The sequence below is a fragment of the Streptomyces abyssomicinicus genome, assembly GCF_008974245.1.
GTDB lineage: Bacteria > Actinomycetota > Actinomycetes > Streptomycetales > Streptomycetaceae > Streptomyces > Streptomyces abyssomicinicus.
The window spans coordinates 206,993-254,881 of sequence record NZ_BBZI01000007.1 but is presented as its reverse complement, the minus strand read 5'-3'; the positions used below and the strand labels follow the sequence as shown (position 1 = coordinate 254,881).

At 74.7% G+C, this 47,889-nt stretch carries 45 protein-coding genes; 27 read left to right on the top strand and 18 right to left on the bottom strand.

Annotated features, from left to right (window positions below):
* On the top strand, nucleotides 1-515 hold a 515-nt coding region (locus GBN72_RS14640; RefSeq protein ID WP_151772644.1), incomplete at its 5' end, for a TetR/AcrR family transcriptional regulator.
* A 205-nt stretch (nucleotides 516-720) separates the two neighbouring features.
* On the opposite strand, the gene def is transcribed toward GBN72_RS14640, so the two are convergent.
* A complete protein-coding gene (gene def / locus GBN72_RS14635; protein ID WP_174887138.1) occupies nucleotides 721-1,266 on the bottom strand; it encodes a peptide deformylase in 546 nt (181 codons plus the stop codon).
* 181 nt (nucleotides 1,267-1,447) lie between these two features.
* On the opposite strand from def, the gene GBN72_RS14630 reads away from it, so the two are divergent.
* The 4 genes from GBN72_RS14630 (at nucleotide 1,448) to GBN72_RS14615 (ending at nucleotide 5,827) form a co-directional block, all read left to right on the top strand.
* A complete protein-coding gene (locus GBN72_RS14630) occupies nucleotides 1,448-2,689 on the top strand; it encodes a MurT ligase domain-containing protein (RefSeq protein WP_151772238.1) in 1,242 nt (413 codons plus the stop codon).
* Between the two features lie 46 nt (nucleotides 2,690-2,735).
* A complete protein-coding gene (locus tag GBN72_RS14625; RefSeq protein WP_151772237.1) occupies nucleotides 2,736-3,464 on the top strand; it encodes a type 1 glutamine amidotransferase in 729 nt (242 codons plus the stop codon).
* Nucleotides 3,465-3,690: 226 nt separating this feature from the next.
* On the top strand, nucleotides 3,691-4,716 hold the full coding sequence (locus GBN72_RS14620; protein WP_151772236.1) for a 6-phosphofructokinase: 1,026 nt from the start codon (nucleotides 3,691-3,693) through the stop codon (nucleotides 4,714-4,716).
* Between the two features lie 154 nt (nucleotides 4,717-4,870).
* On the top strand, nucleotides 4,871-5,827 hold the full coding sequence (locus tag GBN72_RS14615; RefSeq protein ID WP_151772235.1) for a cytochrome c oxidase assembly protein: 957 nt from the start codon (nucleotides 4,871-4,873) through the stop codon (nucleotides 5,825-5,827).
* A 99-nt stretch (nucleotides 5,828-5,926) separates the two neighbouring features.
* Here the strand turns inward: GBN72_RS14615 and GBN72_RS14610 are convergent, their stop codons facing one another.
* The 5 genes from GBN72_RS14610 to GBN72_RS14590 are packed head-to-tail and all read right to left on the bottom strand — an operon-like array spanning nucleotide 5,927 to nucleotide 10,350.
* On the bottom strand, nucleotides 5,927-6,118 hold the full coding sequence (locus GBN72_RS14610; RefSeq protein WP_151772234.1) for a hypothetical protein: 192 nt from the start codon (nucleotides 6,116-6,118) through the stop codon (nucleotides 5,927-5,929).
* A gap of 51 nt (nucleotides 6,119-6,169) precedes the next feature.
* Nucleotides 6,170-7,399 (bottom strand): sensor histidine kinase, encoded by a 1,230-nt coding sequence (locus GBN72_RS14605; protein WP_164540685.1) that lies wholly within the window; start codon nucleotides 7,397-7,399, stop codon nucleotides 6,170-6,172.
* 5 nt (nucleotides 7,400-7,404) lie between these two features.
* Nucleotides 7,405-9,165, bottom strand: a complete 1,761-nt coding sequence (locus tag GBN72_RS14600) for a sodium/solute symporter (RefSeq protein WP_151772232.1) — start codon at nucleotides 9,163-9,165, stop codon at nucleotides 7,405-7,407.
* A gap of 31 nt (nucleotides 9,166-9,196) precedes the next feature.
* Complete coding sequence (locus GBN72_RS14595) at nucleotides 9,197-9,589, bottom strand: hypothetical protein (RefSeq protein WP_151772231.1); 393 nt, start codon at nucleotides 9,587-9,589, stop codon at nucleotides 9,197-9,199.
* An 11-nt stretch (nucleotides 9,590-9,600) separates the two neighbouring features.
* Nucleotides 9,601-10,350 carry a LytR/AlgR family response regulator transcription factor gene (locus tag GBN72_RS14590; RefSeq protein ID WP_151772230.1) on the bottom strand — a complete coding sequence of 250 codons (750 nt, stop codon included), beginning with the start codon at nucleotides 10,348-10,350 and terminating at the stop codon, nucleotides 9,601-9,603.
* 159 nt (nucleotides 10,351-10,509) lie between these two features.
* Here GBN72_RS14590 and ddaH point away from each other — a divergent pair, with 159 nt between their 5' ends.
* Together ddaH and rocD are read left to right on the top strand one after the other, a co-directional pair.
* A complete protein-coding gene (ddaH, locus tag GBN72_RS14585) occupies nucleotides 10,510-11,322 on the top strand; it encodes a dimethylargininase (protein WP_151772229.1) in 813 nt (270 codons plus the stop codon).
* Nucleotides 11,319-12,641, top strand: coding sequence for an ornithine--oxo-acid transaminase (rocD, locus tag GBN72_RS14580; RefSeq protein ID WP_151772228.1), 1,323 nt, complete (start codon nucleotides 11,319-11,321; stop codon nucleotides 12,639-12,641). The genes ddaH and rocD overlap by 4 nt, the downstream gene beginning before the upstream one ends.
* A gap of 64 nt (nucleotides 12,642-12,705) precedes the next feature.
* Here rocD and GBN72_RS14575 read toward each other — a convergent pair whose 3' ends face one another.
* The 6 genes from GBN72_RS14575 to GBN72_RS14550 form a co-directional block, all read right to left on the bottom strand.
* Nucleotides 12,706-13,512 carry an urease accessory protein UreD gene (locus GBN72_RS14575; RefSeq protein WP_246212492.1) on the bottom strand — a complete coding sequence of 269 codons (807 nt, stop codon included), beginning with the start codon at nucleotides 13,510-13,512 and terminating at the stop codon, nucleotides 12,706-12,708.
* Nucleotides 13,500-14,192, bottom strand: coding sequence for an urease accessory protein UreG (gene ureG / locus GBN72_RS14570; RefSeq protein ID WP_151772227.1), 693 nt, complete (start codon nucleotides 14,190-14,192; stop codon nucleotides 13,500-13,502). The genes GBN72_RS14575 and ureG overlap by 13 nt, the downstream gene beginning before the upstream one ends.
* A gap of 103 nt (nucleotides 14,193-14,295) precedes the next feature.
* The gene (locus tag GBN72_RS14565; RefSeq protein WP_151772226.1) at nucleotides 14,296-14,970 is read right to left on the bottom strand and encodes an urease accessory protein UreF; all 675 of its coding nucleotides are present in this window, start codon (nucleotides 14,968-14,970) and stop codon (nucleotides 14,296-14,298) included.
* A gap of 14 nt (nucleotides 14,971-14,984) precedes the next feature.
* Complete coding sequence (locus GBN72_RS14560; protein WP_151772642.1) at nucleotides 14,985-16,697, bottom strand: urease subunit alpha; 1,713 nt, start codon at nucleotides 16,695-16,697, stop codon at nucleotides 14,985-14,987.
* A 19-nt stretch (nucleotides 16,698-16,716) separates the two neighbouring features.
* Nucleotides 16,717-17,028, bottom strand: a complete 312-nt coding sequence (locus GBN72_RS14555; protein ID WP_151772225.1) for an urease subunit beta — start codon at nucleotides 17,026-17,028, stop codon at nucleotides 16,717-16,719.
* 14 nt (nucleotides 17,029-17,042) lie between these two features.
* Nucleotides 17,043-17,345, bottom strand: a complete 303-nt coding sequence (locus tag GBN72_RS14550; RefSeq protein ID WP_151772224.1) for an urease subunit gamma — start codon at nucleotides 17,343-17,345, stop codon at nucleotides 17,043-17,045.
* A 652-nt stretch (nucleotides 17,346-17,997) separates the two neighbouring features.
* Between GBN72_RS14550 and GBN72_RS14545 the strand changes: the two genes are divergently transcribed.
* From GBN72_RS14545 to GBN72_RS14510, 8 genes are all read left to right on the top strand, one after another.
* Nucleotides 17,998-18,471, top strand: coding sequence for a C40 family peptidase (locus tag GBN72_RS14545; protein WP_151772223.1), 474 nt, complete (start codon nucleotides 17,998-18,000; stop codon nucleotides 18,469-18,471).
* 295 nt (nucleotides 18,472-18,766) lie between these two features.
* On the top strand, nucleotides 18,767-20,116 hold the full coding sequence (locus GBN72_RS14540) for a hemolysin family protein (protein WP_151772222.1): 1,350 nt from the start codon (nucleotides 18,767-18,769) through the stop codon (nucleotides 20,114-20,116).
* Nucleotides 20,113-21,129 (top strand): hemolysin family protein, encoded by a 1,017-nt coding sequence (locus GBN72_RS14535; protein WP_151772221.1) that lies wholly within the window; start codon nucleotides 20,113-20,115, stop codon nucleotides 21,127-21,129. The genes GBN72_RS14540 and GBN72_RS14535 overlap by 4 nt, the downstream gene beginning before the upstream one ends.
* A 67-nt stretch (nucleotides 21,130-21,196) precedes the next feature.
* On the top strand, nucleotides 21,197-21,979 hold the full coding sequence (locus GBN72_RS14530) for an SGNH/GDSL hydrolase family protein (RefSeq protein WP_151772220.1): 783 nt from the start codon (nucleotides 21,197-21,199) through the stop codon (nucleotides 21,977-21,979).
* Between the two features lie 145 nt (nucleotides 21,980-22,124).
* Nucleotides 22,125-23,102: an aldo/keto reductase gene (locus tag GBN72_RS14525; RefSeq protein WP_151772219.1), complete on the top strand. Its 978-nt coding sequence runs from the start codon at nucleotides 22,125-22,127 to the stop codon at nucleotides 23,100-23,102.
* An 88-nt stretch (nucleotides 23,103-23,190) separates the two neighbouring features.
* Nucleotides 23,191-24,630, top strand: a complete 1,440-nt coding sequence (gene purB / locus GBN72_RS14520) for an adenylosuccinate lyase (protein ID WP_151772218.1) — start codon at nucleotides 23,191-23,193, stop codon at nucleotides 24,628-24,630.
* 19 nt (nucleotides 24,631-24,649) lie between these two features.
* Nucleotides 24,650-25,300 carry a G/U mismatch-specific DNA glycosylase gene (gene mug / locus GBN72_RS14515; protein ID WP_151772217.1) on the top strand — a complete coding sequence of 217 codons (651 nt, stop codon included), beginning with the start codon at nucleotides 24,650-24,652 and terminating at the stop codon, nucleotides 25,298-25,300.
* Between the two features lie 43 nt (nucleotides 25,301-25,343).
* Entirely contained in the window at nucleotides 25,344-25,844 is a 501-nt protein-coding gene (locus GBN72_RS14510) for a carboxymuconolactone decarboxylase family protein (RefSeq protein WP_151772216.1), read from the top strand.
* 63 nt (nucleotides 25,845-25,907) lie between these two features.
* Here GBN72_RS14510 and GBN72_RS14505 read toward each other — a convergent pair whose 3' ends face one another.
* Nucleotides 25,908-26,456 carry a GlcG/HbpS family heme-binding protein gene (locus tag GBN72_RS14505; protein WP_151772215.1) on the bottom strand — a complete coding sequence of 183 codons (549 nt, stop codon included), beginning with the start codon at nucleotides 26,454-26,456 and terminating at the stop codon, nucleotides 25,908-25,910.
* 356 nt (nucleotides 26,457-26,812) lie between these two features.
* Here GBN72_RS14505 and GBN72_RS14500 point away from each other — a divergent pair, with 356 nt between their 5' ends.
* On the top strand, nucleotides 26,813-28,111 hold the full coding sequence (locus GBN72_RS14500) for a sensor histidine kinase (RefSeq protein WP_151772214.1): 1,299 nt from the start codon (nucleotides 26,813-26,815) through the stop codon (nucleotides 28,109-28,111).
* Nucleotides 28,108-28,773, top strand: coding sequence for a response regulator (locus GBN72_RS14495; protein WP_151772213.1), 666 nt, complete (start codon nucleotides 28,108-28,110; stop codon nucleotides 28,771-28,773). The genes GBN72_RS14500 and GBN72_RS14495 overlap by 4 nt, the downstream gene beginning before the upstream one ends.
* Nucleotides 28,774-28,873: 100 nt before the next feature.
* On the opposite strand, the gene GBN72_RS14490 is transcribed toward GBN72_RS14495, so the two are convergent.
* Nucleotides 28,874-29,320: an anthrone oxygenase family protein gene (locus GBN72_RS14490; protein WP_151772212.1), complete on the bottom strand. Its 447-nt coding sequence runs from the start codon at nucleotides 29,318-29,320 to the stop codon at nucleotides 28,874-28,876.
* Between the two features lie 91 nt (nucleotides 29,321-29,411).
* Between GBN72_RS14490 and GBN72_RS14485 the strand changes: the two genes are divergently transcribed.
* Nucleotides 29,412-29,990, top strand: coding sequence for a TetR/AcrR family transcriptional regulator (locus GBN72_RS14485; protein ID WP_151772211.1), 579 nt, complete (start codon nucleotides 29,412-29,414; stop codon nucleotides 29,988-29,990).
* Nucleotides 29,991-30,072: 82 nt separating this feature from the next.
* Here the strand turns inward: GBN72_RS14485 and GBN72_RS14480 are convergent, their stop codons facing one another.
* The gene (locus tag GBN72_RS14480; RefSeq protein ID WP_151772210.1) at nucleotides 30,073-30,522 is read right to left on the bottom strand and encodes a hypothetical protein; all 450 of its coding nucleotides are present in this window, start codon (nucleotides 30,520-30,522) and stop codon (nucleotides 30,073-30,075) included.
* 136 nt (nucleotides 30,523-30,658) lie between these two features.
* Between GBN72_RS14480 and GBN72_RS14475 the strand changes: the two genes are divergently transcribed.
* Nucleotides 30,659-31,813: an ROK family protein gene (locus GBN72_RS14475; protein WP_151772209.1), complete on the top strand. Its 1,155-nt coding sequence runs from the start codon at nucleotides 30,659-30,661 to the stop codon at nucleotides 31,811-31,813.
* Between the two features lie 90 nt (nucleotides 31,814-31,903).
* On the opposite strand, the gene GBN72_RS14470 is transcribed toward GBN72_RS14475, so the two are convergent.
* Together GBN72_RS14470 and sigJ are read right to left on the bottom strand one after the other, a co-directional pair.
* Complete coding sequence (locus tag GBN72_RS14470) at nucleotides 31,904-32,665, bottom strand: GntR family transcriptional regulator (RefSeq protein WP_151772208.1); 762 nt, start codon at nucleotides 32,663-32,665, stop codon at nucleotides 31,904-31,906.
* 197 nt (nucleotides 32,666-32,862) lie between these two features.
* Nucleotides 32,863-33,774: an RNA polymerase sigma factor SigJ gene (sigJ, locus tag GBN72_RS14465; RefSeq protein ID WP_151772207.1), complete on the bottom strand. Its 912-nt coding sequence runs from the start codon at nucleotides 33,772-33,774 to the stop codon at nucleotides 32,863-32,865.
* Between the two features lie 181 nt (nucleotides 33,775-33,955).
* Here sigJ and GBN72_RS14460 point away from each other — a divergent pair, with 181 nt between their 5' ends.
* From GBN72_RS14460 to GBN72_RS14430, 7 genes are all read left to right on the top strand, one after another.
* The gene (locus GBN72_RS14460; RefSeq protein ID WP_151772206.1) at nucleotides 33,956-34,801 is read left to right on the top strand and encodes an alpha/beta fold hydrolase; all 846 of its coding nucleotides are present in this window, start codon (nucleotides 33,956-33,958) and stop codon (nucleotides 34,799-34,801) included.
* 251 nt (nucleotides 34,802-35,052) lie between these two features.
* On the top strand, nucleotides 35,053-36,645 hold the full coding sequence (locus tag GBN72_RS14455) for an alkaline phosphatase D family protein (protein ID WP_151772205.1): 1,593 nt from the start codon (nucleotides 35,053-35,055) through the stop codon (nucleotides 36,643-36,645).
* Nucleotides 36,646-36,771: 126 nt separating this feature from the next.
* Entirely contained in the window at nucleotides 36,772-38,130 is a 1,359-nt protein-coding gene (locus GBN72_RS14450) for an SWIM zinc finger family protein (RefSeq protein WP_151772204.1), read from the top strand.
* Entirely contained in the window at nucleotides 38,127-40,835 is a 2,709-nt protein-coding gene (locus GBN72_RS14445; RefSeq protein ID WP_151772203.1) for a DUF7824 domain-containing protein, read from the top strand. The genes GBN72_RS14450 and GBN72_RS14445 overlap by 4 nt, the downstream gene beginning before the upstream one ends.
* Nucleotides 40,832-43,528 carry a DUF6493 family protein gene (locus tag GBN72_RS14440; protein WP_151772202.1) on the top strand — a complete coding sequence of 899 codons (2,697 nt, stop codon included), beginning with the start codon at nucleotides 40,832-40,834 and terminating at the stop codon, nucleotides 43,526-43,528. The genes GBN72_RS14445 and GBN72_RS14440 overlap by 4 nt, the downstream gene beginning before the upstream one ends.
* A 108-nt stretch (nucleotides 43,529-43,636) precedes the next feature.
* Nucleotides 43,637-44,959 (top strand): GNAT family N-acetyltransferase, encoded by a 1,323-nt coding sequence (locus tag GBN72_RS14435; RefSeq protein ID WP_151772201.1) that lies wholly within the window; start codon nucleotides 43,637-43,639, stop codon nucleotides 44,957-44,959.
* A 102-nt stretch (nucleotides 44,960-45,061) separates the two neighbouring features.
* Nucleotides 45,062-46,753 carry a DUF885 domain-containing protein gene (locus GBN72_RS14430; RefSeq protein WP_151772200.1) on the top strand — a complete coding sequence of 564 codons (1,692 nt, stop codon included), beginning with the start codon at nucleotides 45,062-45,064 and terminating at the stop codon, nucleotides 46,751-46,753.
* Between the two features lie 73 nt (nucleotides 46,754-46,826).
* Here GBN72_RS14430 and GBN72_RS14425 read toward each other — a convergent pair whose 3' ends face one another.
* Nucleotides 46,827-47,324, bottom strand: a complete 498-nt coding sequence (locus GBN72_RS14425; protein WP_151772199.1) for a rhodanese-like domain-containing protein — start codon at nucleotides 47,322-47,324, stop codon at nucleotides 46,827-46,829.
* Between the two features lie 123 nt (nucleotides 47,325-47,447).
* Between GBN72_RS14425 and GBN72_RS14420 the strand changes: the two genes are divergently transcribed.
* On the top strand, nucleotides 47,448-47,889 hold a 442-nt coding region (locus GBN72_RS14420; RefSeq protein ID WP_151772641.1), incomplete at its 3' end, for an Lrp/AsnC family transcriptional regulator.

Below are 47,889 nucleotides of genomic sequence, written 5' to 3'. Positions count from 1 at the left end.
GGATCACCAAGCCCATCCTCTACCGCCACTTCGGCGACAAGGGCGGGCTGTACGCGGCGCTCGCCCAGCGGCACACCGACGCCCTGCTGGCCTCGCTGCGGGCGGCGCTGGACGCGCCGGCCGACCGGCGCCGGCAGCGGGTGGAGGCGACGCTCGACACCTACCTGGCGGCGATCGAGGCCCGTCCGCAGGTGTACCGGTTCCTGATGCACCCGGCCGACGGCGGCTCCTCGGGCGAGCCGGGATTCGACGTGGGGCGCCACTCGGCGCCGCTGCTGCGCAGGATGGGCGAGGAGCTGGCGCAGGTCATCGAGGAGCGGGTCGACCTCGGCCCGAACGGGCGGCACGTCTCGCGGGTCTGGGGCCACGGGATCGTGGGCATGATGCACGCGGCCGGCGACTGGTGGCTGGGAGAGCGCCCGTGCCCGCGCGAGGAACTGGTCAGCAGCCTGGCCGACCTCCTGTGGGGCCGCCTCGCCGACGCGGGCGACCGCGAGGACGGCCCGGCCTTCTGAGCCGCACGACGTCCCCGCCCGAGCCGCCCGCCGTCCTCCCCCCCTTCCGGGGGCCGCCCCCGCGGCGGCCCCGAGGGGCGCACGGGGCGGCGCCGGACGCACGGTGACCTCACCGCGGCCCGCGGAGCCCGGGTCCCACCCTCGCGGCCCGCGGAGCCCCGGCCTCACCACCGCGGCCCGCGGAGCCCGGCGGTCAGCCCGGCCATCACCCCCCGGCGGCCCACGCCGCCCGCGCGGCCTTCCGCAGCAGCCGCCGCTGCCGCAGCCCCGTGAGGCGGTCGGCGTAGACCAGGCCGTCCAGGTGGTCGCACTCGTGCTGCAGGCACCGCGCGAAGAACCCGGTGCCGCACACCTCCACCGGTTCGCCCGCGACGGAGAACCCGCGCACCACCGCCCGGTCGAACCGCGGCGTCCCCGCCTCCAGGCCGGGCAGGGACAGACACCCTTCCGGCCCACGCACCGTCACCCCGTCGGCCTCCACCAGCCGGGGATTCACCAGATGACCGAGATGGCGGACGTCCTCGTCGTCCGGACAGTCGTACACGAAGACCCGCACCCCCTCCCCCACCTGGTTGGCCGCGAGCCCCACGCCGCCCGCCGCGTACATGGTGGCGAACAGGTCCTCGACCAGCCGTTCGAGCTCCGGCCCGAATTCCGTCACCTCGGCGCAAGGGCTGTGGAGCAGGGGGTCGCCGTGCAGGGTGAGAGGTCTCACGCGCCCGTCGGCGCCGGGGATCGAACCGTGTCGCATGCCGGTCAGGGTACGGTCCTTCCAGGCCATGACGGTTCCGCCCACCCTCCGCTGCCCGCCGTCGCAGCCGGTCACGGTGCGGTTCCGGTATTCGGCCGGGTGAGCGGATCTCGATAGGCTGAGGCCACCACACGCTGCCGGGACTCACGCGCGGCGCGTACGCAAGGAGGATCGAGAACTGATGGCAGGCACCTCGGACCCGCTCTCGCCGCGGGCCAAGCTGGCCGTGACGGCGGGCAAGACCGCCGCGGCCGTCTCCCGGGCAGCCGGACGCGGCAGCGGATCGGTGATCGGCGGCCGGGTCGCGCTGAAGCTGGACCCCGAGCTCCTGGCCCGGCTCGCGCAGGGCCTGGACATCACGCTGGTCTCGGCGACCAACGGCAAGACCACCACGACACGCCTGATCGCCGAGGCGTTGCGCGCGGCCGGTCCGGTGGTCTCCAACGCGCTGGGCGCCAACATGCCCGCGGGCATCACCTCGGCCCTGGCCGAGCGCAACGACGAGGCCCGGTTCGGCGTGATAGAGGTCGACGAGAAGTACCTGATCGCCGTCGCCCGCGAGACCGACCCCAAGTGCGTCGCGCTGCTCAACCTCTCCCGCGACCAGCTCGACCGCGCCGCCGAGACCCGCATGCTCGCGGAGAACTGGCGCGAGGGCCTGACCGGCACCAAGGCCGTGGTGGTGGCCAACGCCGACGACCCGCTGATCGTGTGGGCGGCCTCGTCCTCCCCCAACGTGATCTGGGTCGCGGCCGGCCAGATGTGGAAGGACGACGCCTGGTCCTGCCCGTCCTGCGGCGGTGTGCTCCAGCGTCCGGGCGACGACTGGTTCTGCGGCGAGTGCGGCTTCCGCCGCCCGACGCCGAGCTGGGCGCTCTCGGGCGACCACGTCCTGGACCCGCACGGCTCCGCCTGGCCGATCCACCTCCAGCTGCCGGGCCGCGCCAACCGTGCCAACGCCACCTCCTCCGCGGCCGTCGCCGCCGTGTTCGGCGTGCCGCCGCAGGTGGCGCTGGAGCGCATGTACCACGTGCAGGCGGTGGCCGGCCGGTACGACACCGTGCAGTTCCAGGGGCGCGACCTGCGCCTGCTGCTCGCCAAGAACCCGGCGGGCTGGCTGGAGACGTTCTCGCTGATCGACCCGCCGCCGACGCCGGTGATCCTCTCGGTGAACGCCCGCGGCGCCGACGGCACCGACACCTCCTGGCTGTGGGACGTCGACTACACCCGCCTGAACGGGCACCCGATCTTCGTGCTCGGCGACCGCAAGCTGGACCTGGCGGTGCGCCTGGAGGTCGCCGACCAGAACTTCCAGGTGTGCGAGAACCTCGACGAGGCGGTCCGCCTCGCCCCGCCGGGGCGCATCGAGGTCATCGCCAACTACACCGCCTTCCAGGACCTGCGCCGCCGCGTCGGCAACTGACCCCGACCAGCGACCGCCCAGCGACTCACAGTTCGAGGACCGACTCATGAGTGACAGCCAACTCCGGCTGGTGTGGATCTACCCGGATCTGCTCAGCACCTACGGCGACCAGGGCAACGCCCTCGTCGTCGAGCGCCGGGCCCGCCAGCGCGGCCTGGACGTGGCCCGGATCGACGTGCGCAGCGACCAGCCGATCCCGACCTCCGGCGACATCTACCTGATCGGCGGTGGCGAGGACCGCCCGCAGCGCCTCGCCGCGGAGCGGCTGCGCCGCGACGGCGGCCTGCACCGCGCGGTCGGCAACGGCGCGATCGTCTTCTCGGTCTGCGCCGGCTACCAGATCCTCGGCCACGAGTTCATCAACGACCTCGGCCAGCGCGAGGCGGGCCTCGGCCTGCTCGACGTGGTCTCGGTGCGCGGCGAGGGCGCGCGCTGCGTCGGCGACGTCCTCGGCGACATCGACCCGCGGCTCGGTCTGCCCCCGCTGACCGGCTTCGAGAACCACCAGGGCGTGACCCACGTCGGCCCGAACGCCAAGCCGCTCGCCCGGGTGCGCTTCGGCAACGGCAACGGCACCGGCGACGGCACCGAGGGCGCGTACAACGACACCGTCTTCGGCACCTACATGCACGGCCCCGTGCTGGCCCGCAACCCGCACATCGCGGACCACCTGCTGAAGCTCGCGCTCGACGTCAACGCCCTGCCGCCGGTCGACGACCGGTGGTACGAGGCGCTGCGCCAGGAGCGCATCGCGGCGGCCACCCAGCCGGCCTGACGGCCGCCGGGAACGCCCCCGCGACCGGCGTCGGCGGCACCCTTCGCGACACCCCCGATCTCGCCTTCCGGAAGCCCGTTTGACGGGGCATCCGCACAGGTGAGCGGGGGTGTCCGGCTGTCGGACGCCGGGTTCGGCAGGGGGCCCTGACGCCGGTAGGGTGACGGTCGTCAAGCCCGGACGAAGCGGTCCGGTGCCGTCCCCCATCGAGAAGGTTATCCGCGCCATGCGCATTGGTGTGCTCACCTCCGGCGGCGACTGCCCCGGCCTGAACGCCGTCATCCGCTCCGTCGTCCACCGCGCCGTCGACGCCCACGGCGACGAGGTGATCGGTTTCCGTGACGGCTGGAGGGGTCTCCTCGAGGGCGACCACCTCAAGCTGGACCTGGACGCCGTCGGCGGCATCCTCGCCCGCGGCGGCACCATCCTCGGCTCCTCCCGTGTCCGCCCCGAGCATCTGCGGGACGGCGTGGAGCGGGCCAAGGGACACATGAAGGAGCTCGGGCTCGACGCCGTCATCCCGATCGGCGGCGAGGGCACCCTGAAGGCCGCCCGCCTCCTCTCCGACGGCGGGCTGCCCATCGTGGGCGTGCCCAAGACCATCGACAACGACATCGCGGTCACCGACGTCACCTTCGGTTTCGACACCGCGGTGGGCGTGGCCACCGACGCCTTGGACCGGCTGAAGACGACCGCCGAGTCCCACCAGCGGGTCCTGATCGTCGAGGTCATGGGCCGCCACACCGGCTGGATCGCCCTGCACTCCGGCATGGCGGCCGGCGCCCACGCGATCGTGGTGCCCGAGCGGCCCTTCGACATCAAGGAGCTGACCGAGCGGGTCGGCGCGCGGTTCGAGGCCGGCAAGCGGTTCGCCATCGTCGTGGTGGCCGAGGGCGCCAAGCCGCTCGCGGGCACCATGGACTTCGACGAGGGCGGCAAGGACGTCTACGGCCACGAGCGGTTCGCCGGCATCGCCAACCTGCTGGCGGTCGAGCTGGAGCACCGCCTCGGCAAGGAGGCCCGCCCGGTGATCCTCGGCCACGTCCAGCGCGGCGGCACTCCCACCGCCTACGACCGGGTGCTGGCGACCCGCTTCGGCTGGCACGCGGTGGAGGCCGTCCACCGCGGCGAGTTCGGGAGGATGACCGCGCTGCGCGGCACCGACATCGTCACCGTGCCGCTGTCCGAGGCCGTGGCCTCGCTGAAGACGGTGCCCGAGGAGCGCTACGCCGAGGCCCCCGCGGTGGTGTGAACGGCTCCGAACGGGGTGTGACCCGCGCCTCCCCGACGCCTGCGAGCCTTCCGTGAATCGCAGGTGAACCGCCCCCGGCCGCCGGCACGGCCGGGGGCGGTTCTAGTCTGGTGCGGACAGATTTGCACAACCCCCACGAAACAGGAGCCGGCGGATGGACCACAGCGGTCACGGCGCCATGGATCTGCCCCCGTTCACCCTCGGACGGGGGCTCGCCTGGTCCCCGGACGCCTTCTTCCTCGTCGCCTGCCTGCTGGGGCTGCTGCTCTACGGGTGGGGCGTCGTCCGGATGACCCGGCGCGGCGACCGCTGGCCGGTCGGCCGGACGGTCTCCTTCGTCGCCGGCGTGCTGAGTGTGGTGCTGGTGATGTGCACCGGGCTGAACGACTACGGCATGGTCATGTTCAGCGTGCACATGGTGCAGCACATGGTGCTCAGCATGCTCTCGCCGATCATGATCCTGCTGGGCGCCCCGGTCACCCTGGCGCTGCGCGCCCTGCCGGTGGCCGCCCGGGGCACGCTCGGCCCGCGCGAGCTGCTGCTGAAGCTGCTGCACAGCCGGTACATGCGGGTGATCACCCACCCGCTGTTCACCATCCCGATGTTCATCGCCAGCCTCTACGCGCTGTACTTCACGCCGCTGGTGGATGTCCTGATGGGCTCCTACCTGGGGCACATCGCGATGATGGTGCACTTCTTCGCGGTGGGCGTGGTCTTCTTCTGGCCCATCATGGGCGTGGACCCGGGTCCGCACCGCCCGAGTCACCTGATGCGGATGCTGGAGCTCTTCGCCGGCATGCCGTTCCACGCCTTCTTCGGCATCGCGCTGATGATGGCGTCCACGCCGATGATCGGCGCGTTCGCCCACCCGCCGGCCTCGCTGGGCATCGACCCCATGGAGGACCTGAACGCGGCGGGCGGCATCGCCTGGGCGTTCAGCGAGATCCCGTCCGTGCTGGTGCTGATCGCCCTGCTGTTCCAGTGGTACAGCTCGGAGCAGCGCCAGGCCAAGCGCAAGGACCGCGCGGCCGACCGGGACGGCGACGCGGAGCTGGAGGCGTACAACGCCTACCTCGCCTCCCTGCGGGCGGGGTCGGCCCGGCAGGGCTGAACGGGGCGGGCCGCGCGGGCTCCGCCCGGAAGGCCCCGCGGCACTCCGCCGGGGCCCGCCAGGTTCCGCCGGGGCCCGCCGCCGCGGGTCAGCCGCGGGTCAGGTGTCGCGCAGCGCCACCAGGGCGAGGAACAGGGCCCCGAGCACCACCCAGCCGAACCACAGCCAGCCGTTGCTGCCGAGCGCCACGGAGTAGGCCGTCACGACGACGAGGCCGCCCACCGTGAACGCTCCCATGGTCTTGGTCGAGCCGGGCGTCTTCGTTCCGTGGATCCCAGACGTGTCAGGCATCGCGCCCTCCTCAGGTCCGCTACCCCCTTGGTGCCCCGCCCGCCCCGCTTCTCACCCTCTGCGGAGGCCTCCCGTCGCGGGGCCCGCGGGGTGGACGCCCGGCCGGTACTTCGGCAGCCGCACGGTGACCTTCATCCCGGCGCCCGGGGCCGTCTCGATGACCAGGCCGTAGTCGTCGCCGTAGACCTGCCGGAGCCGGTCGTCGACGTTGGACAGGCCGATGCCCCCGGTGGGCCCGGCCTCGCCGGCCAGGATCCGCCGCAGCAGCTCCGGGTCCATGCCGACGCCGTCGTCCTCGATGACGACGACCGCCTCCGCGCCCTCGTCGCGGGCGGTGATGCCGATGCCGCACTTCTCGCCGCGCCCCTCCAGCCCGTGCTTGACCGCGTTCTCCACCAGCGGCTGGAGGCACAGGAACGGCAGGGTGACCGGCAGCACCTCGGGTGCGATCTGCAGCGTCACGGCCAGCCGGTCGCCGAAGCGGGCGCGGACCAGCGCCAGGTAGTGGTCGATGGCGTGCAGCTCGTCGGCGAGGGTGGTGAAGTCGCCGTGCCGCCGGAACGAGTAGCGCGTGAAGTCGGCGAACTCCAGCAGCAGCTCCCTGGCCCGTTCCGGGTCGGTGCGGACGAAGGAGGCGATCACGGCGAGCGAGTTGAAGATGAAGTGCGGCGAGATCTGCGCCCGCAGCGCCCTGATCTCCGCCTCGATGAGGCGGGTGCGGGAGCGGTCGAGGTCGGCGAGTTCGAGCTGGACGGAGACCCAGCGGGCGACCTCTCCCGCGGCCCGCACCAGGACGGCGGACTCCCCCGGCGCGCAGGCGACGAGCGCGCCGAGCACCCGGTCGTCCACGGTGAGCGGGGCGACCACGGCCCAGCGCAGGGAGCAGTCGGGGGTCTCGCAGCGCAGCCGGAAGGCCTCGCCGCGGCCGGTCTCCAGCGGGCCGGCGAGGCGTTCCGTGATCTCGGCCCGGTGGTGGGAGCCGGCGCCGTCCCAGGCCAGGACCTGGTCGAGGTCGGTGAGGCAGAGCGCCTCGGTGCCGAGCAGGGAGCGCAGCCTGCGGGAGGCGCGGCGGGCCGTCTCCTCGGTCAGCCCGGCGCGCAGCGGCGGCGCCGCCAGTGAGGCGGTGTGCAGGGTCTGGAAGGTGGCGTGCTCGACGGGCGTGCCGAGTCCGGCCCGGTGGAACGGCCGGGGGGACGGGCGGGCGGTCCGGCGGCCGAGCCAGAACCCCGCGGCCAGCAGCGGCGGCACGGCGACGCAGAATCCCGCCAGGAGGGCGCCCAGGGTGCTCATGCCGTGTTCTCCTTGCGGACCGGCCCGCCGCCGATCTCCTCGGGCAGGTGGAAGCGGGCGAGGACGGCGTCGGTGCCCGGGGGGATCCGGCCGGGGGTGGCCAGCGAGACCAGGATCATGGTGAGGAAGGCCAGCGGCACCGACCACAGGGCGGGCCAGGCGAGCAGGGCGTGAGGGACGCCGGTCGCCGGACGGGGGCCGACGAGGGTGACGGACACGGCGGCGAGCGCGGAGCCGCCGCCGACCAGCATTCCGGCCGCGGCGCCAGGCGGGGTGAGCCGCCGCCACCAGATGCCGAGCACCAGCAGGGGGCAGAAGGAGGACGCGGAGACCGCGAAGGCGAGTCCGACGGCGTCGGCGATCGGCAGCCGCCCGGCCAGCACGCTCGCGGCCAGCGGCACCGCCATGGCGGTCACGGCGCCCACCCGGAAGTGGCGGATGCCCCGGGAGGGCAGCGCGTCCTGGGCGATCACCCCGGCCAGCGCGACGGTGAGGCCGGAGGCGGTGGACAGGAACGCGGCGAAGGCGCCGCCGGCCACCAGGGCGCCCAGCAGGTCGCCGCCGACGCCGCCGATCATGCGGTCCGGGAGCAGCAGCACCGCGGCGTCGGTGTTGCCGGTGAGCACCAGTTCGGGGGCGTACATCCGGGCGAGCGCCCCGTACACCGGGGGCAGCAGGTAGAAGGCGCCGATCAGGCCGAGGACGACGACGGTGGTGCGGCGGGCGGCGACGCCGTTGGGGCTGGTGTAGAAGCGGACGACCACGTGGGGCAGGCCCATGGTGCCGAGGAAGGTGGCGAGGATCAGCCCGTAGGTGGCGTACAGCGGGCGTTCCCCCTGGGCGGTGGCCGCGCCGTCGGAGAGAGCGCCGTCGGACAGGACCGTGTCGGGGAGGACGGTGTCGCCGGAGCCCTGGGCCACCGGGACGGGCGCTCCGGCCGGCAGGCCGAGCCGGGCGCCCCCCTGCACCGTGTGGACGCCCTCGGGCAGGGTGACCCGGTCGCCGTCGTAGGGATGTCCGTCGACGCGGCCGTGGACGGTGACCGTGAGGGGTTCGGTCAGGCGGATCTCGACGGTGTCCTGGACCCGCACGGTGCGGTGCTCGCGCAGGGCGGCGGGTTCGTCGAACACCCGGGTGGGCGCGCCGTCGCCCTGCCAGGCGAGGACCAGGAAGAGGGCGGGGACCAGCAGGGCGGTCAGTTTGAGCCAGTACTGGAACGCCTGGACGAAGGTGATCGAGCGCATCCCGCCGGCGGCGACGTTGGCGACCACCACCACCGCGACGATCACCGAGCCGAGCATGCCGGGCGCCCCGGTGAGGACCTTGAGGGTGAGCCCGGCGCCCTGGAGCTGGGGTATCAGGTAGAGCCAGCCGATGCCGACCACGAAGCCGCTCGCCAGCTTCCGCACCCGGGGCGAGGCGAGCCGGGCCTCGGCGAAGTCGGGCAGCGTGTAGGCGCCGGAGCGGCGCAGCGGGGCGGCGACGAAGAGCAGCAGGACGAGGTATCCGGCGGTGTAGCCGACCGGGTACCAGAGCATGTCGGGGCCCTGGACGAGGACGAGTCCGGCGATGCCCAGGAAGGAGGCGGCGGAGAGGTACTCGCCGCTGATGGCGGCCGCGTTGAGGCGGGGGCCGACGGTGCGGGAGGCGACGTAGAAGTCGGAGGTGGTGCGGGAGACGCGCAGGCCGAAGGCGCCGACCAGTGCGGTGGCGACCACCACCAGGGCGACCGCGGCCACGGCGTGGCTCTCGTTCATACCGTGCGGCTCTCGTTCCTCGTGTGTCCGGTCAGCGGTCCTGGTCCTCGACGAGCCGCACGAAGTCCCTCTCGTGGCGTTCGGCGCGGCGCACGTGCCACCGGGCGAGGAGCACGAGCGGCGGGTAGAGGCAGAAGCCGAGCACCGCCCACTCCAGGAGGCGGCCGTGCGGGGCGGCGGCGAAGAGCAGCGGCAGCGGGGCGACCAGTGCGGCGAGGACGGCGAAGACGGTCAGCGCGGTGCGGAGCTGGGTGCGCATCAGGGAGCGGACGTAGGTGTGGCCGAGGGTGGTCTGCTCGTGGATCTCGGTGCGGGGCCGGTAGTGGGTCCCGCCGCCGCGGCCGGGGCCGTGGTGGCGGCGGGGCGGTCCGGTGACCACCACGCGGGCGGGCCGCTCGGCGGCCTGGCGGGGCTCGTGGGACATCGCGGGGCCTCCTACGCGGCGCCGCGGCGCATGAGCAGGTCGCGCAGTTCGCGGGCGTGGCGGCGGCTGACCTGGAGTTCCTCGTCGCCGACCAGGACGCTCACGGTTCCGGCGGCGAGCCGCAGTTCGCCGATGTGGCGCAGGGCGACCAGGTGGCGCCGGTGGATGCGGACGAAGCCGTGCGGCCGCCAGCGCTCCTCCAGGGTGGAGAGCGGGACGCGGACCAAGTGGCTGCCGGCCGCGGTGTGCAGCCGGGCGTAGTCGCCCTGGGCCTCCACGTGGGTGATGTCCTCGACCTGGACCAGCCGGCGGACGCCGCCGAGGTCCACGGTGATCGCGTCCGGCTCGGGTTCGTGCACGGGTATGCGGGCGGCGCGCAGTTCGTCGGCGCGGCGGACGGCCTCGGCGAGGCGTTCGCGGCGGACCGGCTTGAGGACGTAGTCGACCGCCTTGAGGTCGAAGGCGCGCACGGCGAAGTCCTCGTGGGCGGTGACGAAGACGACCAGGGGCGGGCTGGCGAACCCGGTGAGCAGCCGGGCCAGGTCCAGGCCGTCGAGGCCCGGCATCTGGATGTCGAGGAAGACCACGTCGATGGCCTCGGGGCCGTCGGGTCCGGACTCCAGGGCGCGGTTGATGCGGCGCAGCGCCTCGGTGGCGTCGGACGCGCCCTCGGCCCTGCCGACCCGGGGGTCGGCGTCCAGCAGGTAGAGGAGTTCGCCCAGGGAGGGGCGTTCGTCATCGACGGCGAGGGCGCGCAGCATGAGGGTGGAGTGTAGGAGGTATTCGCACGTATGGACATGCACGTACGGACATGTGTGCCCGTCACGCCAAGCGCGCCGGCGGCGACATCGGAGCGATCCGCCACGGAACACCCCGGTTGGTCCCTTGTCGGCGCTATGCCCGCTTCCTAACGTGGTGGCATGTCCGAGAGACGCTTGCCGCGGCGACGGCGCTTCCTGCTGTGCGAGCCCCGCCATTTCGACGTGTCCTACGCGATCAATCCCTGGATGCACCCCGACGAGGAGGTCGACGTCCGGCGCGCGCACCGGCAGTGGGAGGCGCTGGCCGCCGCCTACCGGGCGCACGGCCATGTGGTCGAGACACTGGCCCCGGTGCCGGGGCTGCCCGACATGGTCTTCGCGGCCAACGCCGCGCTGGTGCTGGACGGCCGCGCACTGGGGTCGCTGTTCCACGCGCCGGAGCGGCAGGACGAGTCCGGCCACTACGAGCTGTGGCTCAAGGAGGCCGGCGTCCCGGTGCGCCGGGCCCGGACGGTCTGCGAGGGCGAGGGCGACCTGGTGCCGGTGGGCGGCCGGGTGCTGGCCGGGACGGGGTTCCGCACCACGCCCGAGGCGCACCGGGAGGCCGAGGAGCACTTCGGGGTGCCGGTCGTGGGGCTCCGGCTGGTGAATCCGTTTTTCTACCATCTGGACACCGCGCTGTTCGCCCTCGACGACGAGAACGTCGCCTACTACCCGGACGCCTTCGCGCCCGAGAGCCGCGCGGTCCTGGAGCGGCTGTTCCCGCACGCGGTGATCGCCACGCTGGGTGACGCGCTGGCCTTCGGCCTGAACTCGGTCTCGGACGGACGCCACGTGTTCATCGCCCCCGGAGCGGTGGCGCTGACCGAGGAGCTGGCGCGCCGCGGCTATGTCCCGGTCCCCGTCGACCTGTCGGAGTTCCGCAAGGCAGGCGGGGGCATCAAGTGCTGCACCCTGGAGGTCCGCGCATGACCGCACCGACCGTTCCCTCCGGCCGTCCCGGCGGCCCCGAAGACCCCGACGGCGTTCACGGCACCGACGGCGCCGACGGCCCCGGCCGTGCCCTTCCCGGCGGCCCGGGCCCGGGCCGGGACTCCGCCGGCCTGATCCGCGCCGAGGAGGCCGTCCTCGCGCCCAACTACCATCCGCTGCCGGTGGTGGTGGCCCGGGCGGAGGGTGCCTGGGTGGAGGACGTGGAGGGCCGCCGCTACCTCGACCTGCTGGCCGGCTACTCCGCCCTCAACTTCGGCCACCGCCACCCCGTGCTGGTGGAGGCCGCCCATCGCCAGCTCGACCGCCTCACCCTGACCTCGCGCGCCTTCCACAACGACCGGCTGGCGGGCTTCGCCGAGCGGCTCGCCGCGCTGACCGGGCAGGAGGCGGTACTGCCCATGAACACCGGCGCCGAGGCGGTGGAGAGCGCGGTGAAGGTCGCCCGCAAATGGGCCTACGACGTCAAGGGCGTGCCCGACGGGCAGGCGACGATCGTGGTGGCCGCCGACAACTTCCACGGCCGGACGACGACGGTCGTGGGCTTCTCCACGGACGAGACGGCGCGGGCCGGCTTCGGGCCGTTCGCTCCGGGGTTCCGGATCGTGCCGTACAACGACCTGCCCGCCCTGGAGGCGGCCGTGGACGCGACCACGGCGGCGGTGCTGCTGGAGCCGGTGCAGGGCGAGGCGGGGGTGATCGTCCCGGACGACGGCTACCTGTCGGGTGTCCGGGAGATCACCCGCCGGGCCGGGTGCCTGTTCGTGGCGGACGAGATCCAGTCCGGTCTGGGCCGCACGGGGTCCACGCTGGCCGTGGACCTTGAGGAGGTGACGCCCGACCTGGTGCTGCTGGGCAAGGCGCTGGGCGGCGGCATCGTCCCGGTGTCCGCGGTCGTGGGGCGGCGGGACGTGCTGGGCGTACTGGGGCCGGGGACGCACGGCTCGACGTTCGGCGGCAATCCGCTGGCGGCGGCGGTCGGCACGGCGGTGGTGGGGCTGCTGGAGACCGGGGAGTACCAGCGGCGGGCGGCCGAGCTGGGCATCGTGCTGCGGGACGGGCTCGCGCCGCTGGTGGGGCGCGGCGTGCTGGGCTTCCGCACGCGGGGGCTGTGGGCGGGGGTCGACGTCGACCCCGCGCTGGGCACGGGCCGCGAGGTGGGTGAGCGGCTCCTCGCCGAGGGCGTCCTGGTCAAGGACACCCACGGGTCCACCATCCGCGTCGCTCCGCCCCTGACCATCACCGAGGACCAGTTGCGCGGAGCCCTCGCGGCGCTGGAGCGGGTGCTGTCCGCCGGGTGACCTGACGTCACCCGCCCCGGCCGCGGCCCTCCGCACCGGCCGCGGTCGCCCGCCTCCGCCCCGGTCACCCGCCCTCGGCGTCCCCGGCCGGACCCGCCGTCGCGCGCAGCGCCTCCTCCAGGAGGCGGCGCAGGCGCAGCGCGTCCGGTGCGAGGGCGGTGATCAGGGCGGCGGGGCCGGGCAACGCGACCAGGGACGCCGCCTGGCCGAGGAGCCGGGACGGCGGCGGCCGGACGGCGAAGGCGGGGTCGACCAGCAGGATCTGGCCGACGGCGCGGTGGCCCGCCAGCACCGCGGGCCCGTCCCAGCCGCCGGGCGCCCCCGGGCCGCACGCCAGCTCCTGGTCGAGCACGAGCCGTCCGCCCACGCGCAGGGTCAGCCGTGAGGTGAGCGTGCCGGGCGGCTCGGCGTGGCGGCCGAGCACCAGTTCCTCCCGGAGCAGCAGCCGCCCGCCCTCCGCGACCTCGGCCCGGGTGAGGAGTTCGAGGTCGCTGCCGCGGACCGAGATCAGCGGCTCGGGCTCCCACCGCAGCGCGGCGCCCGCGGCGACCCGCAGCCGGGTCTCCTGCCGTGCCGGGTCCTTGCCCTGACCGGGCAGGGCGAGGGTGGCGGCGGCCGAGCCGACGCCCAGCCGGGCGTCCGCGGCGACGTCCGCCTCCAGCAGGAACCGGTCGCCGCCCAGGGGGCCGCTCATGGCGCCGACGACCGTCACCCGCGCCTCGCCCGCCGTGCCGCGGGTCCGGCGCAGGGCGAGCGGCCCCTCGCCGGCCAGCACCGGCAGGACGGTGGAGCCCCGGCCGTCGGGCCGCGCCTCGATCCGGGCGTGCGCGCGGACCCCCGCGGTGCCGCCGCCCGCGGTCACGCCCGCCACGCGGCCAGCCGCTCCCGGACCCAGGCGGCGACCCGGTCGACTCCGGCCTCCTCCCGCAGGGACTGGAACACCACCGGCAGGTGCCCCCGCTGCGCCTTCGCGTCGGCGGCCATCCGGTCCAGGTCGGAGCCCACGTAGGGGGCCAGGTCGGTCTTGTTGACGACCAGCAGGTCCGCGGTGGTGACGCCGGGGCCGCCCTTGCGCGGGATGTCGTCGCCGCCCGCCACGTCGATCACGAAGATCTGGGCGTCCACCAGTCCCCGGGAGAAGGTGGCGGTCAGGTTGTCGCCTCCGGACTCGAGCAGGACGAGGTCCAGCGGCCCGACGGCGTCCTCCAGGTCCTCGACCGCCTCGAGGTTGGCGGAGATGTCGTCGCGGATCGCGGTGTGCGGGCAGGCGCCCGTCTCCACGGCGGTGATCCTCTCGGGCGGCAGGACCGCCTCCCGCAGCAGGAACTCGGCGTCCTCGCGGGTGTAGATGTCGTTGGTGACGACGGCCAGCGACAGCTCGGACCTCAGCTCGCGGCAGAGGGCGGCCACCGTGGCGGTCTTGCCCGAACCGACGGGCCCGCCGAGCCCGAGGCGCAGTGCGCGCCGCGTTCCGTCGGGGCGCCGGGCGGCCGCGCCGGACGGGGCGGGAGCGCCGTGGCCGTGGCCGTCGTGCGGGTGGTGCAGGTGCATGGGCGGGCTCCTGGGGACGGGGCGGAAGCGGCGGACGGAAGCAGGGGGGACACACGGCGGGAGGGCGGCGGACGCCGCGGCGGGAGGCGGCGGGAGCGGGACTTCAGGTGGCGAACAGGCGGCCGGTGCGGGCCGCGTGGACCTCCGCCGAGATCTCCAGGAGGGGCGCCGAGGCGGCGGGGAGGGCGTCCACGCCCGTATCCAGCGCCTCGCGGGCGGCCCGCACGGCCCGGTCGGCGACCCGGTCGGTGGCTGGGGCCAGCCGGGCGAGCACCCCCGTGGCGTCGAACGGGTCGAGGCCGAGCAGCCGGACGGTGGCGGTGGCGGGGCCGCCCACGCTCTCGTAGGCGGCGCAGTACGCGGCGTCCAGCGGCTCCAGCCCGGCCGCCTGGGCGACGGCGCCGAGCACCACCGGCTGGTGGGCGCCCTTGGGGAACCGCCGTGCCAGCAGGTCGAGTCCGGCGCACGGCCAGGTCGCCCGGGCGGCCCGCAGGAGCTGTCGCCCGAGCCGGCGGGCCGCGGCGCGCAGCGCCGGGGACGGGGTGCGGGCGTCGGCGGCGGCGTCCAGGTCCCCCGGGTCCACGCCGAGCGCCGCGGCCGCGGCGAGCGAGGCGGCGACCAGGCCCGAGGTGTGCAGGCGGCCCCGGCAGAACTCCTCCAGCGAGGCGGCGTCGGTGATCAGGCCGGCCCGGACCGCGGCCTCGGCGCCGCCGGAGTGGGCGTGCCCTCCGGCGGGGAAGCGTCCGTCGGCCAGCAGCAGCAGCGCGGCACGGGTCATCGGTGAGACCGCCCTCAGAAGAGGAAGTACCGCTGGGCCATGGGCAGTTCCGCGGCGGGCGTGGCCTCGACCAGTTCGCCGTCGATGCGGACGGCGAAGCTGTCGGGGTCGATTCGCACGTCCGGCCGGGCGTCGTTGCGCCGCATGTCGGCCTTGGTGACGCCGCGCGTCGACTCGATGACGGCCCACCGCTTGCCGAGCCCCAGCCGCTCGGGCAGACCGTCCTCGAGGGCCGCCGGGGCCACGAAGTTGACCGAGTTGGCGGCCGGCGCGCGCCCCAGGGACCCGAACATCGGGCGGGGCAGCACCGGCTGGGGCGTGGGGATGGACGCGTTCGCGTCGCCCATCTGCGCGTAGGCGATCTGCCCGCCCTTGACGACGAGGTGGGGTTTGACGCCGAAGAACGCCGGCTCCCAGAGCACCAGGTCGGCGAGCTTGCCGCTCTCCACCGAGCCGACCTCGCGGGAAAGTCCCTGTGCCACGGCCGGGTTGATCGTGTATTTGGCGACGTAGCGGCGGGCCCGCAGGTTGTCGGCGCGCCCGTCACCGGGCAGCGGGCCGCGCCGCCTCTTCATGACGTGGGCGGTCTGCCAGGTCCGCAGGATCACCTCCCCGACCCGGCCCATCGCCTGGGAGTCGGAGGAGATGATCGAGATGGCGCCCAGGTCGTGCAGGATGTCCTCGGCGCCGATGGTGGAGGGCCGGATCCGCGACTCGGCGAAGGCGAGGTCCTCGGGGACGGCCGGGTTCAGGTGGTGGCAGACCATCAGCATGTCGAGGTGTTCCTCGACGGTGTTGACGGTGAACGGCCGGGTCGGGTTGGTGGAGCTGGGCAGCACGTTGGGCTGCGAGACCACGGTCATGATGTCCGGGGCGTGTCCGCCGCCCGCGCCCTCGGTGTGGTAGGCGTGGATGCCCCGTCCGCCGATCGCGGCGAGGGTGTCGCCGACGAATCCGGCCTCGTTGAGGGTGTCGGTGTGGATGGCGACCTGGATGCCGGTCCGGTCGGCGACGGTGAGCGCGGCGTCGACGGCGGCCGGGGTGGAGCCCCAGTCCTCGTGGAGCTTGAGGCCGACGGCGCCGCCGCGGATCTGGGAGAGCATCGCCTCGTGCGAGACGGTGTTGCCCTTGCCCAGCAGGCCGATGTTGAGCGGGTGGCCCTCCATCGCCTCCAGCATCCGGGCCAGGTGCCACGGTCCGGGGGTGACGGTGGTGGCCTTGGACCCCTCGGCGGGTCCGGTGCCGCCGCCGACCAGGGTGGTGACGCCGGAGGCCAGCGCCTCGTCGGCGATCTGCGGGCAGATGAAGTGGACGTGCGCGTCGACCGCCCCGGCGGTGAGGATCCTGCCGTTGCCGGCGATGATCTCGGTCTCCGGTCCGATCACCAGCTCGGGGTGGACGCCGTCCATGGTGTCCGGGTTGCCGGCCTTGCCGATCCCGGTGATCCTGCCGTCCCTGATGCCGACGTCCGCCTTGACGATCCCCCAGTGGTCGAGGATCACCGCGCCGGTCACGACGGTGTCGGGGGCGCCCTCGGCCCGGGTGGTCCGGGACTGGCCCATCGACTCGCGGATCACCTTGCCGCCGCCGAAGACCGCCTCGTCCCCGGCCCGGCCCGGCCCGCCGCAGCGGTCCTCCTCGATCTCCACCAGCAGGTCGGTGTCGGCGAGCCGGATCCGGTCGCCGGTGGTGGGGCCGAAGAGGTCGGCGTACTCGGCGCGCGGCATCGCCGACGGGTGGGACGTCTCAGGCATCGAGCGGACCTCCGGTCTCCCCGCGCAGGCCCGGCACCACGCGGCGCCCGGCCAGCGGCACGAGTTCCACCTCCACCGGGATGCCGGGCTCGAACCGCACGGCGGTGCCGGCGGCGACGTGGAGCCGCCGCCCGTGTGCGGCGGCCCGGTCGAACTCCAGGCCGGGGTTGGCCTCGGCGAAGTGGTAGTGGGAGCCGACCTGCACGGGGCGGTCGGCGGCGTTCAGCACGGTGATCCGGGTGACCTCGCGGCCCTCGTTCAGGATCACGGGCGCGTCGTCCAGGACGAGCTCTCCGGGGATCATGGCGGCCCTCTTCGTCAGACGATCGGGTCGTGGACGGTGACCAGCTTGGTCCCGTCCGGGAAGGTGGCCTCGACCTGCACGTCGTGGATCATCTCGGGGACGCCTTCCATGACGTCGTCCCGGGTGAGGACGGTGCGGCCGGAGCGCATCAGCTCGGCGACGGTGCGGCCGTCGCGGGCGCCCTCGAGGATGTGGGAGGAGATCAGGGCGACGGCCTCCGGGTGGTTGAGCCTCAGCCCGCGGTCCCGGCGCCTCGCGGCGACGTCCGCCGCCACGTGGATCAGCAGTTTCTCCTGCTCGTGCGGAGTCAGTTGCACGGCGCCCCCTCGTCTCGTCGCCCCCGACGCGTCCCAGGAGGCTAGTGGCGCCTCGTTTCGGGGGCGTTAACGACGCCGTGGCGGGCGGGCACGGGCGCGCCCGTGCCGTGCGGCGGCGCGCGCACCGCGTGCCCCCGGTCGTGGCACCGCCGCCACCCCGGTGCGCTCCACCCGGACGGGCCGTACGGCGTACCGTCGTTCGGCGTAGACGCTCCTCCGTCCGACGGACCCCCCGATTTGCCCGCGCCGCGTGGACGGCGGGCGGAGCCGGCCGCTCCTGGCCTGGTGAGCGCCTCGCCGGGTGTGGTTACCGAGGGACACATCCCGTGTTGTCCACCCGAACGGCGCAGGGGTGACGAAGCGCACAACACGCCGTCAGCGGATGATCCCGGGCACCGAGTACGTGAAGATCCTCCCGACGACAAGCCCTCGCCGCAGCGGCGGGGCGGCCCGGGCGGACGCCGAATCCTGCCGCCGGCCGGGCGACGGGTCGACAGGAGTGGATCGGCAGGAGTGGAGGACCCGAGCACGACGGGCCGCCGGACTTCGTTCCGGGCGGTCCTTGGGGTGAAGCCGCCGCACGGCGGCCGGGCTACTTCGCGGCCCGAATCCGACAGGTCATCCTTCACAGGCGGCTGTCGAAGGGTTGCGCATGACCGTGCTCAATCGCGTCCCGTCCCTGCTGACCCGGGCCGGAACGGCCTCGGTCCTGACCTTCGCCGCTTTCGGAGGCGGCATCGCGGTTCCCGGCCTCAGCGCCGAGGCCCAGGCGGCCACCGTGGGCTCCAAGGCCCTCAAGGTGGCGGCCTCCAAGAAGGGGGCCCCCTACCGGTACGGCGCCACCGGTCCCTCCGCGTTCGACTGCTCGGGACTGATCCTCTACTCGTTCAAGAAGGCCGGGAAGACCCTGCCCCGCACGGCGGCGCAGCAGTACAACCGGACCAGCCGCGTCGCGGCGGGCAAGCGCAAGCCCGGCGACCTGGTCTTCTTCCATTCGGGGTACGGGGTGTACCACGTGGGCATCTACGCCGGTTCGGGCAAGCTCTGGCACGCGCCCAAGAGCGGTGACGTGGTGCGGCTGCAGAAGATCTGGACCCGGAGCGTCTGGTACGGGCGGGTGCGCTGACCCGCGGGCCGTCCCGCCCGTGAACCGCCCCGGCACCGTCGGCCCGTCCGCCGGCGCCGGGGCCGGTTCGCGTCGTCACGCACCCCATGCCGCGCCGCCGAGCGGGTACTCGTGTCCGGGTCATGGCCCTCACCCAAGGGCCACTTTGCCCGTCCTTTACTCTGGGGGTGTCACCGACCACGGTGGTATCGGCAATCTCTCGAAAGGTGTGTGAGCGTCCGCCCATGGGCGAGCCTCCCAGTAGCAGCCTCACCTGCGTGTTCTCCTCCCGCCACGGCCACGGGGAGGCGACCCGGTGACCGAGGTCCTCCTCCTGCTGCTCGCCGTCCTGCTGTCCGTGTGCTGCGGCGCGTTCGTGGCCGCGGAGTTCTCCTTGACGACGGTCGAACGCGCCGAGCTGGAGCGCGCGGCCGGGAAGGGCGACCGGGGCGCGGACAGCGCCCTCAAGGCCGTCCGCGGTCTGACCTTCCAGCTCTCCGGCGCCCAGCTGGGCATCACCGTTACCAACCTGGTGGTGGGCATGCTCGCCGAGCCGTCGATCGCCGCCCTGATCTCCGGACCGCTGGGCGCGGTCGGTCTCTCCGAGGGCACCGCGAGTTCGGTGGCCCTGGTGCTCGGCACCGCCCTGTCGACGGTCTTCCTGATGGTCGTCGGCGAGCTGGTCCCGAAGAACTGGGCGATCAGCGCGCCGCTGGCGGTGGCCCGGAAGGTGGCCACGCCGCAGCGCGTCTTCAGCGCCGTCTTCGGCCCGTTCATCACCCATCTCAACAACACCGCCAACCGGGTGGTGCGCCGGATGGGCCTGGAGCCCGCCGAGGAGCTGGCCTCCGCGCGCGGCCCGCAGGAGCTGGCGGCGCTGGCCCGCCACTCCGCCAAGCAGGGCGCGCTGGAGGCGGACACCGCCGAGCTGTTCGTCCGCACGCTCAACCTGGCGGAGCTGACGGCGGAGAACGTGATGACCCCGCGGGTCCAGGTGGTCGCCCTGGACGCCCAGGCGACCTGCGAGGACGTGGCCAACGCGACGCGTGCCACCGGTCTGTCCCGTTTCCCGGTGTACCGGGGGAACCTGGACCGGGTGGTCGGCACGGTGCACATCAAGGACGTGCTGGCGCTGCCCGTCGAGCGGCGGGCCCGGGTGCACGTGGCGGAGCTGCTGCGCGAGCCGCTGCTGGTGCCCGAGTCGCTGACCGTCGAGCGGCTGCTGGACCGGCTGTCCGGCGGCCGCACCATGGCCGTGGTGATCGACGAGTACGGCGGCACCGCGGGTGTGGTGACGCTGGAGGACATCGTCGAGGAGGTCGTGGGCGAGGTCCACGACGAGCACGACCCGTTCGAGACGCCCGATCTCGCGCCGGCCGGCACCGACGCCGACGGCCGCGCGGTCTACGACGCCGACGGCGCGGCGCGCACCGACCGGCTCGCCCGGATCGGCCTGCGCGCTCCGGACGGCCCCTACGAGACGCTGGCCGGCCTGGTCGCCACCGCCCTGGGCCGGATACCGGCCGTCGGGGACGTCGTGGAGGCCGCCGGATGGCGCCTCGAAGTGCTGGACGCCTCCGGCCACCGGGCCGCCCGCGTCCTGCTGACCGCCCCGCCGGCCGACGTCGCCGCGGACGCCGAGAAGGGACAGGGAGCGACCCGATGACCGCCGTACAACTGCTGATCGGTCTGCTGACCCTGGTCCTCAACGCGTTCTTCGTCGGGGCCGAGTTCGCCATGATCTCGGTCCGGCGCAGCCAGATCGAGCCGCACGCCGAGGAGGGCGACCGCCGCGCCGGGCGGGTGCTGTGGGGCCTGGAGCACGTCTCCGCCCTGATGGCCGCCGCGCAGCTCGGCATCACCCTGTCCACGCTGGTGCTCGGCGTGGTCGCCGAGCCGGCCATCGCGCACCTGCTGGAGCCGCTGTTCCACGCCGTGGGCGTGCCGTCCGGCGCGGGCCACGCGATCTCCTTCGTGATCGCCCTGAGCCTGGCGACCTACCTGCACATGCTGCTGGGCGAGATGGTGCCGAAGAACGTGGCGCTGGCGGAACCGGTGCGGACCGCGCTGCTGCTCGGGCCCCCGCTGGTGGCCTTCGCCAAGGCCTTCCGGCCGGTGATCTTCACCGTCAACGCCTTCGCCAACGCCCTGCTGAAGCTGATCAAGGTGGAGCCGAAGGACGAGGTCACGGCCTCCTTCTCGGACGCCGAACTGGCGCAGATGGTGAAGGACTCCCGGGAGGCCGGCCTCATCGACGACCGGGCCCGGGAGCGGCTCAACGACGCGCTGAAGCTGGGCCGCCGACCGGTGGGCGAGGTCCTGCTGCCGCTGGAGAGGGTGCGGTACGTGTCCCTGGGCGTCACGCCGGCCCAGCTGGAGGCGCTCTCCGCGGAGACCGGGTTCTCCCGGTTCCCGGTGGTCGACGACGAGCGGCGCATCATCGGCTACCTGCACGTCAAGGACGCGCTGGACGCCATGCCGCGCGACCTGCCGTTCCGGGTGCAGAACATGCGGCCCATCGCCCGGGTCAGGGAGAACACCCCGCTGGACGACGTGCTGACCGCGCTGCGCGGCAGCCGCACCCACCTCGCGGCGGTGCTGGGCTCCGACGGACGGCTGACGGGTCTGGTCACCATGGAGGACGTCCTGCGGGAGCTGTTCGGCCAGCCGGCCGCCTGAGCGGCCACCGCTCCACCCGAGGGCGACCGACTGAGCGGTATGTGACGGCGATACGATTCTCCCTGCCATGCAGACGCAGAATGATCCCGCTCCCACGTACTCCAGCCTGGTCGCCCTCGGCGACTCCTTCACCGAGGGCATGTCGGACCTCCTCCCCGACGGCACCTACCGCGGCTGGGCCGACCTCCTCGCGGTCAGGATGGCCGCCCGCAGCCCCGGCTTCCGGTACGCCAACCTGGCGATCCGCGGCAAGCTGATCGGCCAGATCGTCGACGAACAGGTGGGCCTCGCCGCGGAGATGGGCGCCGACGTGATCACCCTGGTCGGCGGGCTCAACGACGCGATGCGGCCCAACTGCGACATGGGACGGGTGTCGGGACTGCTGGAGGAGGCCGTCGAGCGGCTGGCTCCGGCCTGCAAGCAGCTGGTGCTGATGCGCAGCCCCGGGCGGCGGGGGCCGGTGATGGAGCGCTTCCGGCCGCGGATGGAGGCCCTCTTCGAGACCCTCGACTCGCTGGCGGCCCGCCACGGGGCGGTGCTGATCGACCTGTACGGGGCGCCGTCGCTGGCCGACCCCCGGGTGTGGGACGTGGACCGGATCCACCTGACGCACGAAGGGCACCGGCGGGTCGCCGAGGCGGTGTGGCAGGGGCTCGGGTACGCCCCGGAGGACCACCACTGGCACGTGCCGATGACGGCGACCCCGCCGGACCCGTGGCTGCGGCGCCGGGTCGCGGACGCCCGCTTCGCCCGCGTCCACCTCCTGCCCTGGATCGCCCGCCGCCTCACCGGCCGCTCCTCGGGCGACGGCCTGCTCCCCAAGCGGGCGGACCTGCTGCCCTACGAGTGAGCCGGGCCGCCCGCGGGCACCGGACCGTCCCGGGGCCGTGCGGGCGGCGGGGCGGCGGCGTCCGGGCAGGTGTGACGCGGCATCCCGCCGGGTACGTTCGTCCCCGGCGCGGGGCCACGCCGTGCCGGGGCGGGAGGGGAGCGGTATGAGGACCCGTCGGCTCGGGCGCACCGAGGTCGAGGTGACCGAACTCGGTTTCGGGAGCGGGCCGCTCGGCGGGCTCTACGAGCCGCTGGACGACGAGACCGCCGCCGGCGCCCTGGCCGCCGCGTGGGAATGCGGGATCCGCTTCTTCGACACCGCCCCGCACTACGGCGTCGGCCACGCCGAGCGCCGCCTGGGCGGCTTCCTGCGCGACCTCCCCCGCGAGGACTTCACCCTCTCCACCAAGGTCGGACGGCTCCTGGTGCCCCAGGACCCCGCCGGACGCGTGGACGAGAGTTTCGCCGTGCCGGCCACGCACCGCAGGGAGTGGGACTTCTCCCGGGACGGCGTGCTGCGCTGCGTCGAGGAGTCGCTGGCCCGGATGGACACCGACCGCGTGGACGTGCTGCTCCTGCACGACGCGGAGCGGCACTTCGAGGCCGCCCTGCGCACCGGTCTGCCCGCCCTGGCCGAGCTGCGCGCGCAGGGGGTGGTGGGCGCGGTCGGGGCGGGGATGCACGACACCGGGATGCTGACCCGGCTGGTCCGCGAGCACGACGTCGACGTGGTGATGCTCTCCGGCCGCTACACCCTCCTCGACCAGCGGGCGGCGCACGGCCTGCTGCCCGCCTGCGCCGAGCGCGGCGTCTCGCTGCTGGCCGCCTCGGTCTTCAATTCCGGCCTGCTGGCGACGCCGCGCCCCTCCCCCGGCGCCTACTTCGACTACGCCGCCGCCCCGCCGGACGTCCTGCGCCGCGCCCGCCGGATCGCCGACGTCTGCGCGTCGCACGGCGTGTCCCTCCCCGAGGCGGCGATGGCCTTTCCGCTGCGGCACCCCGCGGTGGCCGGCATCGTCGTCGGCATGCGTTCCGCGCGGGAGGTGCGCGCCGATCTGGCCGCGTTCCGCAAGGACGTGCCGGAGCGGCTCTGGTCCGACCTGCTGGCCGAAGGACTGCTCGATCCGCGCGCCGCGCCGTGAGTGCCTCGACGGCGGGCGGCGTCCTGGAGGTTCCGACAAACGGGGCCGCGGCGTCGACCTGCACGAACGAACAGTAGAATCCGGTTACGTGACTTCTCCCGCCAAGCCCCGCATTCCGAACGTCCTCGCCGGACGCTACGCCTCCACCGAGCTGGCCACGCTCTGGTCCCCCGAGGAAAAGGTCAAGCTGGAGCGCCGGCTCTGGCTCGCCGTGCTCCGGGCCCAGAAGGACCTCGGGATCGAGGTGCCGGACGCGGCCCTCACCGACTACGAGCGCGTGCTCGACCAGGTCGACCTCGGCTCCATCGCCGAGCGCGAGAAGGTCACCCGCCACGACGTGAAGGCCCGTATCGAGGAGTTCAACGACCTCGCCGGCCACGAGCAGGTCCACAAGGGCATGACCTCCCGGGACCTCACCGAGAACGTCGAGCAGCTGCAGATCCGCCTCTCCCTGGAGCTGGTCCGCGACCGCGTCGTCGCCGTGCTGGCCCGCCTCGGCCGGCTCTCCGCCGAGTACGGCGAGCTGGTGATGGCCGGCCGTTCGCACAACGTGGCCGCCCAGGCCACCACCCTCGGCAAGCGCTTCGCCACCGCCACGGACGAGCTGCTGGTGGCGTACGCCCGCCTGGAGGAGCTGCTCGGCCGCTACCCGCTGCGCGGCATCAAGGGCCCGGTCGGCACCGCCCAGGACATGCTGGACCTCCTCGGCGGCGACGCCGGCAAGCTGGCCGGCCTCGAGGACCGCATCGCCGCCCACCTCGGCTTCGGCCAGGCCTTCACCTCGGTCGGCCAGGTCTACCCGCGCTCCCTGGACTACGAGGTCGTCACCGCCCTCGTGCAGCTGGCGGCCGCCCCGTCCTCGCTGGCGAAGACCATCCGCCTGATGGCCGGCCACGAGCTGGTGACCGAGGGCTTCAAGCCGGGCCAGGTCGGTTCCTCGGCGATGCCGCACAAGATGAACACCCGCTCCTGCGAGCGTGTGAACGGCCTGATGGTGATCCTGCGCGGCTACGCCTCGATGACCGGCGAGCTGGCGGGCGACCAGTGGAACGAGGGCGACGTCTCCTGCTCCGTGGTCCGCCGGGTGGCGCTGCCGGACGCCTTCTTCGCGCTGGACGGCCTGCTGGAGACGTTCCTGACCGTGCTCGACGAGTTCGGCGCCTTCCCCGCCGTGATCGCCCGCGAGCTGGACCGCTACCTGCCGTTCCTGGCCACCACCAAGGTGCTGATGGCCTCGGTGCGCGCCGGGGTGGGCCGCGAGGAGGCGCACGAGGCCATCAAGGAGAACGCGGTGGCCTGCGCCCTCGCCATGCGCGAGCAGGGCGCCGAGCGCAACGAGCTGCTGGACAGGCTGGCCGCCGACGGGCGCGTCCCGCTGGACCGCGCGGGGCTGGACGCCCTGATGGCGGACAAGCTGTCCTTCACGGGCGCGGCCGCCGACCAGGTCGGTGTGGTGGTCGCCCGGGTGGAGGAGATCGTGAAGCGGCACCCGCAGGCCGCGGCGTACACCCCCGGGGCGATCCTCTGACCCGGCGTCCGGTCCGGCGATGACACCGCGCTTCACCCGCGAGGAGCTGGAGGCCGCTCGCGACCGCATCGTCCCCGATGTGGTCGCGAGCGGCCTGCGCGTGCTGTTCTGCGGGATCAACCCGGGCCTGATGACGGCCGCGACCGGGCACCACTTCGCCCGTCCGGGCAACCGCTTCTGGCCGGTGCTGCACCGGTCCGGCTTCACGCCCCGGCGGCTGGACCCCGCGGAGCAGCGGGAACTGCTGTCCTTCGGGCTCGGCATCACCAACGTGGTCGAGCGGGCGACCGCGCGGGCCGACGAGCTGACCGCCGAGGAGTACCTGGAGGGCGGCCGGATCCTGGAGGCCAAGACGGAGCTGCTGCGGCCCCGCTGGCTGGCCGTCCTGGGCGTCACGGCGTACCGGGCGGCGTTCGGCGACCGGAAGGCGGCGGTGGGTCCGCAGGAGCGGGTCATGGGCGGGGGCACCGGGGTGTGGGTGCTGCCCAACCCGAGCGGGCTGAACGCCCACTGGACCCTGGCGACCATGGCCGAGGAGTACGCCCGGCTGCGCGCGGCCGCGGAGGACCGACCTGCGCGGACGGCCACCCCGCGCCGGGGACCGGGCTGCGCCGGGGCCGGTGTGCGCGGGCGGACCCCCTCCTCCCCCGGTCCGGGGAGATCGGCATGATGGCGTGGTCCTCGATGGACAGCCGGACGACGAAGGGGCGCACGTGACAACGACGACGGAGACGGAAGCCGGTCGGCGGGTCTTCCTCGACAAGCAGCACCCGGTGGCCTACCGCGCGCTGGTGGCGACCTCCGAGGCGGTGAAGGCCGCGGCGGCGGAGGCGGGGCTGACGAGAAGGCTCGTCGAACTGGTCAACGTCCGGGTCTCCCAGCTCAACGCGTGCGCGTACTGCCTCGGCCTGCACACCGCCGTGGCCCTGCGCGCGGGCGAGACGACGCAGCGTCTGGGCGTCCTGCCGGCCTGGCGCGACACCGAACTGTTCGATCCCCGGGAGCGGGCCGCTCTCGCCCTGGCCGAGGCGGCCACCCGTCCGCAGGACGCCGGGGCCCAGGACTCCGCCTACCGCGCGGCACGGGCGGTGTTGTCGGAGGACGAGATCTCCGCCGTCGTGTGGGTGGCGATCACCATCAACGCCTTCAACCGCGTGTCGGTGATGAGCAAGCACCCCGTGCGCCCCGCGGCGGGGGGTCCCGGCGCGGGGTGAGGTGAGGGTGGAGTGACCGCGGACGGCGGCGCACCGGCGTGGGCCGGGCGCCGCCGCGCCGGTTCACCTGCCGAGTGCGGCCACGCCCGCCCGGGCGAACTTCTCGTCCAGGTCGCCGGACGGCGCCCCGGCGACGCCGATGCCCGCGATCGGCGCGCCCTTGACGGTGACCGGTGAGCCGCCCGCCAGGAAGAGGGTGTTCGGGATGTCCTTCAGGTTCGGGGCCTGGGCCAGTCGCCCGGCGAGCTCCGAGGTGGGGGCGTTCCAGGAGACGGCCGTGTACGCCTTGCGCACCGCCGACTCGTAGGACTGGGGGCCCGCGCCGTCCCCGCGCAGGGTCACGACGGTGTTGCCGTCGCGGTCCACCACGGCGACCGTCACCTTGTGGTCGGCGTCCCGTGCCGCATCCAGCGCGGCCTGCGCGGCCCGGACGGCGGCGTCGGCCGTGAGCCGGGTGGACTGGACGGTGTTCCGGGTCTTCGTCGCCTCGGCCGCGGCGGCGGGCGCCGGTCCCGCGGCGTTCGCGGTCACGGCGCCGAAGGTTCCGGCGCCCAGCGCCGCGGCGGCGACCGTGCCGAGCAGGACACGGGTGCGCAGGGTCGTCTTCGTCATGTGGAGCTCCTCGACGGTCCTTCCGGGGGCCTTCGCTCCCCGGTCTCTCGTCGTCCATCCTGGGCGCGCCCATGGCCCCGGGGCGTCGGCGTCCTGGCTGGTCACGCAGGGCCCGACGGCGGACGGGGGAGTCATCCGAACGGCTGATGCGCGGTCCGCGCGGACGGGTTTACCTGGAAGGGGCGGCGTCCCGCCGCGCCGGCGCACGGAGCGGGGCGGGCCGTGACGGCCGAAGGCCGCGAGGCCGCGCGAGGCCTCGAGGCCGCGAGCGGGCGCGTGGCCCGCGGCGAACAGGCGGCCGGGGACGGGCGCGCGACCGGAAGCGACACGAGGAAGCGGCACGAGGAAGCGGCACCATGCGGCACACACGGCACCGGCCTCCGGGCCCTGCGGAACCGGCCGGGGCGACGGCCACGGCTGCGTCAGCGGCTGCGACGACGGCCACGGCTGCGGCTGAGGCTGCGGCTGCGGCGGATCCCGACGCGCGCTGGCTGGGACCGGTGGTGCACCTGGCCTTCTACGCGCTCCTGGGCGGTTCGCTCGCCCGGGACCTGATGCGCCACCCCCTGGACTCCGGTGAGACCGGGGTGATCGTGTCGGCGGCGCTGCTGGCCGTGCTGTACGCCCTCGGCCCGGTGGCCGGCCCCGCCCGGGGGCGGGACCGGCCCGCCTCCCGCCCGCTCGCCTGGCTGGTGGCCGTGGTGGCGGCCTGGTCGGTCCTGACCCTGCTGGCGCCCAGCTTCGCCTGGTGCGCGGCCCCGCTGCTCATCCTGGCGCTGCGCTCCCTCCCGGCCGTGGCGGCCCTTCCGCTGGCGTGCCTGCTCACGGTGCTGGTCGTGGTGTCGCTGCAGCGGCTGAGCGACGGTGTCGACCCCGCGGTCCTGGTCACCCCGCCGGCCGTCGCCGCCCTGATGACCGGCGTCTTCCTGCACATGGAACGGCAGGCCGACCGGCGGCGCGCCCTCATCGAGGACCTGATGCGCACCCGGCGCGACCTCGCGGCCACCGAACGCCGCGAGGGCGCGCTGGCCGAACGCCAGCGGCTGTCGATGGAGATCCACGACACCCTCGCGCAGGGGCTGTCCAGCCAGCGGATGCTGCTCCAAGCCGCCGAACGGGTCTGGGCGAGCGATCCGTCGGCGGCCCGTGAGCACGTCCGGGAGGCCGCGCGGGTCGCCGGCCGTGACCTGGCCGAGGCCCGCCGTTTCGTGCACGACCTGGCTCCGGCCGATCTGGCGGACGGCGGCTCGCTGTCCGCCGCCCTGCGCAGCCTCGCCGAGCGTGAGACGAAGGACGGTCTCACCGTGCGCCACCATGTGGAGGGCGTGCCCCTCCCCCTGCCGGACCGCGGCGCGGCGACCCTGCTGCGGGTCGCGCAGGGTGCGCTGGCCAACGTGCGGCAGCACGCCGGGGCGACGACGGCGGCCCTCACCCTCAGCCACCTCGACGACCAGGTCGTCCTGGACGTCGCGGACGACGGCCGTGGTTTCGACCCGGGCGCCCTCCCGCCCCCCGGCCGGGAGGGCGGACACGGTCTGCCCGCCATGCGCGCCCGTGTCGCGCAGCTGGGCGGCACGCTCACCGTCGAGTCGGCGCCCGGCGAGGGCGCCGTGCTGACCGCCACGATCCCCCTCACCGCCCCGGAGCCCCGATGACCGCCCCCGCCGCGCCCTCCGACTCCTCCTCACCCGGACCGCCCGTGCGCGTGCTGGTCTGCGACGACCACGCCGTCGTGCGGGCCGGTCTGCGGGCGCTGCTCTCCAGCGCGGCCGGCATCGAGGTGGCCGGCGAGGCCGCGGGCGGCGACGAGGCCGTCGCCCTGGCCGGGCGGCTGGCGCCGCACGTCGTGCTGATGGACCTGCAGCTCGGGCCCGGCACCGACGGCGTCGAGGCCACCCGCCGCATCACCGCCCGGCCGGACGCCCCACGCGTCCTGGTGCTCACCACCTACGACACGGACGCCGACGTCGCCCGCGCGCTGGAGGCCGGGGCCACCGGCTATCTCCTGAAGGCCGAGCGGCCGGAGGAGCTGTTCGCCGCCATCCACGCCGCGGCGCAGGGCCGCACCACCCTGTCCGCGCCGGTCGCCGGCCGTGTGGTGGCGGCGATGCGCGCCCCCCGTCCGGCTCTCACCGCGCGGGAGCTCGACATCCTGGCCCAGCTCGCCCAGGGTCTGGCCAACCGCGAGATCGCCCGCGCCCTGTTCATCAGTGAGGCGACCGTGAAGACCCATCTGAGCCGCATCTACGACAAGCTCGGCGTCGACAACCGGGCCGGCGCCGTCGCCGCGGCGAAGGAGCGGCGACTGCTGCCCTGAGCACGGGGGCCACGGCCGTGAGCGTGGGCCATGACCTTGGGCCATGAGCTGGAACCGAGGGCGTGGGCCGACGCCGCCGGCGCGGCGCCGGCCCGCGGGCTCAGGCGAGGGCGGCGACCAGCAGGGTGAAGGCGCCGATGATGACGGCGACCCGGGCGTGGTGCCGACGGTCCCAGCGGTTCTGCTGCTCCCTCCAGTCCTCGGGCCGGTTCTCGGGCGTCCAGGTCTTGCCCCGGTTGTTGATCGGGACGAGCAGCAGGACCGACATGATCACGCTGAGGATCAGCAGCGCGGCGGCGACGACGACGAGGCCGGCGCCGGGGCGGTGCCGTCCGGCGACGGCCCAGACCGCGGTGAGGACGAGCGAGGTGAAGTACCAGACCGGCATCAGGGCGCCGAGCATCCGGCCCCCGTGGGCGCGGCCGAGCAGGCCGGCGTCCTCGGGAAGCGCGCCGAGGATCCGGTTGACGACGAAGGCGACGGAGAACTCCACCCCCACCATCAGGCCGACGGTCACGGTGGTGAACACCTCGAGTGCGTTGAGCATGACGACCCCTCCATGAATCTAGCGGTGCTAGATGATGGGGCAACGCTAGACCTACTGCCGCTCGATTGTCTAGCGCTGCTAGGATCGGGTCATGTCGGTACAGGAACGCAAGGAACGCGAACGGGCCGGCCGCGAGCGCCTCATCGTGGCCACGGCCCGCGAACTCGCCGAGCGGCAGGGCTGGGACGCGGTCACCACGCGCCGGCTCGCCGAGCGCATCGAATACAGCCAGCCCGTCCTCTACAGCCACTTCCGCGGCAAGCGGGAGATCATCGGCGCCGTCGCCCTCGAGGGGGCCGCCGAGATGGCGGTGGCGCTGCGGGCCGCGACCTCGGCCGCGGACGGCCCCCGCGACCGGGTCACCGCCCTCGCCCGCGCCTACCTCGGCTTCGCCGAACACAACCCGGCGGTCTACGACGCCATGTTCCGGCTCGACGGCGGCCTGGCGTTCGCGCACGAGGACACCCCCGAGCCGCTGAAGGACGCCTTCGCGGCCCTGCTGGAGTGCCTCGGCGAGGTCGCCGGGGACGGTGTCCACCCGGCGCTGTTCACCGAGACGTTCTGGGCCGCGCTGCACGGACTGGCCACCCTGACCCGGGCGCGCAGACTCCCGCCGGAGGACACCGCGCGCAGGGTGGAGCTGCTGGTGGACCGGCTCGCCGTGGTCTGACGCACCGCCCGACGGTCAGGCGGCCGGGACCACCCGGCCCGGAGGCGGGGCGGCACCTCCCGGTCACCACCGGGCGTCCGCCCTAGGGCGGGTCCTCGGAGGTGACCACCGCGAGGAGCGCGAACGGCAGTTCGCGGCCCTGGTGGGAGACCCCGAGGGCGAGCCAGCGGTCGTCCGCCCGCCAGAGGTGGACGTCCGGCAGGTCCTGGCAGAGCCACCCCCAGGGGTCGGGTATCTCCTCCCCCTCCACGGAACGGACGAACGCGCCGAGCAGACCCACCCGCTGCGGCTCGCCCCACCGCTCCGTCAGCCGCTCGGCCAGCGCCTCCCGGTCGCACTCGAACTGCTCGGCCGCCTCACCCTCCAGCGACCGGTCCTCCCAGAGGCCCTCGCTCCGCCGGAGCTCGGCCCCCTGCCATCCGGGCCCGCACCAGCCCGTGCCGGCGCGCCGGTCCCGGCCCTCCGGCTCCTCCGCCGACAGGTCCAGACCGCACATCCGTTCGATCACGGCGAGATGACGTGCGATGCTCATGCGCTCCAGTAAACCCGCCGCCACCGACAACTGGCGCTCCGTCAGAACAGGGGGTAACCGGATCCCCACTCTCGCCGGGATCCGGAACGCCGAGTAACATCCGCCCAACACCCCCGCGAGCTGGGAGGACGGACCCGTGGGACGCCTGACCGGCGGTGACCCTTCGTTGCTGCGACGGATCAACTCCGCCGTGGTACTGCAAGCGCTGCGCGCGGTCGACTGCGCGACGCTGACCGAGATCACACACGTGACCGGCCTGTCCCGTCCCACGGTGGAGGGCGTGGTGGAGGGGCTGATCCAGGCGGGCCTGGTGACGGAGGCCGCCCCCGACGAGAGTGCGGCCCGCCGCCAGGGCCGCCCGGCCCGCCGCTTCCGGTTCCGCGCCGAGGCGGGCCACCTGCTGGGGCTGGAGATCGGCGCCCACCGGGTGACCGCGCTCCTCGCCGACCTCGACGGGCGCGTCGTGGACAGCGTCAGCAGGGAGGTCGAGGAGACCGCCCCGGCGGACGACCGGATCGAGCGGCTGCGCTCGGTCGTCGGCGAACTGCTGCGCCGTGCTGGGGTGTCGCGCGGCTCACTGCGGGCGGTGGGCGTCGGGACGCCCGGCATCGTCGAGGCGGACGGCACGGTGCGTCTGGGCACGGCGCTGCCCGAATGGACGGGGCTGCGGCTCGGCGAGCGGCTCAGCCGCTCCTTCAAGTGCCCCGTGCTGGTCGAGAACGACGCCAACGCCGCCGCCGTCGCCGAGCACTGGAAGGGCGCCGCCGTCGACTCGGACGACGTGGTCTTCGTGCTGGCGGGCCTCAGCCCCGGTGCCGGCTCATTGATCGGCGGCCGGCTGCACCGCGGTTTCGGCGGGGCGGCGGGAGAGATCGGGGCACTGCACCTGCTGGGCCGGGAGAAGACGCCGGAGAGCCTGCTGTCCACCGAGGACGAGCCGTTGCGCCCGCTGGACGAGCAGGCGGTGGCCCAGGTGTTCCAGCAGGCCCGGGACGGCGACACCCGGTCCCGGGCCGCGGTGGAGCGGTTCATCCAGCGGCTGGTGCACGACGTGGCGGCGCTGGTGCTGGCGATGGACCCGGAGCTGGTCGTGGTCGGCGGCTGGGCGGCCGGGCTGGACGACGTGCTGGAACCGCTCCGTCAGGAGCTGTCCCGCTACTGCCTGCGCCCGCCGCGGGTGACGCTCTCCGTGCTCGGCGAGGCGGCCGTCGCCACGGGGGCGCTGCGGCTGGCCCTGGACCACGTCGAGGAGCAGCTCTTCGCGGTGGACGGCACGGCGACCGCACGCTGACGCCTCCGGCCGGCGGGGCGCCACGGCGAGCGGCGCCCCGCCGGCGCGGGCGCCGGTGCGGGCGCCGGTGCGGGCGGCGGCGCGGACGGGTCAGGAGACCCGCCGCTCCGTCTCGTGGACGATGTGCACGTCCCCGGAGGCGCCGAAGGTGAGCCGGCAGGTGTCCGCCCGGTAGGTGGCCACCGACAGCGCGGCGGTCCGGCCCTCGGCGAAGAACCGGGTGGTGACCATCAGCACCGGGGCTCCGGGAAGCCGGTCGAGGTCCTTGGCGTCCTCCGCGCGGGCCGTGCCGAGCTCGACGGCGCGGTCCTGGCCGTCCAGCGTCAGCCGCTGGAGTTCGCGCAGCACCGAGCGGGCCCGCGCCGGGCCGGCGGGCGCGTCGATGGCCGTGAGCGCGGGCACCGAGGCGGCCGGGACGTAGAGGAGTTCGGCGGCCACGATCTGCCCGTGCGCCGTCAGCGAGCGCCGCAGGACGTGCACGTTCTCGCCGTCCGCGGCACCCAGCGTGGCGGCGACGGAGGCGGGGGCGGCGGCCTGCCCGCAGTCGGCCGGCTGCCAGGCGTCCCCCGGAGCTCCCGGCCACAGCGGCCGCTCGGTCTCGACGGCCACCCCCACCCGGGGCGGCGCCACGGTCGTGCCGACCCCCCGGCGGCGCTGGAGCCGTCCTTCCAGTTCGAGCTGTTCCAGAGCCTGCCGGAGCGTCGCCCTGGCGACGCCGAAGCGGGCGGCGAGCTCCCGCTCGTTGGGCAGCACCTCGCCCACCGAGAACTCGGAGTCCAGTGCCTGGCTCAGCACCGTCCTCAGGTGCCAGTACTTCGGCTCCGACACCGATTCCAGCTGCGTGGTCCCCACCCTGTCCTCCACGGTGCGCGTGGCCGGCGACGCTTTTGACGCCCTTGTTTATTAAAGGTTGTTGAACTTTCCTGCGACGATAGGACGCCCCCACATCCTGGTCAAGACCAATCCTGGGACTTGGGGAGAAAACGGGCAGGGTACGCCGCACACCGTTCACACGATGTTCGTGAAGGAAGGCGGCCGGACTCCGGCGATCAGTCCCGCGGCGCGGCCAGCGCCCGCAGCTTGTCGGGGTTGCGCACCAGGAAGACCGTGCGGACCAGGCCGTCGGCGACCTCGGCCTGGACCAGGGTCTGCGGCACGCCGTCCTCCAGGACGAGGTAGGCGGGGCCGCCGTTGACCTCGACCGGCCGGTACGTCCATCCGGTGGTGGCCCGGTTCCTGATGCCGTGCAGGAAGCGGGCCACCTTGGCGGCCGAGAACAGCTCGCGCAGGGGGGCCTTGGCCCTGCCGCCCGTGTCGGCCACCAGACGGACGTCGGGTGCGAGGACTTCGAGCAGGCGCTCCAGATCTCCTCCGGCCGCGGCGGCGAGGAACCGTTCGGTGAGGTCCCGGCGCTCCCTGGGTCCGGCCTGGTAGCGGGGGCGGCCCTCCTCCACGTGGCGGCGGGCCCGGACGGCCATCCGGCGCACGGCCGGCTCCTCGCGGCCGAGCATGGCGGCGATCTCCGCGTGGGGATGGCCGAACGCCTCACGCAGCACGAAGACCGCGCGCTCCAGGGGCGAGAGCGTCTCCAGGAGGACCAGCACGGCGAAGGAGACCGAGTCGGCGAGCTCGGCCCTCCTGGCGGTGTCCGCCGGCTCGGGCGCGAACGCGCCGAAGTCGGTGACGTAGGGCTCCGGGAGCCATGGGCCGACGTAGGACTCGTTGCGCGCCTTGATCTGGCGCAGCCGGTCGACGGCGAGCCGGGTGACCACCCGGACCAGATAGGCACGCGGCTCGCGCACCACGGAGCGGTCGGCGCCCTCCCAGCGCAGCCAGGCGTCCTGCACCACGTCCTCCGCGTCGGAGACCCGGCCCAGCATCCGGTAGGCGACACCGGTGAGCAGGCCCCGGTGCTCCTCGAACTCGCGGGCTGCGGCCTCGGCGGCGGAGTCGGTGGTCACCGCGCCATTGTTCCATCCCAATCGGCTTGCGCTGCAAGGTGGTTGGCGATGCCGGCCACCTGCTGCGGAACCCCCTACCCGTGGGAAACCATTACTGACAAACTGTCAACCGCGTCCGGTCCGCCTCCGGCCGCCCGCCGCACCACGGCACCCCCGACACCCTCCGACGAGGAGCAGCCCGATGACCGACACCGTCTCCTTCGAGGTCCCCTCCCCCGACGGGCCGAGGACCGTGACCGTCTCCTACGAACGGCAGGGCGCCGGTGAACCGCTCCTGCTGCTGCACGGCATCGGTCACCATCTCCAGGCCTGGGACCCGGTGAGCCGGATCCTGGCGGCGGACCGGGAGGTGATCGCCGTGGACCTTCCCGGTTTCGGGGCCTCTCCCGCGCTCCCGGAAGGGCTGGAGTACGACCTTCCGACGGTCACGGCGGTGCTGGGCGGCCTCTGTGAGGCGCTGGGCGTCGAGCGGCCGCACGTGGCGGGCAATTCACTGGGCGGGCTGCTGGCCCTGGAGCTGGGCCGGCGCGGGCTGGCCCGCACGGTGACCGCGCTCTCGCCGGGCGGGTTCTGGTCGCCGGGCGAGTGGCGTTACGCCGCCTCGGTGCTGCGGGTGATGCGCGTGGGGGCACTGCGGCTCCCGGTCCCGGTGGTCCGGCGGCTGGCCCGGTCGGCGGCGGGACGGGCGGCGCTGACCGGCACCATCTACGCGCGGCCCGGCCGTCGCACGCCCGAGGCGGTGGTCGCCGAGACGCTGGCGCTCCGGCACGCCCCGGGGTTCGTGCGGACCCTGCGGGCGGGCGCCGGGCTGACCTTCACCGAGGACCTGCCGGACGTCCCGGTGACGGTGGCCTGGGGCGACCGGGACCGGCTGCTCCTGCCCCGTCAGGGCGTCCGCGCCAAGCGCGTCATCCCCCGGGCCCGTCTGGTGCGGCTGCGGGGCTGCGGACATGTGCCCATGAACGACGACCCGGCGCTGGTGGTGCGGGTGCTGCGGGACGGCAGCGGCGGGGCCGCGGGCGGCTGACCCCTCCGGGGACGGGTGCCTCCTCCGGGCAGGGTGCCTCCTCCGGGCCCGGTGCCTCCTCCGGGCCCGGTGCCTCCTCCGGGCCCGGTGCCTCCTCCGGGCCGGGTGCCCCTCCGGCCGGGTGACCGGGGAGCGCGTTGTTCACCTCCGGTTTCCGTGCGGGCCGCGCGACGGGAGTAGGTGTGACTGCGCACACCGGCCGGGCTCCGTTCCCGGCCCGTCCTGTCCCCTGCTGTTCTGGAGGCGCCGTCATGTCCGACCAGCCGTCCGTCCCGGCCCGCCGCAGCGTGCTGCGGGGCTCCCTCGCCGTCCCGGCGGCCCTCGCGCTGCCCCTGGCTCCGGGCCTCGCCGCGCCGGCGTTCGCCCGTTCCGGGCGCCCCCGCGCCGGGTGGGGCGTCCAGGCCGGTGACGTCACCTCCGACTCGGGCCTGGTGTGGGTCCGTTCGGACCGCCCGGCCCGCATGGTCGTCGAGGTGTCGCCGACCGAGTCGTTCCGCAGGGTCCGCCGGGTTCCGGGTCCGCTGCTCGGCGAGGGCACCGACTTCACCGGCACCACGCGCCTGCGCGGGCTGCCCGCCGGGGAGCAGATCCACTACCGGGTGGTGCTGGCCGACCCGGACGACCCGCGCCGCACCGGCGAGCCGGTCACCGGCACCTTCCGCACCGCCGCCGTCCGCCGCCGGGACGGGGTCCGGTTCCTGTGGTCGGGCGACCTCGCGGGGCAGGGCTGGGGCATCAACCCGGACCTCGGCGGCTACCGGATCTACGACGCGATGGCCCGGCTGGACCCGGACTTCTTCCTGCTGAGCGGCGACAGCGTCTACGCCGACGGCCCCATCGCCGCCACCGCCGCGCTGCCCGACGGGCGGGTCTACCGGAACGTGGTGACCGAGGAGAAGTCGAAGGTCGCGGAGACCCTCGCCGAGTTCCGCGGCGCCTTCCGCTACAACCTGCTCGACGAGAACCTGCGCCGCTTCAACGCGCGGGTGCCGACGATCGTGCAGTGGGACGACCACGAGGTGCGCAACAACTGGTACCCCGGCCAGGTGATCGCCGACACGGACGCCCGCTACACCGAGAAGCGCGTCGACGTGCTGGCCGAGCGGGCCCGCCGGGCGATGGGCGAGTACTTCCCCGTCTCCGCCCTGACTGCCGGGCGGCGCGAGGGCCGGATGTACCGGGTGGTGCGCCACGGTCCGCTGCTCGACGTGTTCGTGCTCGACATGCGCACCTACCGCAACGCCAACTCTCCGGGTAACCAGACCACCGACCCGCAGGGCATCCTGGGCCGCGAGCAACTGGACTGGCTCAAGCGCGAGTTGTCCCGGTCCACGGCGACGTGGAAGGTGATCGCGGCGGACATGCCGCTGGGCCTGGTGGTACCCGACACCACCGAGGGCGCGCGCAACGTGGAGGCGGTGGCCCAGGGCGACCCCGGCGCCCCGCTGGGCCGCGAGCTGCAGATCGCGGAGCTGCTGCGGTTCGTCAAGCACCGCCGGATCACCGGCACGGTCTGGCTGACGGCCGACGTCCACCACACCTCGGCGCAGCACTACCGGCCGTCGCGGGCCGCGTTCACCGACTTCGAGCCGTTCTGGGAGTTCGTCTCCGGTCCCCTCAACGCGGGTGCCTTCCCTGCCAGTTCCCTGGACGGCACCTTCGGCCCCGAGCGGGTCTTCGTGAAGGCGCCCACCGCCTCCAACGTCTCCCCGGCCGAGGGGTACCAGTTCTTCGGCGAGGTGGAGATCGACGGCGGCAGCGGGGAGATGACGGTCCGGCTGCGCGAGCAGGACGGGACGGTGCTCTTCACCAAGGTCCTGCAGCCGGGTCTGGTCGGCCAGTAGGGGCCCGGCAGGGCGAATGCCGTCGTCGCGGCGGCCGGCAGGGCGAACGCCGTCGTCGCGGCGGTCGGCAGGGCGAATGCCCTCGTCGCGGCGGGCGTTGTCGGTGGCCGGTCCTACGGTCCTCCCATGACGCGATCACTGCAGGCCGTGGCCTACACGCGTCCCTCCGCGCTGGAATCCACCGCGGAGGGACGGCTCCTGGGACTGGAGACCTCCCGGGGCGCGACGCCCACGGGCGTCCAGGACCACCCCAGCTTCTTCTCCGGCTTCCTCACGCATCCGCAGGCGGCCGCCGCGGGACTGCTGGCGGTGGCCGACGTGGCGGCCGCACGCTACTACCGGCCGCAGCTGGCGGCCTCGCTCGACCCGGTGGTGACCGGCAACGGCGACCGGCTCCGTTTCGAGTCCTTCTCCGGCTGCTGCGGCGTGTACGCCCGGCTCGACGTCCTCTCCGGCGGCCTGGACGGCGGGGACGTGGGGCACGGCACCACCAACGTGGACGTCAACAACCCGCTGCGCGAGGCGCTTTCGCGGGTGGGCACGCTCGACCCGGTCCACCTGCGGGTGGGGCCCGACGAGTTGGCGGTGACCACGACGGACGGGCCGGTCGTCGAGAAGAAGGTTCCGCTCCCGGACCGCTGGCTGCGGGGGTTCGCCGAGTCGCAGGTGGTCTCGGCGGGTTTCGAGCTGCGGGCGGAGCTCCCGGCCGCGGAGGCGGTCCGGTTCCTGCGCTCCCTTCCCCGTGGCGGGGGCCGGGGCGGTGCCTCCTGGGTGGTGCCCGCCGGGCGGGGGCTGCGGCCGACCACCCGGCCCGTGCCGGGCGCGGTGTGCCTGCCGGGGCCGGAGCGGCTCGCGGCCCTGCAGCGGGTGCTGCGGCACGCGACCGCGCTGCGGGTGTACGGACCGGGCGTGTCCGGGACCGACGCGACCGCGAGTGCCTGGGAGGCGGTGCTGCCGGGCATGCGGCTCACCCTGACGCTGTCACCGGACGCCTCCCGGGGTTTCTCCGGCGAGGGCGGGGTCCTCGCCGCGCTGGCCTCCGGCGACGCCGCCGAGGACGCGGAGCTGATATCCGTGCTGCTGGCGTGGGAGCCGCGGATCACCGTCGCCGACCTGGCCGCCTCCTCGGGACTGACCCCGGAGCGGGTGCGCGCCGCGCTGGTGCGGCTGGGCACCTCCGGACGGGTGGGCTACGACCCGGCCGAGGCGGCCTACTTCCACCGTGAGCTGCCCTACGACGCGGGCCGTGTGGAGCGCCACAACCCGCGGCTGCGGGACGCCCACGCCCTCCTCACCGCGGGCGCCGTCGCCCTGGACGGCGCGACCGCCACGGTCACCGCCGAGGACGGCCACCGGCACCGGGTGCGCGAGGAGGACGGTGCGTTGATGTGCACCTGCCTGTGGTGGGCGAAGTACCGGGGCGGGCGCGGCCCCTGCAAGCACGCGCTGGCGGTCCGGATGGCGCGACGGGAGGGGACGCTGTGACGCAGACGACGGCGACAGCGGCTGTGACGGCGGCTGTGACGGCGACGACGGCGGCGGAGCACGAGGTCCTCACGGCGGTGCGCGAGGGCGCGACCGGCCGCGTGGCGGGCCTGCTCGGAGCCATGGCGCCGGGGGAACGGCGGGCGCTGGTCCCCGCGCTCCAGGAACTGCGCAAGAAGCTCCGCCGGGAGTCGTGGACCGAGCAGCGGCGGGCCTACCCGGCGCTGCAGCTGGCCGGGGCGGCCTGCCGGACCGGAGCGGGGGCGGTCACGGACTGGCTGACCGCCGCCGACTTCCGGTGGGCCGGGGCGCCGGTGGGACTCCTGCTCGACGCGTTGCGCGGCCGGGACCCGCAGTGGCTCGCCGACCTGGCCCGCCGGGTCGCCGCGCGGCCGGTCTCCGCCGATGTGGGCTACGAGCTGCTGGACGGGCTGGTACGCCTGGCGGACTGTCCGCCGCCGGTCACCGACGCGTACGTCCACGCCTGGATCCAGCACGTCAACGGCGTCTGGCGGGGGCGGGACAGCGTCGACGCGCGCATCCGGAACACCCGCCACCTCAAGGCCCTCACCGCCGGGCTGTTCGGGACGGCCGACGCCGGCCGCGCCATGGCGAACCTCTACTCCGGCGACGACGACAGCTGGGTCTCCGTGCTGACGCGGATCACCGCCGAGGGGCTGCTGGAGCGGCGGGAGATGGTGGACGGCTGTGTGGCACGGCTGCTGCGGGGCGGGCCGACCGCCGATCTGCGGGTGTTCCAGCGGCTGCTGGCGGCCCTGGAGCTGACCGGGGAGGAACGGCGGGCGCGGACCGGGGACTGGCTGGCGCTGGCCGCCGACGCGATGCCCACGGTCGCTGCCTACGCCCAGGCGGCGCTGGGCGAGATGGCCCTGTCCGGCGAACTGACGGACCGGCGGCTCGCCGACCTGTCGGCGTCGGTGCTCTTCCGGACGGAGAAGAAGCTGGTCCGCTCCCAGCTCGTGCTGCTCGGCAAGGTGCTGGCAGCGCGGCCGAAGGCCGTGGACCTGCTGCTGCCCGGCGTCGCCCCTGCCTTCGGGCAGGCGGACGCCGACGCGCGGGAGCGCGCGGTGAAGCTGCTGGAGCGGCACGGGGGCGGGCTGAGGGACGACGGCGTACGGGACGAACTGGTCGCCGCGGCAGAACAGTTGTCCGCGGCGCTGCGCGTACGGGCACGGGCGGCGCTGGGTGTGGAGGCCGGTGAGCGGGAGCCGGAGGCGTACGAGGAGACACTGCCTCCGCCGCCGGAGCCCGGCCGCCTGGCCCCGGCACCGGTATCCGTGGCCGAACTGGCCGAGGAGACGGGCGCGTTGCTCGCCGCGCGCGAGGCGGACGTGGCCGCCTTCGAACGCGTGCTGGACGGCCTGGTCCGCCACGCCCGTCAGGACCGGGCCGCGCTGCTGGAGGCGCTGGCTCCGGTGTTCGCACGCGCCCCGTGGTACGGAGCGGAGCCCGGCACCTGGAGCGCGCCCGAGCGTTTCTTCGGTCCCGGGACGCACTACCGCGACGCCGGCCACCTCGTCGGACTCGTCCTCGCGGCACTGGCGGAGCAGGTCTCCGAGCAGGTGCTGTGGGCCGGTACGCAGAACGACTCCTGCAGCTGCCGCTGCGCACACGCCTCGCTGTACCGGGCGTTCGAGGCACGGGTCCGCGAGATCGCCCACCGGGTGCGCACCGGCCCCGTTCCCCCCTTCCTCCTCTCCACCCCCACCTGGAGCACCGGGGCCGTCGATGCCGCGGAGCTGGTGGACCGGCTGGAGGCCTACGCCGCCGCGCGGGTCCGCCCCTTGGGTGACGACTTCGCCCAGGCGATCCTGCGGGTACGTCGCTGCGACCGCCCCGCGGCCGAGGCCGCGGCCGCGCGCGCCACGGCGCTCGGGACCGAGGAGGGCGAGCGCCTGGCCCGGTGGCTGACCTCGGCGGACCCCCTGCCCGCGGCACCGGAGCGGCGCACGGCGGACGGGCGGGTGCTGCCGGGGCTCGGCGAGTGCTTCGCGCTGCAGCACGACTTCCCGCGCGACTTCGCCCGCCTGGGGCGGCCGGTGCTCGCCGAGGCCCGGCAGCTGTGGTGCCACCACCTCGTGGAGGACGTCCGTCCGTACCTGCTCTCGGTGCTTCCGGAGGACCGCGAGCTGCTCGCGGCGCGCGTGGTCCACGACGCGGTCGCGGCGGCCGTCGGGGACCAGCGGCGCGGCGCGGCCGTGCTGCCGCTGCTCGCCGAGGCCGGCGGTCCGGCCGGGCCGGCCACCCACCTGTGCGTGGCGTACGGGCTCGGCTCCCGTCACCCCGAGGACCGGCTGGCCGCGGTGGACGCCGTGCTGGTGCTTGCGGCGCGCGGGCAGCTCGACGCCGGGCGGCTGGGCGCCGACCTCGGGGAACTGGTCGTGCTCGGCGCGGTCAAGGCGACCCGGCTCGCCGACTCGCTGCGCACGGCCGCCGTCACGGGCGCGTACGCCACCGTGTGGGAGCTGCTCCGGCACGCCGTTCCGGCGCTGCTGGCCGAGGGGGTGGACGCGGCCCGCGGACTGGGCGACCTGCTGGCCGTCGCCGTGGACTGCGTCGAGCGGAGCGGCGCGGGCGGATCGCTGCCCTGCCTGGACCGGACCGCGGACCGGCCGGGCTCCTCACGGCCGGTCCGGGAGGCCCGGCGGCTGCGCGCGGCGCTGAACCGGGAGGGGACCCGATGACGACGGGGAACGGACTCGTCGAAGCGGTGAGGGCCGGGGACACGGTCCGGACGCTGGACCTGCTGGAGGGGATGTCCGCGTCCGAACGCCGCCGTCACGTACCGCTGTTGCGGGAGCTGCGCGCCGAACTTCGCCGCGACCGCTGGACCGCCGCGTCGAGGACCGCCTACCCGCCGCTCCTGGTGGCAGGGGTGGCCTGCCCGACGGGTGCCGCGGCGGTCGCCTCGTGGCTGAGCGCCCGGGACCTCTGGTGGGGGGCGGGGAGCGCCGTGCCGCCCCTGACGCTGCTGCGGCTGCTGGAGGGCCGGGAGCCCGCCTGGCTCGCCGACGTGGCGCGGCGCGTGGCGGGACACGGCGCCGCGGAGGTCGTTCCGTTCGAGCTGCTGTCAGGGCTGGTCACGCTGGCCGGCTGCCCGCCGCCGGTCACCGACGGGTATGTGTCCGGGTGGGTCCGCAGCTTCCACGTGGGCGCGTGGCGCCCGTCCGGCACACTGACCGAGCGGCTGCGGCGCGACCCCCACCTGGTTCCTCTGGTGGCGGCGCTGTTCGAGGTCGAGGAGATGGGCCGGATGCTGCCGGCCGACGCCTGGACCGACGCCCTGACCACGCTCACCTCCGAAGGGGCCCTGCCCCGCGGGGCGATGCTGGACGGCTGTCTCTCCCGGCTGCTGCGCGGTGGCTCGCCACCGAGCCTGCGGTTCTTCCTGGGTCTGCTGACGGCGCTCGGCCTCACCGCCGAGGAGCGGCGTGAGCGCGTGGCCGACTGGCAGGCGCTGGCCGCGGACGCCCCGTCCACCGTGGCCGGGTACGCCCAGGCGGTGCTCGGCGAGCTCGCGGCGGCCGGCGCGCTGACCGGGAGCGCACTCGCCGAGGTGTCCGCGTCCGTGCTGTTCCGCCCGGAGAAGAAGCTGGTCCGCGCGCAGCTCACGCTGCTGGGCAGGCATCTGGCCCGGCACCCCGGGGCGGCGGACGCGGTGCTGCCCTCGCTCGCCCCGGTCCTCGGTCACGAGGACACCGCCCTGCGGGACCGGGCCTTCGCCCTGCTGGAGCGGCGTCTGCCCGCACCGCCCGGCGGCGCGGCGGCCCGCGAGGCCCTGGCCGCCGGGGCCGGGCTGCTGCCTCCCCCGGCACGTGCCCGCCTGTTGTCGGCGCTGGGCGTCGACGACGCGGACGCGGGCCCGGCCGGGCCCTGCGAGGAGGTCCTTCCGCCGACGCCGGCCCCGCGACGCCTCGCGCCCCCGCCGGCCACCGTCGAGGAGGTCGCGGAGGAGACCGGCGCCCTGCTGGCCGGCGAGGGCCTCCCCGGGGAGGAGGTCCCGGCCTTCGAACGGACGCTGGACGGCCTGGTCCGGTGGGCCCACCGGGACCGGGGGGCCCTGCTGGAGGCGCTCGGGCCGGTGGCCGCCACCCGCTGGTGGTGGCAGGGTGGCCGCTCGTCCTACGACGGCATGCGCGCCGCTGCCCACTTCCGCCACGACCACCCCGGTCCGTTCACCCGCGCGCACGCGGTCGACCTGCTCCTGGCGACCCTGTTCCAGGTGCCGAAGCTCTCCGCGCTGCACGCGGCGACGGTGAACGGCGCGGCCGAGCACTCCTGCGCGCACGGGCAGTTGACGCGCGCCTTCCAGGCCCGGTTGTGGGAGGCGGCCTACCGGATGCGCACCGATCCGCAGCCGCTCCTGCTCTCGGTCCCGAGCTGGGGCAACGGTCTGCTGGAGCCCGGCGAACTCGTCGGGCGGCTGGAGGAGTACCGGCGGCTGAACGCCCGCGTCGGGGAGAACGACTTCGCGCAGGCGCTGCTCCGTCTCCGCCTCGGCGACCTTGTGGCCTGCGGGGCCGCGGCCGGGCGCGCCCGCGCGCTGGGCACGACGGCGGGCACCCGGCTGGCCGAGTGGCTGGACCGCGGCGGCCCCGGCCTCCCGGCGGGGCGGCAGGTCGAGGCGGAGCACGTGCTGCTGGTGGAGTACGACGGGATGCCGGACCTCCAGGACCTTCCGCGGGGGTTCCGCGGCCTGGGCACACCGGTCGGCGCGGTGGAGCGGTGCGACCGGTACCACTGCGTGGCCCGCGGCGCCGGCCTCGCCCCGTACTGGCCCTCCCTGCTTCCGGGCCACCGGGAGCTGGTGGCCGTGCGCATGCTGCACGAGTTCGCCCGCGGCACCCTCCGGGACTCCCCCGCCGACGTGCGGCTGCTGCCCCTGCTGGCGGAGTCGGCGGGCGTGGCGGGCCCGGCGCTTCGCCTGTCGGTGGCCTACGGGCTCGGCTCCCGGACCGTCGGCGACCGTCTGGCGGCGGTGGACGCCCTGCTGCTGCTCGCGGCGGGCGGCGAGCTGGACGCGGAGGCGCTGGGCGCGGACCTGGCCGCGCTGGTGCTGTCCGACGTGGTCGTGCCGGGCCGCCTCGCGGACGCCCTGCGCACGGCGGCCGACGGCGGTGCCCGCCGGACCGTGTGGTCGGTGCTGCGCGCCGTGCTTCCGCCGCTGCTGGGGGCGGACGAGCCGGTGAACGCCCGTGCTTTGGGCGAGCTGCTGGCGGTGGCCGCGGACTGCGTCGAGCGGTCCGGGGCCGGCGGTGAGGTGGCCGGTCTGGACGCGGTGGCCGGCCGCGGCGGCTCCTCGCGTCTGGTCGCCGAGGCGCGGCGGCTGCGGGCCGCCGTGGCGGACGGTTCCCGTCCCGAGGGATCCGCGGTGTGAGATCCCCCATAGCGGACAGAACTGCGCTTAACCGGAGGGTCACAAAACGTTCGTGATCACGCAACACCGGTCCCTCACCGTGGAGGCATGCATCAGAACATGTCTTCCATGAAGCGCGTGACCTGTGAACGAGACAGTGACCGGCCGGCTCCGTCCTGGCTGCGTCTGGCCCCGTCCGGATTCCAGGCCTGGTGGACCGGACGCCACGGACCCAGGCCCCCGGCCGGTGATACCGATACCGGCGCCCGGCCGTCGTCCTCCCGGGGGCGGCGGACCGGGCGGCCCGGCCCCGAACCCCTGGCGGTGGCGGGCGGGGCGCCTTCGGCGCTCTGGCGGATGCGCGCCACGGTGCGCGACGAGCCGGGCTCGCTGGCCGCGCTGTGCGCCCGGCTCGCCGGGCTCGGCGTGGACATCGTCAGCCTCCAGACCCACCCGCTGGCCGACGGCGTGGTGGACGAGTTCCTGCTCCGCGCGCCCGGCGGGGTGACCGCCGCCGAGCTGGCCGCCGAGGTGCAGCGGGCCGGCGGCTGGGACGTCTGGACGGAGCGCGGCGACGCCCACGACCTGGTGGACGCCCCGACGCGCGCCGTGACCCTGGCCACCCGCACCGCCCTCGACCCCGCCGAACTTCCGCTCGCTCTGCGCCAGTTGCTGGGCCGCTGCGCAATCCGCCAGGCTCCGCCCGGGCGGGGCGGCGGGAGCGGGGAGCAGCAGGCCGGGGCGGCGGAGCTCGACGAGGACTCCGGCACCGTGATGCGCCTGCCCACCCCGGACGGCGGCGTGATCACCGTGGACCGGCCCCACCTGCCCTTCACCCCGGCCGAGTTCGCCCGGGCCCGTGCCCTGGTGGAGCTCGACGGCCGTCTCGGGCCGCGGCTCCCGGTCTCGGAGGACCTGCTGACGGTGTCCGGCGCGGGCCACTTCACGGTCCGCCGGGCCGGACCGGGTGACCTGGAGGCGGCGAAGGCGCTCCACACCCGCTGCTCGCCGCAGACCCTGCGGCGGCGGTACCACGGCCCGGTGGGCGACGCCGACCGCTACCTGCGGCACCTGCTCAGCCCCAACTTCGGCCGCACCCTGGTGGTGGAGACCACGCGCGGTCACGTCGTCGGGCTCGGTCACCTCCTGTGGGACGGCGACGAGACCGAGGTCGCGCTGCTCGTGGAGGACGCCTGGCAGCGGCGCGGCATCGGCGGTGAACTGCTGTACCGGCTGGTGCGGATGGCCGCCGAGGCCGGCTGCGGCGCCGTCTACGCGGTGACGCAGGCGTCCAACACCGGGATGCTGGCGGCGATGCGCGGCCTCGAGCTGCCGCTGGAGTACCAGGTCGAGGAGGGCACCCTGGTGATCACCGCCCGGGTGGAGCCCGTTCCGGCTGCCCTGCCGCAGTGCGGCGCGGTGTCCGACCAGGGGCGTGCGGACGGGAGTTGAGGCGACGCGGTGGTGACGGCGGGGGCGCTTTCCGGCCGCTGTCACCACCGGACGCCCGGTCGGTGCTGACGTGGGCCCTCCTCCTGGGAAAGGATGGCCCCCATGTCAGACACCAACAACCCGCTGCCCCGCCAGGTCGCCGACGCCTATGTCGACGACCTGGTCGCCCTCGATCCGATCACCGGCACCTACCTCGGCGTCAAGGAGAGTTCGAGCAGGCTGCCGGACACCTCTCCGGCCGGGCAGGAGGCCCTGGCCGCGCTCCAGCGGGACACCCTGGCCCGGCTCGACGAGGCCGAGCGCCGGCCCGGCGCGGACACCGGCATCGAGCGGCGGTGCGCCCGCCTGCTGCGTGAGCGGCTGACCGCCGAACTCGCCGTCCACGAGGCGCAGGAGGGTCTGCGGGCGGTCAGCAACATCCACAGTCCGGTCCACTCGCTCCGTGAGGTCTTCACCGTCACCCCGGCGGACACGGAGGAGGACTGGGCCGCGCTCGCGGAGCGGCTGCGCGCCGTGCCGGCCGCGCTGGCCGGGTACCGGGAGTCGCTGGCGCTGGGTCTGGAGCGCGGGCTGTACGGCGGACCGCGGCCCACCGCGACGTTCGTGGGCCAGCTCACCGAGTGGGCGGACCCGCACGGCACCGGCCGCGGCTGGTTCGAGGACTTCGCGGCCGACGGTCCGCAGAAGCTGCGCGCCGAGCTGGACGAGGCCGCCCGTGGCGCCACCGCTTCCCTGGTGGAGCTGCGGGACTGGATGCGGGACGTGTACGCGCCGTCCGTCGCCGGCGCCCCGGACACGGTGGGCCGTGAGCGGTACGCCCGCTGGGCCCGCTACTTCAACGGCACCGACCTGGACCTCGACGAGGCGTACGCGTACGGGTGGGCCGAATACCACCGCCTGCTCGGGGAGATGCGGACCGAGGCGGAGCGCATCCTGCCCGGGGCCGCCACCCCGTGGGTGGCGCTGGCCCACCTGGACGAGCACGGACGGCACATCGAGGGCGTCGACGAGGTCCGCCAATGGCTCCAGGGGCTGATGGACCGTGCCGTCGCCGAGCTGGACGGCACCCACTTCGAGCTGGCCGAGCCGGTGAAGCGGGTGGAGTCCTGCATCGCCCCGCCCGGCAGCGCCGCCGCCCCGTACTACACCAACCCGTCGGAGGACTTCTCCCGGCCGGGCCGGACCTGGCTGCCCACCATGGGGCTGACCCGGTTCCCCGTCTACGACCTGGTCTCCACCTGGTACCACGAGGGTGTTCCCGGCCACCACCTCCAGCTCGCGCAGTGGACGTACGTGGCCAAGGACCTCTCCCGCTACCAGGCCACGGTGGGCGGTGTCAGCGCCAACATGGAGGGCTGGGCGCTGTACGCGGAGCGGCTGATGGACGAGCTGGGCTACCTGCCGGACCCGGAGGAGCGGCTCGGCTACCTGGACGCGCAGATGATGCGCGCGGCGCGGGTGATCGTCGACATCGGCATGCACCTGGAGCTGGAGATCCCCGCGGACTCGCCCTTCCACCCGGGTGAGCGGTGGACGCCCGGCCTGGCCCAGGAGTTCTTCGGTGCGCACAGCAGCCGCCCCGCGGACTTCGTGGAGAGCGAGCTGACGCGGTACCTGTCGATGCCCGCCCAGGCCATCGGCTACAAGCTGGGCGAGCGCGCCTGGCTGCTGGGCCGCGAGAAGGCCCGTGCGCGGCACGGCGACGCCTTCGACGCCAAGGCCTGGCACATGGCCGCCCTCTCGCAGGGCTCGCTGGGACTGGACGACCTGGTCGACGAGCTCTCCCGGCTGTGACGGGGTCCGGCGCCCCCGTCACAGCCCACCGGCGGGTGGACGGGCGGGGCGCCGGCTCCTCGGCCCACCCTGTTCAGCAGCCGCAGTCGGCGTCCTCGACGACGGGCGCGGTGAGCGGGTCGGGGCTCCGCCGCCCGCCGCCCTCGGCGGTCTCGTAGGCGAAGCCCTCACGGACCCAGTACTCGAAGCCGCCGAGCATCTCCTTGACCCGGTACCCGCGAAGGGACAGCGCCAGCGCGGCGCGGGTGGCGCCGTTGCAGCCGGGGCCCCAGCAGTAGGTGACGACCGGGACCGCCGGATCCAGCAGGCGGTCCGCCAGCTGCGGCAGGAGGGCGGTGGGCAGGTGCAGCGCGCCGGGCACGTGCCCCTGGTCCCACGACTCGGTGGACCGGGTGTCGACCAGCACGAAGCCCGGGTCGCCGCCGGGGCCGGCGGCGGCGAGGGCGGCCGCGACGTCGGACACGTCCGCGTGGAAGGCGAGGCTCGCCGAGAAGTAGGCGGCGGCCTCGGCCGGTGCGGCGGGCGCGACGCGCAGCACGGGGTTGTCGACGGGGGTCGATGCGTTGGCCATGGGGTGGTCCTTCCGGTGCGGCTTTCCGACACCGGAGAATCTAGGCGCCGCGGCCGCCGCCCTGAACGGCCGATCCACGGCGCTCCGGTTGTGACGCCGGGGAATCCCCGGCATGCTCGGCCCATGACCACGCATCTCCCGGCGTACACGCCGGACGCCACTGATCTGCGCATCCTCGACGTGCTGCAGCGGGACGGCCGGGCGAGCTTCACCGAGCTGGCCCGGGCCGTCTCCATGTCTCCCAGCGCCGTCACCGAGCGGGTGCGCAGGCTGGAGGAGGCCGGGGTGATCCGGGGTTACTCGGCGGTCGTCGATCCGGAGCGGCTGGGCCTGCCGGTGCTGGCGTTCGTCCGGCTGCGGTACCCGACGTCGAACTACAAGCCGTTCCACGACCTGGTGGCCGCCACTCCGGAGATCGTGGAGGCGCACCATGTGACGGGGGACGACTGCTTCGTCCTGAAGGTGACCGCGCGCTCGATGCGGCACCTGGAGGAGGTGTCCGGGCGGATCGGCGGACTCGGGTCGGTGACCACCAGCGTGGTGTACTCCTCCCCCCTCCCGCGCC

Coding starts and splice junctions, on each gene's coding strand:
- def (WP_174887138.1), bottom strand. CDS start 1,266: ATGCGACACGGTTCGATCCCCGGCGCCGACGGGCGCGTGAGACCTCTC.
- GBN72_RS14630 (WP_151772238.1), top strand. CDS start 1,448: ATGGCAGGCACCTCGGACCCGCTCTCGCCGCGGGCCAAGCTGGCCGTG.
- GBN72_RS14625 (WP_151772237.1), top strand. CDS start 2,736: ATGAGTGACAGCCAACTCCGGCTGGTGTGGATCTACCCGGATCTGCTC.
- GBN72_RS14620 (WP_151772236.1), top strand. CDS start 3,691: ATGCGCATTGGTGTGCTCACCTCCGGCGGCGACTGCCCCGGCCTGAAC.
- GBN72_RS14615 (WP_151772235.1), top strand. CDS start 4,871: ATGGACCACAGCGGTCACGGCGCCATGGATCTGCCCCCGTTCACCCTC.
- GBN72_RS14610 (WP_151772234.1), bottom strand. CDS start 6,118: ATGCCTGACACGTCTGGGATCCACGGAACGAAGACGCCCGGCTCGACC.
- GBN72_RS14600 (WP_151772232.1), bottom strand. CDS start 9,165: ATGAACGAGAGCCACGCCGTGGCCGCGGTCGCCCTGGTGGTGGTCGCC.
- GBN72_RS14595 (WP_151772231.1), bottom strand. CDS start 9,589: ATGTCCCACGAGCCCCGCCAGGCCGCCGAGCGGCCCGCCCGCGTGGTG.
- GBN72_RS14590 (WP_151772230.1), bottom strand. CDS start 10,350: ATGCTGCGCGCCCTCGCCGTCGATGACGAACGCCCCTCCCTGGGCGAA.
- ddaH (WP_151772229.1), top strand. CDS start 10,510: ATGTCCGAGAGACGCTTGCCGCGGCGACGGCGCTTCCTGCTGTGCGAG.
- rocD (WP_151772228.1), top strand. CDS start 11,319: ATGACCGCACCGACCGTTCCCTCCGGCCGTCCCGGCGGCCCCGAAGAC.
- ureG (WP_151772227.1), bottom strand. CDS start 14,192: ATGCACCTGCACCACCCGCACGACGGCCACGGCCACGGCGCTCCCGCC.
- GBN72_RS14565 (WP_151772226.1), bottom strand. CDS start 14,970: ATGACCCGTGCCGCGCTGCTGCTGCTGGCCGACGGACGCTTCCCCGCC.
- GBN72_RS14560 (WP_151772642.1), bottom strand. CDS start 16,697: ATGCCGCGCGCCGAGTACGCCGACCTCTTCGGCCCCACCACCGGCGAC.
- GBN72_RS14555 (WP_151772225.1), bottom strand. CDS start 17,028: ATGATCCCCGGAGAGCTCGTCCTGGACGACGCGCCCGTGATCCTGAAC.
- GBN72_RS14545 (WP_151772223.1), top strand. CDS start 17,998: ATGACCGTGCTCAATCGCGTCCCGTCCCTGCTGACCCGGGCCGGAACG.
- GBN72_RS14535 (WP_151772221.1), top strand. CDS start 20,113: ATGACCGCCGTACAACTGCTGATCGGTCTGCTGACCCTGGTCCTCAAC.
- GBN72_RS14530 (WP_151772220.1), top strand. CDS start 21,197: ATGCAGACGCAGAATGATCCCGCTCCCACGTACTCCAGCCTGGTCGCC.
- GBN72_RS14525 (WP_151772219.1), top strand. CDS start 22,125: ATGAGGACCCGTCGGCTCGGGCGCACCGAGGTCGAGGTGACCGAACTC.
- mug (WP_151772217.1), top strand. CDS start 24,650: ATGACACCGCGCTTCACCCGCGAGGAGCTGGAGGCCGCTCGCGACCGC.
- GBN72_RS14505 (WP_151772215.1), bottom strand. CDS start 26,456: ATGACGAAGACGACCCTGCGCACCCGTGTCCTGCTCGGCACGGTCGCC.
- GBN72_RS14500 (WP_151772214.1), top strand. CDS start 26,813: ATGCGGCACACACGGCACCGGCCTCCGGGCCCTGCGGAACCGGCCGGG.
- GBN72_RS14495 (WP_151772213.1), top strand. CDS start 28,108: ATGACCGCCCCCGCCGCGCCCTCCGACTCCTCCTCACCCGGACCGCCC.
- GBN72_RS14490 (WP_151772212.1), bottom strand. CDS start 29,320: ATGCTCAACGCACTCGAGGTGTTCACCACCGTGACCGTCGGCCTGATG.
- GBN72_RS14485 (WP_151772211.1), top strand. CDS start 29,412: ATGTCGGTACAGGAACGCAAGGAACGCGAACGGGCCGGCCGCGAGCGC.
- GBN72_RS14480 (WP_151772210.1), bottom strand. CDS start 30,522: ATGAGCATCGCACGTCATCTCGCCGTGATCGAACGGATGTGCGGTCTG.
- GBN72_RS14460 (WP_151772206.1), top strand. CDS start 33,956: ATGACCGACACCGTCTCCTTCGAGGTCCCCTCCCCCGACGGGCCGAGG.
- GBN72_RS14455 (WP_151772205.1), top strand. CDS start 35,053: ATGTCCGACCAGCCGTCCGTCCCGGCCCGCCGCAGCGTGCTGCGGGGC.
- GBN72_RS14450 (WP_151772204.1), top strand. CDS start 36,772: ATGACGCGATCACTGCAGGCCGTGGCCTACACGCGTCCCTCCGCGCTG.
- GBN72_RS14440 (WP_151772202.1), top strand. CDS start 40,832: ATGACGACGGGGAACGGACTCGTCGAAGCGGTGAGGGCCGGGGACACG.
- GBN72_RS14435 (WP_151772201.1), top strand. CDS start 43,637: ATGAAGCGCGTGACCTGTGAACGAGACAGTGACCGGCCGGCTCCGTCC.
- GBN72_RS14430 (WP_151772200.1), top strand. CDS start 45,062: ATGTCAGACACCAACAACCCGCTGCCCCGCCAGGTCGCCGACGCCTAT.
- GBN72_RS14425 (WP_151772199.1), bottom strand. CDS start 47,324: ATGGCCAACGCATCGACCCCCGTCGACAACCCCGTGCTGCGCGTCGCG.